At 71.6% G+C, this 56,074-nt stretch carries 51 protein-coding genes and 1 pseudogene (2 of these 52 only partly in view); 28 read left to right on the top strand and 24 right to left on the bottom strand.

Features of this window, described 5'->3' with window-relative positions; all coding sequences use genetic code 11:
- Positions 1-2,189, top strand: the 3' portion of a protein-coding gene (locus ACFPP6_RS11835) for a transglycosylase domain-containing protein (RefSeq protein WP_382040030.1). Its footprint begins 436 nt before the window's first position; 2,189 of the gene's 2,625 nt are visible here — the last part of the coding sequence; the start codon falls outside the window, past its left edge; its stop codon occupies positions 2,187-2,189.
- A 121-nt stretch (positions 2,190-2,310) separates the two neighbouring features.
- Positions 2,311-3,810, top strand: coding sequence for a glycosyltransferase family 87 protein (locus tag ACFPP6_RS11830; protein WP_382040028.1), 1,500 nt, complete (start codon positions 2,311-2,313; stop codon positions 3,808-3,810).
- Positions 3,811-3,853: 43 nt separating this feature from the next.
- Here the strand turns inward: ACFPP6_RS11830 and ACFPP6_RS11825 are convergent, their stop codons facing one another.
- The 3 genes from ACFPP6_RS11825 to ACFPP6_RS11815 form a co-directional block, all read right to left on the bottom strand.
- Positions 3,854-4,885: an alanine racemase gene (locus ACFPP6_RS11825; RefSeq protein WP_382040025.1), complete on the bottom strand. Its 1,032-nt coding sequence runs from the start codon at positions 4,883-4,885 to the stop codon at positions 3,854-3,856.
- An 81-nt stretch (positions 4,886-4,966) separates the two neighbouring features.
- Positions 4,967-6,085, bottom strand: a complete 1,119-nt coding sequence (locus tag ACFPP6_RS11820) for a lipid II:glycine glycyltransferase FemX (protein WP_382040023.1) — start codon at positions 6,083-6,085, stop codon at positions 4,967-4,969.
- Positions 6,086-6,210: 125 nt separating this feature from the next.
- On the bottom strand, positions 6,211-6,540 hold the full coding sequence (locus tag ACFPP6_RS11815; protein WP_058045340.1) for a hypothetical protein: 330 nt from the start codon (positions 6,538-6,540) through the stop codon (positions 6,211-6,213).
- Between the two features lie 279 nt (positions 6,541-6,819).
- Here ACFPP6_RS11815 and rpsF point away from each other — a divergent pair, with 279 nt between their 5' ends.
- The 4 genes from rpsF (at position 6,820) to rplI (ending at position 8,516) form a co-directional block, all read left to right on the top strand.
- Complete coding sequence (gene rpsF, locus ACFPP6_RS11810; RefSeq protein WP_030366820.1) at positions 6,820-7,110, top strand: 30S ribosomal protein S6; 291 nt, start codon at positions 6,820-6,822, stop codon at positions 7,108-7,110.
- An 81-nt stretch (positions 7,111-7,191) separates the two neighbouring features.
- On the top strand, positions 7,192-7,770 hold the full coding sequence (locus ACFPP6_RS11805) for a single-stranded DNA-binding protein (RefSeq protein ID WP_120755016.1): 579 nt from the start codon (positions 7,192-7,194) through the stop codon (positions 7,768-7,770).
- 44 nt (positions 7,771-7,814) lie between these two features.
- Positions 7,815-8,051, top strand: a complete 237-nt coding sequence (gene rpsR, locus ACFPP6_RS11800) for a 30S ribosomal protein S18 (RefSeq protein ID WP_004950692.1) — start codon at positions 7,815-7,817, stop codon at positions 8,049-8,051.
- 18 nt (positions 8,052-8,069) lie between these two features.
- Positions 8,070-8,516: a 50S ribosomal protein L9 gene (gene rplI, locus ACFPP6_RS11795; protein ID WP_366086656.1), complete on the top strand. Its 447-nt coding sequence runs from the start codon at positions 8,070-8,072 to the stop codon at positions 8,514-8,516.
- A 161-nt stretch (positions 8,517-8,677) separates the two neighbouring features.
- On the opposite strand, the gene ACFPP6_RS11790 is transcribed toward rplI, so the two are convergent.
- A complete protein-coding gene (locus tag ACFPP6_RS11790; protein ID WP_382040017.1) occupies positions 8,678-10,015 on the bottom strand; it encodes an MATE family efflux transporter in 1,338 nt (445 codons plus the stop codon).
- Between the two features lie 470 nt (positions 10,016-10,485).
- Here ACFPP6_RS11790 and dnaB point away from each other — a divergent pair, with 470 nt between their 5' ends.
- The gene (dnaB, locus tag ACFPP6_RS11785; RefSeq protein WP_382040014.1) at positions 10,486-11,985 is read left to right on the top strand and encodes a replicative DNA helicase; all 1,500 of its coding nucleotides are present in this window, start codon (positions 10,486-10,488) and stop codon (positions 11,983-11,985) included.
- Positions 11,986-12,071: 86 nt separating this feature from the next.
- Here the strand turns inward: dnaB and trxA are convergent, their stop codons facing one another.
- Together trxA and ACFPP6_RS11775 are read right to left on the bottom strand one after the other, a co-directional pair.
- Entirely contained in the window at positions 12,072-12,485 is a 414-nt protein-coding gene (gene trxA, locus ACFPP6_RS11780; protein ID WP_382040011.1) for a thioredoxin, read from the bottom strand.
- Positions 12,482-12,943 carry a MerR family transcriptional regulator gene (locus tag ACFPP6_RS11775; protein ID WP_382040009.1) on the bottom strand — a complete coding sequence of 154 codons (462 nt, stop codon included), beginning with the start codon at positions 12,941-12,943 and terminating at the stop codon, positions 12,482-12,484. Before ACFPP6_RS11775 ends, trxA begins: the two co-directional genes overlap by 4 nt.
- Before the next feature lie 89 nt (positions 12,944-13,032).
- On the opposite strand from ACFPP6_RS11775, the gene ACFPP6_RS11770 reads away from it, so the two are divergent.
- From ACFPP6_RS11770 to ACFPP6_RS11760, 3 genes are all read left to right on the top strand, one after another.
- Positions 13,033-14,451, top strand: coding sequence for a serine hydrolase domain-containing protein (locus ACFPP6_RS11770; protein WP_382040006.1), 1,419 nt, complete (start codon positions 13,033-13,035; stop codon positions 14,449-14,451).
- Positions 14,452-14,580: 129 nt separating this feature from the next.
- On the top strand, positions 14,581-15,711 hold the full coding sequence (locus tag ACFPP6_RS11765; RefSeq protein ID WP_382040003.1) for a pyridoxal-phosphate-dependent aminotransferase family protein: 1,131 nt from the start codon (positions 14,581-14,583) through the stop codon (positions 15,709-15,711).
- A 276-nt stretch (positions 15,712-15,987) separates the two neighbouring features.
- Complete coding sequence (locus ACFPP6_RS11760) at positions 15,988-16,800, top strand: TetR/AcrR family transcriptional regulator (protein WP_382040000.1); 813 nt, start codon at positions 15,988-15,990, stop codon at positions 16,798-16,800.
- On the opposite strand, the pseudogene ACFPP6_RS11755 reads toward ACFPP6_RS11760, so the two are convergent.
- Positions 16,771-17,022 (bottom strand): annotated as a pseudogene (locus tag ACFPP6_RS11755) (GNAT family N-acetyltransferase); the annotation flags it as partial. The gene ACFPP6_RS11760 and the pseudogene ACFPP6_RS11755 overlap by 30 nt on opposite strands.
- Positions 17,023-17,026: 4 nt before the next feature.
- Positions 17,027-17,488: a MarR family winged helix-turn-helix transcriptional regulator gene (locus ACFPP6_RS11750; RefSeq protein ID WP_382039997.1), complete on the bottom strand. Its 462-nt coding sequence runs from the start codon at positions 17,486-17,488 to the stop codon at positions 17,027-17,029.
- Positions 17,489-17,684: 196 nt separating this feature from the next.
- Here ACFPP6_RS11750 and ACFPP6_RS11745 point away from each other — a divergent pair, with 196 nt between their 5' ends.
- The 4 genes from ACFPP6_RS11745 to ACFPP6_RS11730 all read left to right on the top strand — a co-directional run bounded on the left by ACFPP6_RS11745 (position 17,685) and on the right by ACFPP6_RS11730 (position 22,427).
- Entirely contained in the window at positions 17,685-18,950 is a 1,266-nt protein-coding gene (locus ACFPP6_RS11745) for an MFS transporter (RefSeq protein WP_382039995.1), read from the top strand.
- Between the two features lie 225 nt (positions 18,951-19,175).
- A complete protein-coding gene (locus tag ACFPP6_RS11740; protein ID WP_382039992.1) occupies positions 19,176-19,610 on the top strand; it encodes a GlcG/HbpS family heme-binding protein in 435 nt (144 codons plus the stop codon).
- A gap of 167 nt (positions 19,611-19,777) precedes the next feature.
- Complete coding sequence (locus ACFPP6_RS11735) at positions 19,778-20,410, top strand: HAD family hydrolase (RefSeq protein WP_382039989.1); 633 nt, start codon at positions 19,778-19,780, stop codon at positions 20,408-20,410.
- Positions 20,411-20,753: 343 nt separating this feature from the next.
- On the top strand, positions 20,754-22,427 hold the full coding sequence (locus ACFPP6_RS11730) for a globin domain-containing protein (RefSeq protein ID WP_382039986.1): 1,674 nt from the start codon (positions 20,754-20,756) through the stop codon (positions 22,425-22,427).
- Positions 22,428-22,541: 114 nt separating this feature from the next.
- Here ACFPP6_RS11730 and ACFPP6_RS11725 read toward each other — a convergent pair whose 3' ends face one another.
- The 4 genes from ACFPP6_RS11725 to ACFPP6_RS11710 all read right to left on the bottom strand — a co-directional run bounded on the left by ACFPP6_RS11725 (position 22,542) and on the right by ACFPP6_RS11710 (position 25,959).
- Positions 22,542-23,048, bottom strand: coding sequence for an NUDIX hydrolase (locus ACFPP6_RS11725; RefSeq protein ID WP_058045354.1), 507 nt, complete (start codon positions 23,046-23,048; stop codon positions 22,542-22,544).
- Between the two features lie 65 nt (positions 23,049-23,113).
- Entirely contained in the window at positions 23,114-24,013 is a 900-nt protein-coding gene (locus ACFPP6_RS11720) for a LysR family transcriptional regulator (protein WP_382039983.1), read from the bottom strand.
- A 185-nt stretch (positions 24,014-24,198) separates the two neighbouring features.
- Positions 24,199-25,419 (bottom strand): cystathionine gamma-lyase, encoded by a 1,221-nt coding sequence (locus ACFPP6_RS11715; protein WP_382039981.1) that lies wholly within the window; start codon positions 25,417-25,419, stop codon positions 24,199-24,201.
- A 159-nt stretch (positions 25,420-25,578) separates the two neighbouring features.
- On the bottom strand, positions 25,579-25,959 hold the full coding sequence (locus tag ACFPP6_RS11710) for a phage holin family protein (RefSeq protein WP_058045356.1): 381 nt from the start codon (positions 25,957-25,959) through the stop codon (positions 25,579-25,581).
- A 68-nt stretch (positions 25,960-26,027) separates the two neighbouring features.
- On the opposite strand from ACFPP6_RS11710, the gene ACFPP6_RS11705 reads away from it, so the two are divergent.
- The 3 genes from ACFPP6_RS11705 (at position 26,028) to ACFPP6_RS11695 (ending at position 27,429) form a co-directional block, all read left to right on the top strand.
- On the top strand, positions 26,028-26,345 hold the full coding sequence (locus ACFPP6_RS11705; RefSeq protein WP_382039978.1) for a cupin domain-containing protein: 318 nt from the start codon (positions 26,028-26,030) through the stop codon (positions 26,343-26,345).
- 149 nt (positions 26,346-26,494) lie between these two features.
- Positions 26,495-26,716, top strand: coding sequence for a DUF5326 family protein (locus ACFPP6_RS11700; RefSeq protein ID WP_168090789.1), 222 nt, complete (start codon positions 26,495-26,497; stop codon positions 26,714-26,716).
- A 266-nt stretch (positions 26,717-26,982) separates the two neighbouring features.
- Positions 26,983-27,429: an SsgA family sporulation/cell division regulator gene (locus ACFPP6_RS11695; protein ID WP_030366799.1), complete on the top strand. Its 447-nt coding sequence runs from the start codon at positions 26,983-26,985 to the stop codon at positions 27,427-27,429.
- Here the strand turns inward: ACFPP6_RS11695 and ACFPP6_RS11690 are convergent.
- The 3 genes from ACFPP6_RS11690 to ACFPP6_RS11680 form a co-directional block, all read right to left on the bottom strand.
- Positions 27,426-29,018 carry an SPFH domain-containing protein gene (locus tag ACFPP6_RS11690; RefSeq protein WP_382039970.1) on the bottom strand — a complete coding sequence of 531 codons (1,593 nt, stop codon included), beginning with the start codon at positions 29,016-29,018 and terminating at the stop codon, positions 27,426-27,428. The two genes, ACFPP6_RS11695 and ACFPP6_RS11690, sit on opposite strands and share 4 nt — an antisense overlap.
- 196 nt (positions 29,019-29,214) lie before the next feature.
- Positions 29,215-29,415: a hypothetical protein gene (locus ACFPP6_RS11685; RefSeq protein ID WP_382039967.1), complete on the bottom strand. Its 201-nt coding sequence runs from the start codon at positions 29,413-29,415 to the stop codon at positions 29,215-29,217.
- 22 nt (positions 29,416-29,437) lie between these two features.
- Complete coding sequence (locus ACFPP6_RS11680; protein WP_382040151.1) at positions 29,438-30,922, bottom strand: YibE/F family protein; 1,485 nt, start codon at positions 30,920-30,922, stop codon at positions 29,438-29,440.
- A 257-nt stretch (positions 30,923-31,179) separates the two neighbouring features.
- On the opposite strand from ACFPP6_RS11680, the gene thiC reads away from it, so the two are divergent.
- Positions 31,180-32,940 (top strand): phosphomethylpyrimidine synthase ThiC, encoded by a 1,761-nt coding sequence (thiC, locus tag ACFPP6_RS11675; RefSeq protein ID WP_030366795.1) that lies wholly within the window; start codon positions 31,180-31,182, stop codon positions 32,938-32,940.
- 159 nt (positions 32,941-33,099) lie between these two features.
- Here thiC and ACFPP6_RS11670 read toward each other — a convergent pair whose 3' ends face one another.
- From ACFPP6_RS11670 to ACFPP6_RS11660, 3 genes are all read right to left on the bottom strand, one after another.
- The gene (locus ACFPP6_RS11670; protein ID WP_382039963.1) at positions 33,100-34,005 is read right to left on the bottom strand and encodes a hypothetical protein; all 906 of its coding nucleotides are present in this window, start codon (positions 34,003-34,005) and stop codon (positions 33,100-33,102) included.
- A gap of 188 nt (positions 34,006-34,193) precedes the next feature.
- A complete protein-coding gene (locus ACFPP6_RS11665) occupies positions 34,194-35,315 on the bottom strand; it encodes a metallophosphoesterase (RefSeq protein WP_417801531.1) in 1,122 nt (373 codons plus the stop codon).
- 358 nt (positions 35,316-35,673) lie between these two features.
- Positions 35,674-36,783, bottom strand: a complete 1,110-nt coding sequence (locus ACFPP6_RS11660; protein WP_168090785.1) for a LacI family DNA-binding transcriptional regulator — start codon at positions 36,781-36,783, stop codon at positions 35,674-35,676.
- A 379-nt stretch (positions 36,784-37,162) separates the two neighbouring features.
- On the opposite strand from ACFPP6_RS11660, the gene hisC reads away from it, so the two are divergent.
- From hisC to ACFPP6_RS11630, 6 genes are all read left to right on the top strand, one after another.
- Positions 37,163-38,242 (top strand): histidinol-phosphate transaminase, encoded by a 1,080-nt coding sequence (gene hisC, locus ACFPP6_RS11655; protein ID WP_382039959.1) that lies wholly within the window; start codon positions 37,163-37,165, stop codon positions 38,240-38,242.
- A gap of 312 nt (positions 38,243-38,554) precedes the next feature.
- Positions 38,555-40,132, top strand: coding sequence for a cytochrome ubiquinol oxidase subunit I (locus ACFPP6_RS11650; protein ID WP_382039956.1), 1,578 nt, complete (start codon positions 38,555-38,557; stop codon positions 40,130-40,132).
- A 39-nt stretch (positions 40,133-40,171) separates the two neighbouring features.
- A complete protein-coding gene (gene cydB, locus ACFPP6_RS11645; protein ID WP_382039953.1) occupies positions 40,172-41,179 on the top strand; it encodes a cytochrome d ubiquinol oxidase subunit II in 1,008 nt (335 codons plus the stop codon).
- 138 nt (positions 41,180-41,317) lie between these two features.
- Complete coding sequence (gene cydD, locus ACFPP6_RS11640; protein ID WP_382039950.1) at positions 41,318-44,914, top strand: thiol reductant ABC exporter subunit CydD; 3,597 nt, start codon at positions 41,318-41,320, stop codon at positions 44,912-44,914.
- 94 nt (positions 44,915-45,008) lie between these two features.
- A complete protein-coding gene (locus ACFPP6_RS11635) occupies positions 45,009-46,694 on the top strand; it encodes a GAF domain-containing sensor histidine kinase (RefSeq protein WP_382040145.1) in 1,686 nt (561 codons plus the stop codon).
- A gap of 135 nt (positions 46,695-46,829) precedes the next feature.
- Complete coding sequence (locus tag ACFPP6_RS11630; protein WP_382039947.1) at positions 46,830-47,957, top strand: M23 family metallopeptidase; 1,128 nt, start codon at positions 46,830-46,832, stop codon at positions 47,955-47,957.
- A gap of 23 nt (positions 47,958-47,980) precedes the next feature.
- Here ACFPP6_RS11630 and ACFPP6_RS11625 read toward each other — a convergent pair whose 3' ends face one another.
- A complete protein-coding gene (locus ACFPP6_RS11625) occupies positions 47,981-48,907 on the bottom strand; it encodes an HAD family hydrolase (protein WP_382039945.1) in 927 nt (308 codons plus the stop codon).
- Between the two features lie 134 nt (positions 48,908-49,041).
- On the opposite strand from ACFPP6_RS11625, the gene ACFPP6_RS11620 reads away from it, so the two are divergent.
- From ACFPP6_RS11620 to pspAB, 3 genes are all read left to right on the top strand, one after another.
- Entirely contained in the window at positions 49,042-49,944 is a 903-nt protein-coding gene (locus tag ACFPP6_RS11620; RefSeq protein WP_382039942.1) for an LLM class flavin-dependent oxidoreductase, read from the top strand.
- A 102-nt stretch (positions 49,945-50,046) separates the two neighbouring features.
- Positions 50,047-50,967: a zinc metalloprotease HtpX gene (htpX, locus tag ACFPP6_RS11615; protein WP_382039940.1), complete on the top strand. Its 921-nt coding sequence runs from the start codon at positions 50,047-50,049 to the stop codon at positions 50,965-50,967.
- 38 nt (positions 50,968-51,005) lie between these two features.
- The gene (pspAB, locus tag ACFPP6_RS11610; RefSeq protein WP_382039937.1) at positions 51,006-51,590 is read left to right on the top strand and encodes a PspA-associated protein PspAB; all 585 of its coding nucleotides are present in this window, start codon (positions 51,006-51,008) and stop codon (positions 51,588-51,590) included.
- A gap of 75 nt (positions 51,591-51,665) precedes the next feature.
- Here pspAB and ACFPP6_RS11605 read toward each other — a convergent pair whose 3' ends face one another.
- Positions 51,666-52,208, bottom strand: coding sequence for an RNA 2'-phosphotransferase (locus tag ACFPP6_RS11605; protein ID WP_382039934.1), 543 nt, complete (start codon positions 52,206-52,208; stop codon positions 51,666-51,668).
- The gene (locus ACFPP6_RS11600) at positions 52,208-52,735 is read right to left on the bottom strand and encodes a PadR family transcriptional regulator (RefSeq protein WP_382039931.1); all 528 of its coding nucleotides are present in this window, start codon (positions 52,733-52,735) and stop codon (positions 52,208-52,210) included. The genes ACFPP6_RS11605 and ACFPP6_RS11600 overlap by 1 nt, the downstream gene beginning before the upstream one ends.
- Before the next feature lie 111 nt (positions 52,736-52,846).
- Between ACFPP6_RS11600 and ACFPP6_RS11595 the strand changes: the two genes are divergently transcribed.
- Positions 52,847-53,425, top strand: coding sequence for a hypothetical protein (locus ACFPP6_RS11595; protein WP_382039928.1), 579 nt, complete (start codon positions 52,847-52,849; stop codon positions 53,423-53,425).
- A 40-nt stretch (positions 53,426-53,465) separates the two neighbouring features.
- Here the strand turns inward: ACFPP6_RS11595 and ACFPP6_RS11590 are convergent, their stop codons facing one another.
- The 3 genes in view from ACFPP6_RS11590 to ACFPP6_RS11580 are tightly spaced (at most 20 nt apart) and all read right to left on the bottom strand, a layout consistent with a single transcriptional unit that may run on beyond the window.
- Positions 53,466-54,524 carry a MerR family transcriptional regulator gene (locus tag ACFPP6_RS11590; protein ID WP_382039926.1) on the bottom strand — a complete coding sequence of 353 codons (1,059 nt, stop codon included), beginning with the start codon at positions 54,522-54,524 and terminating at the stop codon, positions 53,466-53,468.
- Positions 54,525-54,536: 12 nt separating this feature from the next.
- Positions 54,537-55,451, bottom strand: a complete 915-nt coding sequence (locus tag ACFPP6_RS11585) for a metal-dependent hydrolase (protein WP_382039924.1) — start codon at positions 55,449-55,451, stop codon at positions 54,537-54,539.
- A gap of 20 nt (positions 55,452-55,471) precedes the next feature.
- On the bottom strand, positions 55,472-56,074 hold the final stretch of the coding sequence (locus ACFPP6_RS11580) for an SDR family oxidoreductase (protein ID WP_382039921.1). It continues 1,179 nt past the right edge of the window; the window shows 603 of its 1,782 coding nt (coding positions 1,180-1,782); the start codon falls outside the window, past its right edge; the stop codon is at positions 55,472-55,474.

Here is a 56,074-nt window from a genome sequence, read left to right as displayed (position 1 = left end):
ACGTCTACTACTGGGCCGACGGCAAGCAGATGGTGGTCGCGGGCGGTGGCGCGCTCAACCGCCAGATCGTGCCGATCTCCAAGATCCCCCTGTCGATGCAGCGAGCGGTGATCTCGGCCGAGAACGCCAGCTTCTACAAGGACTGGGGCGTCGACCCGATGGGCATCGCGCGCGCCGTCGTGAAGATGGCGCAGGGCGGGGAGACCCAGAGCGGTTCGACCATCACGCAGCAGTTCGTGAAGAACACGTACCTGAGCCAGGAACAGACGCTCAAGCGCAAGGCCACCGAGCTGCTGATCTCCATAAAGGTGGGTGCCACCAAGGACAAGGACGAGATCCTCGCGGGGTACCTCAACACCGCCTATTACGGGCGAGGGGCCTACGGGATCCAGGCCGCGGCACGGGCCTACTACGACAAGGACTGCAAGGACCTCACGCCGAGCGAGAGCGCCTTCCTCGCCGCCACGCTCAACGGCCCCAACCTGTACGACCCGTACGGCGGCCAGGGCCCGGCGGCCACCGCGGAGAAGAACACCAAGCGGGCCACCGACCGCTGGAAGTGGACCCTGGACCGCGAGGTCGAGACGGGCAACATGAAGGCGACCGACCGCGACATGTGGGTCGGCAAGGGCTTCCCGACTCCCCAGAAGCCCAAGCCCGCGACCAACCGCGCCGGTCAGATCGGCTACCTCACCGACCTCGCCGACAACTACGTCGTCGCCCACTCCGGCATCAGCAAGACCCAGCTGGACCGCGGCGGCTACCAGATCTACACGACCTTCGACCGGGACAAGGTCAACGCCCTGGCGAAGTCGGTCGAGGAGGTCCGCAAGGCGAACATCAAGCCGGACGTGCGGGAGCGCGACAAGTTCGTGCAGTTCGGCGGGGCCTCCGTCGACCCCAAGTCCGGCAAGATCGTCGCCATCTACGGCGGCGAGAACGCCCTGGAGCACTACACCAACAACGCCGACTACACCGGTGTGCAGGTGGGCTCGACCTTCAAGCCCTTCGTGCTCGCCGCGGCCATGTCGCACGGCAAGCGCAATCCGGCCCTGGGTCGGCAGCAGAGCGACAGCCAGCGCACGATCGTCTCTCCCGACAGCATCTACAACGGCAACAACAAGGTGACGCTGCGGGAGTACAACGGCAAGATCTGGCACGACAACGACGGCAGCGAGTGGCACCAGAAGAACGACGGTGACGAGGACAAGGGCCTCGTCACCCTGCGCACCGCCATGCAGTACTCGGTGAACACCCCGTTCATCCAGCTCGGCATGGACGTGGGCACGGACCTGGTCAAGGAGGCCGCCCTGCGGGCCGGCCTGGACAAGGACCAGCTCTCCGCCCCCACGCCCACCTTCTCGCTCGGCACATCGGCGCCCAGCGCGATCCGGCTGGCCGGTTCCTACGCCACCTTCGCCGCCGGAGGCAAGCAGATCGACCCGTACTCGGTCGAGAAGGTCGAGCGGGACGGCAGGGCGGTCTACGCGCACGAGATGAAGTCGGACACGGCGTTCTCGCCGAACGTGGCGAACAACGTCACCGACGTGCTCAAGACCGTCGTGGAGGAGGGCACGGGCACCTCGGCCAAGCTCGCCGGCGGCCGTCCGGCCGCGGGCAAGACGGGTACGACGGACGAGAACCGCTCCGCCTGGTTCGCGGGCTACACCCCGCAGCTGTCCACGGCGATCGGCATGTACCGGGTCGACCCCAACGCCAAGAAGCAGGAGTTCCTGTCGATGCGCGGCGTGGGCGGCAAGGAGACCATCCACGGTGCGTCGTTCCCGGCGGAGATCTGGGCCGACTACATGAACGCCGCGCTCAAGGGCCAGCCGATCGAGCAGTTCGAGCCGGCGCAGCCGCTCGGCGAGAAGATCTTCGGTGACGGCGCCAGCCCCTCCCCCAGCGCTCCCCCCTCCGCGCCCCCGTCGCCGTCCACTTCCCCCTCCGGTACGCCGTCGAAGTCCGCCTCGCCGAGCCCGTCGGCGAGCCGCTCCTGCTCGGTGTTCGACTTCCGCTGCAAGCACGGCGGGAGCAACGGCGGGAAGGACGGCGGGAAGGACGGCGGCGCCACCGGTGGTCCCGGTGGCGGACCGGCCGGCGGTTCCGGCGGGCCGGGCGAGTCGCCGTCGCCGGAGACCAGCAGGCGCCCCGGAGGCGGCGGCCTCTTCGGTGGCATGAACGGCTGACCGGCCCGGACCCACGAGTCCGGCACACGCTCGGAGGGCCGTCCCGCGTTCGCGCGGGACGGCCCTCCGAGTTATCCACAGGCTCCGGCGGCTTCACAGGCGCGTACGGCAGGATGGCCCCATGAGGAGCGCGCGGGACGACGAACGGCAGGTGCGGCCGACCGATGAGGACGAGGTGGCGGCCGCAGGCAGCGAGCTCATCGGCGGGCCCGCGGGCAAGCGAGCCGTGCCCGGCGGGGGCTGGTGGACGCCGGTCCGTGTGATCGTGCTGGTGGCGATCGGGATGTTCGCCCTCGGCATGGTCCAGAAGCTCCCCTGCTACGAGTACGGGTGGTTCTTCGGCGCCACCACGCAGTACACCCACGCCTGCTACTCCGACATCCCGCACCTCTACAGCGGCCGCGGCTTCGACGCGGGCCTGATCCCGTACTTCGACCGCATCCCCCAGGCCGTCTCCGGCGGGATGGACTATCTGGAATATCCGGTTCTCACCGGCCTGTTCATGCAGATCGCCGCCTGGCTCACCCCCGGCGGCGGCACCATCCAGCACCGCGAGCAGATCAACTGGCTGGTCAACGCCGGCATGCTGATGGCCTGCACCGCCGTGATCGCCCTCTGCTCGGCCCGTACGCACCGGCGCCGGCCCTGGGACGCCCTGCTGATCGCGCTCGCGCCCGCCTTCGCCCTGACGGCCACCGTCAACTGGGACCTGTTCGCCGTGGCCCTCACCGCGGCGGCCATGCTGATGTGGTCCCGCGGCAGGGCGGTGCCCGCGGGCGCCCTGATCGGCCTGGCCGCCGCGGCGAAGCTCTATCCGCTGCTGCTCCTCGGCCCGCTCTTCGTGCTGTGCCTGCGGGCCGGGCGCATGAAGGCCTTCGCCGTGACCACCGCGTCCGCCGTGGCCGCCTGGCTGGTGGTGAACCTCCCGGTGATGCTCGAGCACGACGCCGCCGGCTTCCACATCCGCGAGGGCTGGGCGAAGTTCTACACCTTCAGCCAGGAGCGCCCGATCGACTTCGGCTCCATCTGGCTGCTGATCTCCCAGCGGACGGGCAACCCCCTGGACGACGCCAATACGTACGTGAGCCTGCTGATGATCCTGGGCTGCCTGGCCCTGGTGGCCCTCGGCCTCTACGCCCCCAGGCGCCCGCGCTTCGCCCAGCTGGCCTTCCTCGTGGTGGCGCTCTTCGTCCTCACCAACAAGGTCTATTCACCGCAGTACGTGCTCTGGCTCATCCCGCTCGCCGTGCTGGCGCGCCCCAAGTGGCGCGACTTCCTGATCTGGCAGGCCTGCGAGGTGCTGTACTTCCTCGGCATCTGGTCCTACCTCGCCTACACGGGCAGCGGAGACAAACACCAGGGCCTGCCCACGGAGGGCTATCAACTGGCCATCGCCCTGCACCTGCTGGGCACGCTGTACCTGTGCGCGGTCGTCGTGCGCGACGTCCTCATGCCCGAGCGGGACGTCGTCCGCCGGGACGGCTCCGACGACCCCTCCGGCGGCATCCTCGACGGGGCCCCGGACGTCGTCGCCCTGGGCTCCACGCACGCGCCGCCGTACGCGGAGCGGTCCGCCGGCATGAGCGTGCGCTGGGGCACAGGCAGCCGCCCGCCGGCGTAGGGGGCGGCCGCCCGGGCCCGTCAACCCGAGGGGAGGGGGTGGGTCAGTGGTCGACGAGACGGTCGAACGTCGTGGTGGTGTGCCGCAGCTTGGCCACCATCTCGTCGCCGACCTGGGGGGTCGGCATGTCGTTCGGCACGAAGAGGATCGACACCTGCATGTGCGGGGGCTCCGCGAACCAGAGCTGCTTGTCGGCCCAGTAGAACGGCGACTGGTTGCGGTTCATGGTCGCGAGGCCCGCCCGGGCGACGCCCTTGGCCCGCGGCATCATGCCGTGCAGCGCCTTCGGCGCCTCCAGGCCCACGCCGTGCGAGGTGCCGCCCGCCACGACGACGAGGTGGCCGTCGGCGCCGACCTTCTGCTGGCGGTAGCCGAAGCGATCGCCCTTGGACACGGGCGTCACGTCCAGGACCGCGCCCTTGTAGTGGGTGGCGCCGTGGTCGCCGAGCCACAGCCGGGTGCCGATGCGCGCGCGGAAGCGGGTGTGCGGGTACTGCTGCTGCAGCCGCGCGAGCTCCTCGGACTTCAGGTGGCTGACGAACATGGTGTGCAGCGGCAGGCGTGCGTTGCGCAGCCGCTCCATCCACTCGGAGATCTCCTGGACGGCGTCCGAGCCGTCCGTGCGGTCCAGCGGCAGGTGGATGGCGAAGCCCTCCAGGCGCACGTCCTCTATGGCCGCGTGCAGCTTGGGCAGGTCCTCCTCGCTGATGCCGTGCCGCTTCATGGTGCTCATGACCTCGACGACGACGCGCGCGCCCACCAGGCCGCGCACCCCCTCGACCGAGGAGACGGACCGGATGGCCCGGTCCGGCAGCGGCACGGGCTCCTCGCCCAGCCGGAAGGGGGTGAGCACCAGCAGGTCACCGCTGAAGTAGTCCTTGATCCGGGCCGCTTCGTAGGTGGTGCCCACGGCGAGGACGTCCGAGCCGAAGCGCGCCGCTTCGTCGGCCAGCCGCCCGTTGCCGAAGCCGTATCCATTGCCCTTGCACACCGGGATGATGCCCGGGAACTGCTGGACGATGGTTTGCTGGTGCGCCCGCCAGCGCGCGGTGTCGACGTAGAGCGTGAGCGCCATGGCCCGTCCCGGAACCTTTCCCTGTGCCTGCTGGATGCTGTGCTTGCCGAAAGCCCGGGATCGCACGACCCCGGGGGAACGTCAGCGGCGCGACATGTACATGTCGAGGGCCTTGTGGAGCAGCTTGTTGAGCGGGAAGTCCCACTCGCCCAGGTACTCCGCGGCCTGGCCGCCCGTGCCGACCTTGAACTGGATGAGGCCGAAGAGGTGGTCGCTCTCGTCCAGGGAGTCGCCGATGCCGCGCAGGTCGTAGACGCTCGCGCCCAGCGCGTAGGCGTCGCGCAGCATCCGCCACTGCATCGCGTTGGAGGGACGGACCTCGCGCTTGTGGTTGGCGGAGGCGCCGTAGGAGTACCAGACGTGCCCGCCGACGATCAGCATGGTCGCGGCGGCGACGGCCTCGCCCTCGTGCACCGCGAAGTACAGCCGCATGCGGTTGGGGTCCTCGGTGTTGAGGGCCGTCCACATGCGCTGGAAGTAGCTCAGCGGCCGCGGGCGGAACTTGTCGCGCTCCGCGGTGATCTCGTACAGGTGCTGCCAGGTGGGCAGGTCCTCGTAGCCGCCCTGGACCACCTCGACGCCGGCCTTCTCGGCCTTCTTGATGTTGCGGCGCCACAGCTGGTTGAAGTTCTTGTGGACGTCCTCGAGCGAGCGGTTCGCCAGGGGCACCTGGAAGACGTACCGCGGCTGGACGTCACCGAAGCCGGCGCCGCCGTCCTCGCCCTGCTGCCAGCCCATCCGGCGCAGCTGGTCGGCGACCTCGAAGGCGCGCGGCTCGATGAAGGTGGCCTCGACGTCGCGCAGGCGCTTGACGTCCGGGTCGGAGATGCCGGACTTGATCGCGTTGGCGTCCCAGCGCCGGATGACGACCGGGGGCCCCATCTTCACGGAGAAGGCGCCCTGCTGCTTGAGGTGGGCGAGCATGGGCTGCAGCCAGTCGGCGAGGTTCGGCGAGAACCAGTTGATCACCGGGCCCTCGGGCAGGTAGGCCAGGTAACGCTTGATCTTGGGCAGCTGGCGGTAGAGCACCAGACCCGCGCCGACCATCTGCCCGGTCTTGTCGAACCAGCCCAGGCTCTCCGAGCGCCACTCCGCCTTGACATCGGCCCACGCCGGCACCTGCATGTGACTGGCCGCGGGCAGGCTCTGGATATATGCCAGATGCTGCTCTCGGCTGATTGTCCTCAGGGTCAGGCTCATGCGGGGCGCTCCTCGGCAGGTGTGTCCCCATGGTCGGGGCTCCGGCTCTCGCGGCGAAGCCTACTGCGACAGGGACGCACACCGTTGGGGCGCCCGTTCGGGTGTACGGCCGGGCGGGCCCCGCGCTATCCGATGACACCCCCGAAGAGACCCCCGTGGGCCATGCCCAGGAAGAAGCCGAAGGCGGACGCTCCCAGTCCGATGATCAGCAGGAAGCGCTCGCCCGTCGTGGCCGAGATGTACTGGCCGTACGCGCCGGTGAGGATGCCGACCAGCCCGCTCCACGAGCTCAGCAGGTGCAGGTTGTTGAAGGCCGAGGAGACGAAAGCGAGCACTCCGAGCACCAGCGTCACGGCGACGAAGGTGTTCTCGAGCGGATGCGGCTTTCCGTCGCTGTTGAGCACGGCATTGATCAAAGAACGGGGGCCGCGGGACTGGCGCACTGCCTGTGTCATGGGGCTACCTCCTCCTGAAGGCGACCGGCGCATTGTTGCGCCGGTCACATCCGGTGGGTACAGATTGCGGGCCGACGCGGCCGGATTTCAACCGGAAGCCGGAGTGCGGGTACTCTGTACGGTCTGCACCGGTGTCTGCCCAGACCAGCTTCGGTCCTCTGGGGCAACCCAGGGACTTTCCGCTGATTGTCAGTGTCGGCCGATACCGTTGTTCACGCATCACGACCCTCCTGCCACGGAACGACCGTGGCCGCTGAGTCCAAAGGAGGTGGGTTCCACATGCGTCACTACGAGGTGATGGTCATCCTCGACCCCGATCTCGAGGAGCGCGCTGTCTCCCCGCTGATCGAGAACTTCCTCTCCGTCGTCCGTGAGGGCAACGGAAAGGTCGAGAAGGTCGACACCTGGGGCCGTCGTCGTCTCGCGTACGAGATCAAGAAGAAGCCCGAGGGCATCTACTCGGTCATCGACCTGCAGGCCACGCCTGCGGTCGTCAAGGAGCTCGACCGCCAGATGAACCTGAACGAGTCGGTCCTCCGGACCAAGGTCCTCCGTCCCGAGACCCACTGAACCCCAGCGGTTCAGAGGTAATCGGGCTGTAGCTCAACGAGCAGCAAGCAGCCAGCAGCACACCCGCCGAGAGGTTCACCCATGGCAGGCGAGACCGTCATCACGGTCGTCGGCAATCTCGTCGACGACCCCGAGCTGCGCTTCACCCCGTCCGGTGCGGCGGTCGCGAAGTTCCGCGTCGCGTCCACTCCCCGCACCTTCGACCGCCAGACCAACGAGTGGAAGGACGGCGAGAGCCTCTTCCTCACGTGCTCGGTGTGGCGTCAGGCGGCGGAGAACGTCGCCGAGTCGCTTCAGCGCGGCATGCGCGTCATCGTGCAGGGCCGTCTGAAGCAGCGGTCCTACGAGGACCGCGAGGGCGTCAAGCGCACGGTCTACGAGCTCGACGTCGAAGAGGTCGGCGCCAGCCTGAAGAACGCCACGGCGAAGGTCACCAAGACCGCGGGTCGCGGTGGCCAGGGTGGCTACGGCGGTGGCCAGCAGCAGGGCGGCTGGGGCGGTGGCTCCGGCGGTCAGCAGCAGCAGGGCGGCGGCGGTGCTCCCGCCGACGACCCCTGGGCCACCAGCGCGCCGTCCGGCGGCCAGCAGGGCGGCGGCGGAGGCGGCTGGGGCGGCGGCCCCGGCAACTCCGGCGGCTACTCGGACGAGCCGCCCTTCTAAGGGCGAGCAGCACACAAACTTCTTGATCACACAGGAGAGAAACGATGGCGAAGCCCCCGCCGCGCAAGCCTAAGAAGAAGGTCTGCGCTTTCTGCAAGGACAAGACCGCTTACGTGGACTACAAGGACACGAACATGCTGCGGAAGTTCATTTCCGACCGCGGCAAGATCCGTGCCCGTCGCGTGACCGGCAACTGCACCCAGCACCAGCGTGACGTCGCCACGGCTGTGAAGAACAGCCGTGAGATGGCGCTGCTGCCCTACACCTCGTCCGCGCGATAAGGGAAGGGTGACCAACTAATGAAGATCATCCTCACCCACGAGGTCTCCGGCCTCGGCACCGCCGGTGACGTCGTCGACGTCAAGGACGGCTACGCCCGCAACTACCTGGTCCCGCGCGGTTTCGCGATCCGCTGGACCAAGGGTGGCGAGCAGGACGTCGCTCAGATCCGCCGCGCTCGCAAGATCCGCGAGATCGCCACGATCGAGCAGGCCAACGAGATCAAGGGTCAGCTGGAGGGCCTCAAGGTCCGCCTGGCCACCCGCTCCGGCGAGGCCGGCCGCCTGTTCGGCTCCGTGACCCAGGCCGACGTCGCTGCGGCGATCAAGGCTGCCGGTGGCCCGGACGTCGACAAGCGCCGCGTCGAGGTGGGCTCGCCCATCAAGACCCTGGGCGCCCACCAGGTCTCCGTGCGTCTGCACGCCGACGTCGTTGCCAAGCTCGGCATCGAGGTCGTCGCTGCCTGATCACCCACCGGTGATCGGTAGAGCCTGAAGGAGGGCCGTACCCCTGTGGGGGTGCGGCCCTCCTGCTGTTCGCACCGCCTCTTCGCACCGCCTCCGGGGATGCGTGTCTTCGTTCTCCGGGGATGCGTGCCTTCGTTCAGGTCATCAGGGGATACGTTTCTTCACCGGGTCGCCCCGGTGACGATCCAGCGCCCCGACCGCGCCCGCATCCACAGGGTCGCCATCCGGGCCGCCATCATCAGCGTCATCGCCCACCACAGGGCGGTCAGGCCGCCTCCGAGCACGGGGACGAGCAGGGCCGCAGGGGCGAAGACGGCGAGGACCAGCAGCATGGCCCAGGCGAGGTAGGCGCCGTCTCCGGCGCCCATCAGCACCCCGTCCAGGACGAAGACCACGCCTGCGACGGGCTGGGAGAGGGCCACCACCAGCAGGGCCGGCAGCAGGGTGTCCCGTACGGTGCCGTCGGAGGTGAACAGGGGGATGAACAGCGGCCGGGAGGCCACCACCAGCACCCCCAGCACCGCGCCCGAGGCGACGCCCCACTGCACCATGCGCCGGCAGGCGGCCCGGGCGCCGTCCGCGTCGCCCGCGCCCAGGTAGCGCCCGATGATCGCCTGTCCGGCGATGGCTATGGCGTCCAGCGCGAAGGCCAGCAGGGTCCAGAGCGTGAGCACTATCTGGTGGGCGGCGATCTGGGCGTCGCCGAGCCGGGCCGCCACGGCCGTGGCGATCATGAGGACGGCGCGCAGCGAGAGCGTGCGGACCAGGAGCGGGACGCCGGCCTGGGCACAGGCCCGGATGCCCGCCGCGTCGGGCCGCAGGGAGGCGCCGTGGCGCCGGGCGCCCCGGAGGACCACGGCGAGGTAGGCGGCGGTCATGGCCCACTGGGCGATGACCGTGCCCCAGGCGGAGCCGGCGATGCCGAGGCCCGCGCCGTAGACGAGCCCGGCGTTGAGGGCGCCGTTGAGGGCGAAGCCCCCGATGGCCACGGCCAGCGGGGTGCGGGTGTCCTGCAGGCCGCGCAGGACGCCGGTGGCGGCGAGGACGATCAGCATGGCGGGGATGCCGAGAGCGCTGATCCGCAGGTACGTCGTGGCGTACGGGGCGGCGGTCGGGGAGGCGCCGAAGAGCTCGACGACCGCGGGGGCGGTGGGCAGGACGGCCGCCACGAGGGCTGCGCCGAGGAGCGCGGCGAGCCATATGCCGTCCATGCCCTGGCGTATCGCGGCCCGCAGGTCGCCGGCTCCCACGCGCCGGGAGACCGCCGCGGTGGTGGCGTAGGCGAGGAAGACGAAGACGCTGACGGCCGTGGTGAGCAGGGCGGCGGCTATGCCGAGCCCGGCGAGCTGCGGGGTGCCGAGGTGGCCGACGATGGCGCTGTCGGCCATGAGGAAGAGGGGCTCCGCGACGAGCGCGCCGAAGGCGGGCACGGCCAGCGCGACGATCTCGCGGTCGTGCCGGCGGGCGGTGGCGGGGGCGCGCTCGGGAGCCTGGGTCATCCCCCCAACCTAATCTTCCACAGGTAATTGGTGCAACTATCATGGGACCCTTACATTGAGCCGCTCGGTCCGATCTTCTCTGCGCCGTTTGTCGTGATCTCCGGCGGACGGGGAAAGTTTTTCTCCTCAACAGCCGGTGGATGGCGAATCCGCAGGTCAGAGGCTTGAGATCGAAGAGGCTGTGTGTTTGTCCACAGCGGTTTCCCCCGCCTCGTGCACAGGATGCGCGGACTTCTCCACAGGATGGGGCCCGTCATCCACACGGCCTGTGGATAACCAGATTGGCTGACGGTGCCCGCGGGCCTACCGTGGACCGGCGGCCGACGCCTGTTCCGGCCCCGACGGACCTGACGGGACCGCCCTGAACTCGACGCGCCGGAACCGGAGTCGGGCGGGCTGTTTGTCAGAGCCGTGCCGTAAGAAAGAACAGCACGGCAAGGTCCGCTCCGCGGACGGGAGGAGGTGGCGGGATGAGCATCCCCGAGCCCATGGACGACCCCTGGGCGGATGCAGGTCCCGGCGACCGCCTCCCCGTGTCCCGTCCCCGCCGCGGCGACGGCCCCTCCCGCGGCGAGCGCCACGACCGCGGCGCGGAGGACGGCTCCTGGTCGCAGGGCGGCGGGCAGGGCCAGCAGGCAGCCGCCGCCTTCGAGCGCGTGCCCCCCCAGGACCTGGACGCCGAGCAGTCCGTCCTCGGCGGCATGCTGCTGTCCAAGGACGCCATCGCCGACGTCGTCGAGGTCCTCAAGGGCCACGACTTCTACCGCCCGGCGCACGAGACGATCTACCAGGCCATCCTCGACCTCTACGCCAAGGGCGAGCCGGCCGACCCGATCACCGTCGCCGCCGAGCTCACCAAGCGCGGCGAGATCACCCGCGTCGGCGGCGCGCCCTACCTGCACTCCTTGGTCCAGACGGTCCCCACCGCGGCCAACGCCGAGTACTACGCCGAGATCGTCCACGAGCGCGCCGTGCTGCGCCGCCTCGTCGAGGCCGGCACGCGCATCACCCAGATGGGATACGCCGCCGACGGCGACGTCGACGACATCGTCAACAAGGCCCAGGCCGAGGTCTACGCCGTCACCGAGCAGCGCACCAGCGAGGACTACCTCCCCCTGGGCGACATCATGGAGGGCGCGCTCGACGAGATCGAGGCGATCGGCTCGCGCAGCGGCGAGATGACCGGCGTGCCGACGGGCTTCACCGACCTGGACTCCCTGACGAACGGCCTGCACCCCGGCCAGATGATCGTCATCGCGGCCCGTCCCGCCATGGGTAAGTCCACCCTCGCGCTGGACTTCGCCCGCGCCTGCTCGATCAAGCACAACATGCCGAGCGTGATCTTCTCGCTCGAAATGGGCCGCAACGAGATCGCGATGCGCCTGCTGTCCGCCGAGGCGCGCGTGGCGCTGCACCACATGCGCTCCGGCTCGATGACGGACGAGGACTGGACGCGCCTCGCCCGCCGGATGCCCGACGTCTCCGCCGCCCCGCTCTTCATCGACGACTCCCCGAACCTGTCGATGATGGAGATCCGCGCCAAGTGCCGCCGCCTGAAGCAGCGCAGCGGCATCAAGCTCGTGATCATCGACTATCTGCAGCTGATGCAGGCCGGCGGCGCCAAGCGCGCCGAGAGCCGCCAGCAGGAGGTCTCGGACATGTCCCGGAACCTCAAGCTGCTGGCCAAGGAGCTGGAGCTGCCGGTCATCGCGCTCTCGCAGCTGAACCGTGGCCCCGAGCAGCGCACGGACAAGAAGCCGATGGTCTCCGACCTGCGTGAATCCGGCTCCATCGAGCAGGACGCCGACATGGTCATCCTGCTCCACCGCGAGGACGCCTACGAGAAGGAGTCGCCCCGCGCGGGCGAGGCGGACATCATCGTCGGCAAGCACCGTAACGGCCCGACGGCCACGATCACGGTGGCCTTCCAGGGCCACTACTCCCGCTTCGTGGACATGGCGCAGACCTGATCGGACCGGGGGGTGCCTTGATCGGTCCGAGGCGTGCCCTGATCGGACCGGGGCGTGCCCTGGCCGCTCGCCGTGTTCCGGTTCGGTCAGTCCAGGAGGCCGTCGAGGTCGCGGAGCAGGCGGGCCTTGGAGCGGGCGCCCACGAGGGACGTCACCGGCTCGCCCGCGCGGAAGAGCATCAGGGTCGGCATGGACAGGACCCCGTAGGCGGCCTGCGTCTGCGGATTGGCGTCCACGTCGAGCGCGACGATCTTGAGTCGTCCGGCTTCCTGCTCTGCCAGGTCGGCGAGCACAGGCGCGATCATGCGGCAGGGCGGGCACCAGTCGGCGGTGAACTCGACGAGCACGGGGAGCTGCTGGCCGAGGACTTCGGCGGCGAAGGTGGCGTCGGTGACGCTGGTGACGGCTGTGGCTGTGGCTGTGGCTGTGGCTGCGGCTGTGGTCGTGGTCGTGTCTACGGCTGTGGCTGCGGTCGTGTCTGCGGCTGTGGAGCTGCTCATGGTGTCCCAGGGGTCCCTTCGAATGGTGGCGCTTCCGGTGGTGCAGGCGGTTCCGGGCAGGTGAAGGCGCACAGCGGCGGCGGGCCGCCGGGGACATCGGCCGCGGCCTCCAGTTCGGCGCGCGCGAGCTGGGCGCCCACCTCGGCCCGGATCCGCTGCAGGTGGTCGATGCAGTCGTCCAGCTCCGCGAGCTTGCGGCGGTAGACGTCGAGGGAGGCGGGGCAGGAGTCCCCGGCCGGGTGGCCGGCCCGCAGGCAGTCCACGAACGGACGGGTCTCCTCCAGCCCGAAGCCGAAGTCCTGCAGCGTGCGGATCTGCTGGAGCAGGCGCAGGTCGCCGTCGTCGTAGGTGCGGTAGCCGTTGCCGCTGCGGCGGGCGGGCAGGAGCCCGAGCTCCTCGTAGTGCCGCAGGGTACGAGTGGTGGTGCCCGCCTGCCGGGCCAGTTCCCCGATGCGCATGGCCACGACCGTAAACCTTCACGTGGACGTGAAAGCCAGTGCGGCGAAATGCCGGTGCCCGTGCGCATCGTCCTGGCTAGGGTGCGGACATGATCGATGCCTCGTACAACGACGCCGGGCTGCTGCCCGCCACCCGCCGTGCTCTGCTCCACCGCCTCGCCACCGGTCAGTCCCAGGGGCGCGCGCCCTCCATGGTGGGGGCGGTGATGCGGGAGGGGAACCTGGTGTGGAGCTCCGGCCGCGGCGAACTGCCGGGAGGGGCGCGGTCCGAGGACGTCCAGTACCGCATCGGTTCGATCACCAAGACCTTCGTCGCCGTACTGGTGATGCGACTGCGCGACGAGGGGCTGCTGAAGCTGGACGACCGGCTCGGCACGTACCTCGACACCCCGGCGGGCGGTGACGCGACCATCGCCCAGCTCCTGTCGCACACCGCGGGGCTCACGGCGGAGGCGCGCGGGCCGTGGTGGGAGCGCACGGACGGCGCGCTGCGCCCCGAGCTCGACGACCTCTTCGGCGACCGCCCCCAGCGCCACGCCCCCGGGCGGCTGCACCACTACTCCAACCCCGGCTACGCGCTGCTCGGCGCCCTGGTCGAGCGGATCCGCGGGGAGAACTGGTACGAGGTGCTGCGCCGCGAGGTGCTCGCGCCGCTCGGCATGGAGCGCACGACCCTCGCGCCCGCCGCGCCCCACGCGGACGGCTGGGCCGTGCACCCCTGGGCGGACGTCCTCCTTCCGGAGCCCGCGGCGGACACCGGGCGGATGGGACCCGCAGGCCAGCTCTGGTCCACGACCGCCGACCTGTGCCGCTTCGCGGCGTTCCTGACGGACGGGGACGAGCGGGTGCTGTCCGCGGCGACGCTCGCCGAGATGCGGACGCCGGAGGGCGGCTCGCAGGCGCCGGGGCAGTCCGGCTACGGACTCGGTATGCAGGTGATCCAGCTGGAAGGCCGGACGCTCGTGGGCCACATGGGCACCATGCCGGGCTTCGTGGCGATGCTGCTGACGAGCCCGCAGGACGGGATCGCGGGCGTCGTCCTGGCCAACCGCACCTCCTGCTTCGAGGTCTGGGGCGTCGCGGCGGACCTGCTGACGACGGTCGCCGAGCTCGAACCGCGGATCCCCGCGCCCTGGAGCCCGCTCTCCGAGGTGAAGGACGAGCACCTGGAGCTGACGGGCTCCTGGTACTGGGGTGCGGCGCCGTTCACGCTGCGGCTGTGCGCCGGCGGGGCGCTGGAGTTGTCACCGCTGGGCTCGGGCGGGCGCGCCTCGCGCTTCCGCCCGGAGGAGGACGGGACCTGGACGGGGCTCAACGACTACTACGCGGGGGAGACGCTGACCGCGGTCCGGACGGCGGAGGGCGCGGTCAGCCACCTCGACCTCGGCACGTTCGTCTTCACCCGTGAGCCGTACGAGGCGGGGGGCGCGGTACCGGGAGGCGTGGACGCGGACGGCTGGCGGACCGCTGACGGCTGCCGGGCTGCTGACGGCACAGGCGCCCGCTAGGTCGTCGGTAATCGGATTGTCCGTCCGGTCCTGTGGACGACGGTCGGCGCGGGACCGGGTCCGGACGTAGGGTCAGGGAGAGATTGGCGGGCGCCGGACACGGCGCGACACCCGGAAGGCACTGGCACCGTGACTGCGAACACCGCACCGGACCTGCTCGACCTCGCGCCGCTGGGCGCCGGTCACTTCGCGCGCATCGAGGACAAGATCGCGGCACTGATGCGGACGCGCGAGACCGTCGTCACGATGCAGGGCGAGGCGCTGCTGCCGCTGGAGGCCGCGATCCGTTCGGCCGTCCGGCCCGGCAGCACCGCGCTCAACATCATCACCGGCCCGTACGGCGAGACGTTCGGCGGCTGGCTGCGCTCCTGCGGCGCCGAGGTGGTCACCGTCTCCGCGCCGTTCAGCGGCGCGGTCGGGGCCGACCAGGTCGCCGAGGCCCTGCGCGCGAATCCCGCGATCGACTTCGTCAGCCTGGTGCACGCCGAGGCGGCCACGGGCAACACCAACCCCGTGGCAGAGATCGGCGAGGTCGTGCGCGAGCACGGCGCACTGCTGATGCTGGACGCGGTCGCGTCCGTCGGCGCCGAGCCGCTCCTCACCGACGAGTGGGGCGTCGACCTTTGCGTCATCGGAGGCCAGAAGGCGATGGCCGGCCCGGCCGGTGTCTCCGTGGTCTCGGTCAGCGCCCGTGCCTGGGAGCGCATCGCCGCCAACGAGCAGGCGCCGCGCCGCTCGTACCTCTCCCTGCTGGACTGGAAGGAGCGCTGGATCGACGGCGGCCGCACGGCGCTGCCCCACGCACCCGCCCAGCTGGAGATGCTGGCCCTGGAGCAGGCCGTCGACCGCATCGAGGAGGACGGCCTGGAGGCCGTCATGGCCCGCCACCGGGCTGCCGCCGCCGCCACGCGCGCAGGAGCGCGGGCCCTGGGCGGCGGCCTGTCCCCGTACGTCGTGCGCGATGAGGACGCGGCCCCCGTCGCGACGACCCTGCGCGCCCCCGGCGGCAAGGACGCGCGCGACGTGGTGGCGGCCGCCCTGGCCGCCGATGCCTCGGTGCCCGTGCAGGCGGCGGCCGGCCCGCTCGCCAAGGAGATGATCCGCGTCAACCACTACGGCCTGGATGCGGACCGCGGGGTCGTCCTGGCCTCGCTGGCGGCGCTCGGCGAGGGGCTGCGCGCACTGGGCGTGCCGGTTGCGGACGAGGCCGAGGTCCTGGAGGCGGCGGGGAAGGCGTGGGACGCGGTGATCCCCGGCTGACCTCGCTCCGGTCCCGTGAGGCCGCCGCCGGCGCTTTCCGCGCCGACGGCGGCTTTTTCTTTGCCGTGATCTCAGATCTCTCCGTCTCTCCCCGTCTCTCTCTGTCTCTCCGTCCCGTCTCCCGTAGTGCGGCGAGCCCGCCTCAGCCCGCCTCGTCCCGCCCTGCGATCTTTGTTTCCTTTGCCCCGGTATGGCGCGTCGGCGCCTCGCTCACATGCCCGGATAAAATCGGAACCCACAACCCGTTTCGATTCTCGCCCCCGGAGGGACGCGCGCATGGCAGAACACAGGAACGCGACTGTGCCTGCGCAGGGATCCGCTTCCCTCCGTTCGGATGCCCGCCGCAACCGCGCACTGGTCCTTCAGGCGGCCCGATCCGCTTTCGAGGAAGCCGGGTTGGGGGTGCCGCTCGGCGAGATCGCGCGCCGTGCCGGCGTCGGCACGGGCACCGTCTACCGCCATTTCCCTTCCAAGGCAGCCCTGTTCAGGGCGACCGTCGCCGACCGGGTCAGGCTTTTCACCGACACGGCACGGGAGTTGGTGCACTCGGACGACCCCGGCGGGGTGTTCTATCGCTACCTGTCCGCGGTCATACGGCTGACCGTGCGGAACAAGGGGCTGTGCGACGCACTGGAGGGGCTGGGAAGCCTTTTCGACGCCTCGCCCGGCGTCGAAACGGACTTCCGCGAGGCGCTCTCCACCCTGCTCCAGCGCGCCCAACAGGCGGACGCGGTAAGGAAGGACGTGACCATCGACGACCTGATGGCCCTGCTCATGGGCTGTCTGTCGATGGAGCAGCGGCGCGGTCCGGGGGTTGCGCCCGGGAGGATGACCGCGCTGGCGTGCGACAGCCTCCGCCCGGGGCGTAACGTAACGAAACTCCCCCCGAATCTCCCGCTTCCCCGTAACGAAACCCGGTGCGCCGTGTGCGACGGGCAGGTGCCGTCCGCCCACACGGGCCGACCCGCCCGCTATTGCGGTGCGGCCTGCCGGCAGAAGGCGCACAGGGAGCGGGCCCGGGCCCGTACGGCCCCCGGCGGTCCGGGGGCGGTGGGCGATTCAGAGGTGGTACTTGAAGCCGAGGTGTGAAGCCTCGAAGCCCAGCCGCTCGTAGAAGCGGTGGGCGTTCACGCGCGTGGCGTCCGAGGTGAGCCGGGCCATCCGGCACCCCGCGCTGCGCGCGGCGTCGAGGGCCCACGCGACGAGCAGGCTGTCCAGACCGCTGCCGCGCGCGTCGCCGTGCACGCGGACACCCTCGACGAGCCCGCGCGTCATGCCGGCGCGGGACAGCCCCGGTATGACGGTGAGCCGCGGCTTACGACGCCGGTGCGAGCGACTCCACCGCCGTGACGAGCGGGGCCAGTTCCTCGCGCTTGGAGGCCTCCCGGAGGGCCTCGCGCAGGGCGGTGTCGTTCGTCGGCCGGGCCTCTGCGAGGAGGGCGAGGCCCGCCTCCGTGACGTCGGTGTAGATGCCGCGGCGGTCGGTGAGGCAGAGGTAGCGGGTCAGCAGGCCGCGGTCCTCCAGGCGGTTGACCAGGCGCGTCGTCGCGCTCTGGCTGAGCACGACGGCCTCGGCGACCTCGTTCATGCGCAGGTGGCCGCCCTCGCCGTTGTGCTGCCGGCTGAGCACGTCGAGCACGGAGAACTCGCGCACGCTCAAGCCGTGCGCCGCCTGCAGCGCCCGCTCGATGTGCGCCTCGATCCGGCCGTGCAGGGCGGACAGCGCGCACCAGCCCTGGGCCAGGCCGAGCAGAGCGGGGTCCGGGGTGCGGGACATGAAGCCCTCCTTCTGACCGCACATGCGTGTCGTCACGGACCAGGATATCTCTGCATCGCAATAGCCCGCGCTTGCAAGTATCGGCGCATGCAATTATTGTCTAAGCCGGTAAGGGTCGATAGCAACGATGCTCGGCGGGCTCTCCCGCTCCCGGTCTCTCCCCTCCCCTCCCTCCCCTCCCTGAAGGACCCTCGTCATGCCCCTCGCACTGCTGGCGCTCGCCATCGGCGCCTTCGGTATCGGCACCACCGAATTCGTCACCTCGGGCCTGCTCCCCGAGGTCGCGGACGAGTTCGGCGTCTCCATCCCGACCGCCGGCTACCTGACGACCGGCTACGCGCTCGGCGTCGTCATCGGCGCCCCGATCCTGGCCGCCCTCGGCAGCCGGGTGCCGCGCAAGAAGATGCTCATGGCCCTGATGGGCCTGTTCGTCGCCGGCAACGCGCTCTCGGCGGCCGCCCCCGTCTTCTGGGTGATGCTGGCCGGGCGGATCGTCGCCTCGTTCGCGCACGGCGCGTTCTTCGGCATCGGCGCGATCGTCGCCGCGGGCCTGGTCGCACCGCAGAAGAAGGCGGCCGCCATCGCGATGATGTTCACGGGGCTGACGGTGGCCAACGTGGTGGGCGTGCCGATGGGCACGATGGTCGGCCAGAGCGCCGGCTGGCGCGTCACGTTCTTCCTCATCGCCGGCCTGGGCGTGCTCGCCGTCCTCGGCATCGCCGCGCTCGTACCGCAGCAGCCCCGCCCCGAGCAGACCCGGATCAGCGGCGAGCTGGCCGCCTTCCGCAACCCCCAGGTCCTGCTCGCCATGGCGATGACGGTCCTCGGCTTCGGCGGCGTCTTCACCATGACCACCTACTTCACGCCGATGATGACCGACGCCGCGGGCTTCGCCTCCTCGTCCGTCACCTGGCTGCTCGTCCTGTTCGGCCTGGGCATGGTGGCGGGCAACCTCGTCGGCGGCCGCTTGGCCGACCGCGCGCTGATGCCCCTGCTGCTCACGGCCCTCGGCGGCCTCGCGATCGCCCTCGCCCTGCTGCCGCTCGCCACGCACGACAAGATCGCCACGACTGTCGTCGTCCCGCTGATCGGCGCCCTGGGCTTCGCCACCGTCCCGCCGCTGCAGAAGCGCGTCCTCGACCAGACCGCGGACGCGCCCACCCTCGCCTCCGCCGTCAACATCGGCGCCTTCAACCTGGGCAACGCGATCGCGGCCTGGCTCGGCGGCCTCGTGATCTCCGCCGGCTTCGGCTACGCGGCGCCCAACTGGGTCGGTGCGGCGATGGCCGCCTCCGCCCTCGCCCTGGCCCTCCTCTCGGCAGCACTGGAGCGGCGTACGGGCGCCCGGGGCGCGGCGGGTGCGCCGAGCGCGCGGGGCGGGCGCATCGTGGCGCGGCCGGAGCGCGCCGCGACCGGGACCGGGGAACGCGCCGGCCGGGAAAAGGTGGCGACGCGGAACTGAGCAGCGCGACGTCCTCGTCCAGCGCGACTGCCACGGCGGTATCCGCAGCGCGATGACGCGCTCCACGACCGCCGGCCCGCCCTGGCAGCACCACGAAGAACAAGCACACGGCCGCTCCAGCGGCACCTGCACCACCAAGACACACACCACCAAGACACACAGCGCCACCAAGACACACAGCGCCACCAAGACACACAGCGCCACCACGCACATCCAGGAGTTCCCATGACCGCCCCCACCACCGCCCCCGTCCTCCCCCTCACCACGGACGACGCCGACGCGCTCCTCGCCGCCGCCCGTCGCGCCGCGGACGAGCAGGGCGTACGGGTAGCGGTCACCGTCCTCGACGCGGGCGGACACCTGCTGGCCTTCCGCCGCGACGACCGGGCGGTGCTGATCGCGGGGGAGACCAGCACCCGCAAGGCGTTCACGGCGCTGCAGCTGGACGCGCCGACGGCCGACCTGGTCGACGCCGTCCAGCCCGGCGGCCCCTTCCACACCCTGCCGACGGCCCTCGACCGCCCGCTGCTCTTCATCGCAGGCGGCGTCCCGCTCCACCGCGACGGCCGGCTCGTCGGCGCGATCGGCGTGGGCGGCGGGGCGCCGGAGCAGGACCACGGCATCGCACTGACCGCGATCCGGGCCGTCCTGGGCGGCTGATTCCACAGGCGGGGTGGAGGACGCTGTGCACACGCGTCCTCCACCCTCGCGCTGTCGTTCACCAGGGCTCCGGGCGAAGGCGCCCGGCAGGTACCGCGTTCCGGATATCGGATACCCGGGGACTATTCGTGTGTGCTCCGCGGCGGAGCCGCATACGCTCGGGCGTCGTGACCAGACTGCATTTGTTCGACATGGACGGGACCCTGATGCACGGGTCCGCGGCGGCGATCGAGATATCCCGGCAGCTCGGGGTCGAGCGGGAGATCGCCGAGCTGGAACGGGCATTCGCGGCCCGCGAACTCGAACCGCCGCGCTTCGCCGAACTTGCCTGCGCACTGTGGCGGGAACTCACCGAGGAACAGGTCGCCGCGGCTTTCGACGGCGCGCCCTGGATGGCCGGAATACGTGATGTGTGGGCGGAGATCCGGGCCCGCGGCGAGCGCTGTGCCGTGATCTCGCTGTCCCCGGGATTCTTCGTCGAACGCCTGCTGACCTGGGGCGCCGATGCGGCGCACGGCTCGCGCTGGCCCACGGTGCCCTTCCGGGACCCGGTGGACCCGGCGGGCATCCTCGACGCCGGGGCGAAGGTGCGGATCGCGGACGAACTCTGCGCGGAATTCGGCCTGACCCGTGCCGACTGCGTGGCCTACGGGGACTCGATGTCGGACGCGCTGCTCTTCTCCGCGGTCCCGGTCTCCGTGGCGGTGAACGCCGACCACCACGTACGGGATATCGCCGTGCACTCCTATGCGGGCCGGGACCTCAGGGAGGCGTACGAACTCGTCGGCTCCGGTCGATAGCCCGAAGTCCCGAAGTCCCGTAGCTCCGTAGCCAATAGTCCGTGGCCGATTCCGTACCAGTGAAGTCCGCATCCATGAAAGGGGGTTGTTCCCATCATGTCGAACGGTAGGGTCAACTCCCGTTCGCGGGACTCGGCATGTCCCCGAGGCGGGCGAATCGGCTCAGCCTAGCCCCAACCGGGGCCCTGTCACTCGTACTTCCCGCGATTTGCACGAGGCGGCGCAGAAGATGGCATGCTGCGCAGCCTGGAACAGCGACCCATGAGCAGAGCGGGGAATTGCGAACACTTTCCGGCTAGGACGGAAGTGCGAGGACGGACCGAGAGATGTTCGAGGCGAGACGATGAAGGACGCTCCGACCAGGTCGGCCGACGGCGGCGCGCACGGCAGAGGGAACGACCGGGGCTGGTTCACCCCGACGCAGCCACCGGACGGAGACAGGGCCCGCGACGGGCACGGCAGGCCACCGGAAGGCGGGACGGAGGCGGAGGCCGCACGGCCGGCGCCCCGGCCGGGCAAGTGGGTGGCGGTGCGGTCGGCGGAGCAGCCGAATCCCCGGACACAGGCTCAGCCACCACCCCAGCCGCGATCCCGGCCACAAGCCCAGCCGCAACCTCAGCCTCAGCCACAGACCCGGCCACAACCCGAGCCGCACAGGCACGAGCCGCCGCGCGGGTACGAAGCGCCTCACACGTACGAAGCGCCTCACACGTACGAAGCGCCCCACGCGTACGAACACCAGCGCCCGGCCGAACCGCCACCCGACAGGGGATTCCGCCCCGCCTGGGAACCCGTTCCCCTCCCCGCTGCCGCCCCGGCCCCGGCCCCCGCCGCAGCCCCCGCTTCCACCCCCGTGGCCCCTGCCGCCCCCGCGCCCGAAGCGGCGCAGTCCCCCGACGCCCTGCTGATCCGCCGCACCATGGCGGAGATCGAGCCCGTGGCCGACAAGGCGACCTCGTACTTCTACGCGCTGCTGTTCATACAGCACCCCGATCTGCGCGCCCTCTTCCCCGCTGCGATGGACACCCAGCGCGACCGTCTCTTCCGGGCGCTGCTGACCGCCGCCCAGCACGCGGACGACTCCGCCACGCTCACCACCTACCTCTCCCGGCTGGGCCGCGGGCACCGGAAGTACGGCACCCTGCCCGAGCACTACCCCGCGGTCGGCGAGTGCCTGATCGCCGCCCTCAGCCGCTATGCGCCGGCCACCTGGAACGGGCACACCGAAGCGGCCTGGGTCCGCGTCTACACGGCGATCTCCCAGATCATGATCGACGCCGCCGCGGAGGACGAACGGCATTCGCCCGCCTGGTGGCAGGCCGAGATCGTCACCCACGAGCTGCGCACGCCGGACATCGCCGTCGTGACCGTACGGCCCGACCAGCCCTACCCCTTCGTCGCCGGCCAGTACACGAACCTGGAAACCCCCTGGTGGCCGCGTGTGTGGCGGCCGTACTCCTTCTCCGCCGCGCCCCGCCCGGACGGGCTGCTCTCCTTCCACGTGAAGGCCGTGCCCGCCGGCTGGGTGTCCGGAGCCCTCGTCCACCGCGCCCGCCCTGGTGACGTCCTGCGGCTCGGTCCCCCCACCGGTTCCATGATTGTGGACCACAGCACTGACAACGGCCTGTTGTGCCTGGGCGGCGGCACCGGCATCGCGCCGATCAAGGCGCTGGTCGAGGACGTCGCCGAGCACGGGCGCTGCCGCCCGGTCGAGGTCTTCTACGGCGCGCGCCACGCGGACGACCTCTACGACATCGACACGATGCTGCAGCTGCAGCGGGCGCACAACTGGCTCTCCGTCCGGCCGGTCGTGTCCGACGGCCCCACCCGCGGTCTGAGCGGTCAACTGCCCGCCATCGTCCGCCAGTACGGGCCCTGGCCCGCGTACGACGCCTACCTCTCCGGGCCGCCCGGAATGATCCGCAGCGGTGTGGACACCTTGAGGGGCATCGGCATCCCGTCCCACCGCATACGACACGACACGATCGACGGCCTCATGGCGGCCACGCCGGGCTGATCCGAGCCGCACGCTCAGAGCAACAGAGCAACAGGGCAACAGGGCAACAGAGCAGCAGAGCAGCAGGACGACGGAAGGTCACCCGAGCGGTCACCGGAGCGGTCGCCCGGCGCGTCACCCCAGGTCGTCCGCCAGCAGCGCCCGTACGCCTTCGATGTTCGCGTCGAGGTAGGCGCGCAGCGACGGGGGCACCAGCTCCACCGAGGCGATCCCCTCGCGCGTGAACGGGATCCGCACCACCTCGTACGTCCCGCGCGGCTCGTCCACCTCGGGGCCGTGGCGCTGCGAGAGGTCCATGGACGCGAGCCGGCAGACGAAGAAGTGCTGCACCTTCACGCCGTGGGCGGCGTGGTGGAGCGAGTGGGAGACGGTGTCGACGAAGGCGGGGACGACGTCGACGACCTTGGCGCCGAGCTCCTCGTCGACCTCGCGGTGGAGCGCGGCGACGACGGTGGTGTCCTCCGGCTCCATGCCGCCGCCCGGGGTGATCCAGTACGGCGCTTCGCCGGGCTTGGTGCGCTTGATCAGGACCATCTCGAAGGCGGCGTGGGGGCCGGGGTCGCCCCCGCTGTCGAGCAGGATGGCACGCGCGGTGCGCTTGACCACTGGACGTTCGGTCATAGGGGACATCTGCCGCGCGGGGCGGCAGGCGAAACCCCTGGCGGCAACCCTTTCTCTCCCCTTTCTCACCAGGAAACGGCGGCGCGCAGGAGCCACTCGTGTGCCCGTGCGAGGTGCGGGTGGGCCAGCGTTCCGGTTCGTACGACGAGGAAGTAGGTGCGCAGCGGGGGGACCGGCGGGTCGAGGAGGGCCACGATCTCCCCGGTGTCGAGGGCGTCCGCGCACAGGTAGCGGGGCAGCACGCCGAGCCCGGCGCCCGCGATGACGCAGGAGAGCACGGCCCGCAGGTCGGGGGCGATGACGCTGCCGGAGGCGACGGGCTCGGTCTCGAAGACGGCGCTCCAGTAGCGCGTGACGAGCGGCAGGGTCTCGTGGACCTCGACCACGGGCAGGTGTTCCAGAGCCCGGACGCCCTTGTCGCGCACGACGGCCGGGCCGCCCAGGCGGGCCGCCCAGCGAGGCGCCGCGACGAGCACGTGCTCCTCGTCGCAGAGCGGGGTGGCGGTCAGGAGGCGTCCGCGCGGGCGCGAGGTGGTGATGGCGAGGTCGTGGTGGCCGGCGGCGAGGCTCTCGAAGAGGTCGTCCGCGGCTCCGTGGGCGGCGCGCACGGCCAGGCCCCGGGCGATGAGGGGAGCGAGGGCCGGGAGCGCGCGCAGGTCGGTGAACTCCGGGGGACCGGCGAGATGGAGGGTCCGGTTCCGGGATCCCTCGTCGTCCATGCCCGCTTCGGTGATCTCCAGCAGGGCGTCGACGTGCGGCGCGATCTTGTGGGCGAGCTCCTCGCCGGTGGTGGTGGGGCGCACCCCGCGGGCCAGGCGCAGGAAGAGGGGGCGGCCCAACTGCGTCTCCAGCGTGCGGATCTGGCTGGTGACGGCGGGCTGGGAGAGGCCGAGCAGGGCCGCGGCCCGGGTGAAGGACCCGGCCCGGTGCACCGTGACGAACGTGCGCAACAGGGCCAGATCCATGCTGTCTCCCTGACTCGGTGCCTCCCGGTCGTAGGGGAACTATAAATAAGTCGATAGGGCTGTGTCGCCGGTGTGATTGGACACTGACGCAGAGTCAACTAGCCTGGACGCGGTGGTCATTCGTGCGTGGTTCGCGCGTCCGGCCACGACGGCTCGAGTCAAGAGGGGGGAGACTCGAGCCGTCCTTACGGGTGGGCCGGGCCCTCATCCGGTCGGGCCGAGCCGTCATCCGCGCGGGCCGCATTCTCTTCCGCGCGGGCCGCGTTCCCGTCCGGGCGCGCCGCCTCGTCCAGCGCCGCGAGGACGTCCGCGACGAGATCCTCGGTGTCCTCGACGCCCACCGAGAAGCGGATGAACCCCTCCGGCACGGCGTCGCCTCCCCACCGCCCGCGCCGCTCGGCCGTGGACCGTACGCCGCCGAAGCTGGTCGCCTCGTCGACGAGGCGCAGTGCGGCCAGGAAGCGCTCGGCATGCGCCCGGTCCGGCAGCACGAAGGAGACCACGCACCCGAAGCGCCCGCCCCGCATCTGCTGCCGGGCGAGGTCGTGGGCGGGGTCGGAGGGCAGCCCGGGGTGGCGCAGCCCGGTCACGTCGGGGCGGTCGCGCAGGGCCTCGGCGAGCGCGAGCGCGCCGGCCGCCTGCCGGTCCACGCGCAGCTGCAGCGTCGCCAGGGAGCGGTGAGCCAGCCAGGCCTCCATGGGGCCGGGGATCGCGCCGGCGACCTTGCGCCAGGTGCGCACGGCCGCGGTGAGCCGTGGGTCGCGCGCGGCCACGTAACCCAGGAGGAGATCGCCGTGGCCGGTGAGGGCCTTGGTGCCGCTGGCCACGGAGAAGTCGGCGCCCAGGTCCAGGGGGCGCTGGCCGAGCGGGGTGGCGAGGGTGTTGTCGACCGCGACGAGCGCGCCGCGGCGGTGGGCGGCTTCGGCGAGGCGGCGGATGTCGCACACGTCGAGGCCGGGGTTGGAGGGCGATTCGATCCACAGCAGGCGGGCGCCCTCCAGCGCCGCGAGCTGGGCGTCCCCGGCCGTCGGGGCGGTGCGCACGGCGATGCCGAACGCCTCCAGGCGCTCGCGCAGCGCGGGCAGCAGCTGATAGCCGTCCGAGGGCAGGACCGCCGTGTCGCCGGGCCGCAACTGCGAGAGGAACACGGCGGAGATCGCGGCCATCCCGGAGGGGAAGGCGACGGCCTCCGCCGCCGGGCCGGGGTCGCCGGGGGCCTCCAGCTCGGCGATCGCCGTCTCCAGGGCGGCCCATGTGGGGTTGGCCTCGCGCCCGTAGGTGTACGGGCCGGAGACCTCGCCCGGCAGGTGGTAGTGGGCGGCGAAGGCCGGGCCGGGGAGCGCGGGCTCGTTCGCCCGCGGCTCCGGCAGGCCCGCCCGTACGGCCCGGGTGCCGTCGCCCGTCATGCGCGGTCCTCCTCGGACTCCTCGGTCCTGCCCGGACTCCCCGGTCCTGCCCGGACTCCCCGGACTCCTCGGACTCCTCGGACTCCTTGGCTTCCGCCGGCTCTTCTCGGTCCTTGTCAGCTCTCCTCAGCCCCTTCTCAGCCCCTTCTCAGCCCCTTCTCAGTCCTTGTCGTCCGGCAGGATCATGTGCATCGCCCAGGCCACCACCGAGATGATCACGCCGCCGACCAGGGCGTTCCAGAAGCCGTCGACGTGGAAGGCCAGCCCCAGCTCCTTCGCGAGGAACGACGTCAGCAACAGCATCAGCGCGTTGATCACGAGCGTGATGAGCCCGAGGGTGAGGATGAACAACGGGAAGGACAGCAGCTTCACCACCGGCTTGACGATGAAGTTGACCACGCCGAAGACGAGCGCGACGAGGATCAGCGTGAGCACCTTGCGCAGCGTGTTCTCACCGGAGAGCGTGATGCCCTTGAGCAGCCAGATGGCGACCGCCAGGGCCGCCGCGTTGGCGATCGTCTTGACTACGAAATTCTTCATGATGAGATCGTTGCAGACGCAGCATGTGGACGGACCACGACCGAGGAGCGGCAAGGGGTGGACGGCAGATGAAGGCCTTCCGGCTGGATGAACTGGAGGGGGAGCGCCTCGCGAACGACGGCGCCTACCTGCAGTTCCTGGGCGAGCGGAACATGTCGGTCGGGCTGTACGCGCTGGACGCCGGGCAGATGGACACGCAGACCCCGCACGCCCAGGACGAGGTCTACGTGGTGATGAGCGGCCGCGCGTCGATCACCGTGGGGGAGGAGACGACCCAGGTGGGCCGCGGGAGCGTGGTCTACGTACCGGCCGGTGTGACCCACCGCTTCCACCACATCAGCGAGGCCCTGAGGGTTCTGGTGGTCTTCTCTCCCCCTGAGAGCTGAGGGTCCGCCCCGGCGACCCGTAGGGGGACGCTCAGGGGTCGACGGGGGCTCCGCAGGCCCCGCCGGACCCCCTGCCCGCCCTAGCATCGAAAGCAAGGCCGGAGCACCCGCGCTCCGGGTCCACGAAGCGGAAAGCAGGGACGAACGACATGGCTGAGAAGGGGATTCTCGCAGGGCTCCCGTGGTGGGTGAAGTGGATCGCGGTGCCGGTCCTCGTCCTCGTGGTGTTCGGCAGTCTGATCATGAGCGTGCTCGGCTTCGTCATAGCGCTGGTCTTCAAGGCCCTGCTGCTGGTCGCGCTCATCGGCGGGCTGATCTTCGTCGTCAAGAAGTTCACGTCGTCGTCCTCGTCGTCGAAGGGCGACTGGTAGGGCCCGCCGGGGGCCGTCCGGCCGGTCGCCGCCTGGACCGGTGTTGACGGCTCTGGCAATTTCTCTGCCCTGAATCCCGCGGAACGACTCCGCCCCGTAGTCGAGTCGCTACGCTCCAGAGTCATAGAGCTCGTAAGCTCAGTCTCGATCTCTATCGGTAGCTGAAGAATCACTCCTGGTGATCTGTGGATGCCGTCGAGCGATGGTGTCTATGGGGCGCGAGGAGCCAATCCCGGGCCAAAACGACGAATACGGGGCATTGGGCGATGCGTGAAACGGTTCAGGCAGAAGTGATCATGACCTTCCTCGTCTCCGAGGAGCTGTCCTTCCGGATCCCGGTGGGACTGGACTACGACAGCAGCGATCCCTACGCGGTGAAGTTCACCTTTCACCTTCCCGGCGATGCGCCTGTGACCTGGGCCTTCGCTCGGGAGTTGCTGCTCGACGGGCTCAGCCAGCCCTCCGGCGAGGGCGATGTGCACATCGCCCCCGCCTCCGCCGAGCACCTCTCGGACGTCTTCATCCGGCTGCAAGTGGGCTCCGAAGGGGCCCTGTTCCGGGCCGGCGCGGCGCCCCTCGTGGCGTTCCTCGACCGGACCGACCGCATCGCCCCCCTCGGCGAGGAGCGCTCGGTCGCCGACTTCGACTACGACCTCGCCGCCGCGCTGGACAACATCCTCGCCGGCAACACCGAGGGGCAGAACGCCGGTTAGCGGTCCGGCGTGCCTCCGCCGGCCACGCCCTCGTCCCGGACCGGCACCCGCTCAGTGCGCGGGGGCGCGCCCTTCGGCGCCGTCCCGGCCCCCAGCGCCTCTGAGCCGGCGTTTCCTCCGGAGTCCGGCATCCCGCCGGGCCCCGCGGCGCCCGGGGAACCGGCACCGTTCCCACCCGGCCCGTCCGCCGCGCCCGCCGTGCCCATGGCGGAGAGCAGCTGCCGCGCCAGGCCCAGACCCGTACCCCCCATCGTCAGTGCCTTCGCAAACATCTCGGACATCCCGTCCGCCCCGTTGAGCAGCACCATGTGGTCAACGTTTCCGAAGGCTTCAGCCCCCGCACGTACGATCTCGGGCCACTTTTCGGCCAGTTGTTGCGCGACCACCGCCTCCTGGTTCTCCGCCAGGGCCGCCGCCCGCGCCTTGATCGCCTCCGCCTCCGCCAGACCCCGCGCCTTGGCGGCCTCGGCCGTCGCCAGACCCTTCGCCCGCGCGGCCGCCGCCTCCGCCTCACCGGTCGCCCGGGTGGCCTCGGCCGCCGCGGCGCCGCGCGCCTTGGTGGCCTCCGCCTCGGCGCCGGCGGCCGCCTTCACCCGCGTCGCCTCGGCGGCCGCCGCCAGCTCCGTCTCCCGGGCCCGCGCCTGGGCAGCGGAGATACGGGCGTCGCGCTCCGCCTCGGCCAGGGTGCGCTTCTCGTAGGCCGCCGCGTCCGCGGGCTTGCGCACGTCCGCCTGGAGCTGCTGCTCCCGCCGGTGCGCCGCCAGCTCCGCCACCCGCGTCTCCTGGACCACGACCTCCTGCTGGGCCGCCGCCTCCGCCAGCGGGCCGGCCTGCCGCGCCTTCGCCGCCGCGCTGTCCCGCTCCGCCTGATAGCCGGCCTGCAGGATCTCGGAGTCGCGCTGCGCCTGCGACATCCGGGCCGCGGCCTGCTGCTCCGCCTCGGTCGCCAGCCGGTCGGCCTCGGCCTGGGCGATCCGGGCGTCCCGCTGCACCGCTGCCGCGTGCGGCGCGGACAGGTTCTTGATGTAGCCCGTCGGGTCCTGGATCTCGTGGATCTGCAGTGAGTCGATGATCAGACCGAGCTTCTCCATCTCGGTGCCCGAGGCGGCCCGGGTCTCCCCCGTCAGCCGCTCGCGGTCACGGATCATGTCCTCCACGGTGAGCCCGCCGACGATCGAGCGCAGATGGCCCGCGAAGACGTTGTGCACCCGGTCGCCCATGAACTTCTGCTGGTCCAGGAAGCGGCGGGCGGCGTTGGCGATCGACACGAAGTCGTCGCCGACCTTGAATATGACCACGCCGTGGACCTTGAGCGGGATGCCCTGCTTGGTCACACAATCCACGTGGAGATCGGCCTCATTGAGGTCGAGCGACAGCTTCCGGACCACCTGGACCCCGGGCAGCACGAGGGTCCCCCGCCCCGTGACGATCCGGAACCCCATCCCCTCCTCCAGGCCCTCGGTCCGGTGCTTGGAGCCGGAGATGACGAGCGCCTCATTGGGCTCGGCCACCCGCCACATCAGTTTGAACAGCCCGACCACGACGGCCACGGCGACGAGGACGATCCCCGCCACGATGCCGATGAGCATGCGTGCAGCCCCCCTTCGGGACCCCAGGACAGGGCCCCTCAAATCCCTTCTGCCCCGGCCGTATCACCCGTAAGCAGCCGGATCATGCATACGCAGCCGGATCATGCACACGCGGGCGGATCATGCTTACGCAGCCCCGGTCATGCGTGAGCAGCCGCGCCATGCGTAAGCAGTCGGCCATGCGTATGCAGCCGCGTCATGCGTATGCAGCCGTCACGTACACCGTGCGCGGCGGCTGGTACTCCATGACCACCACCAGCGCCCCGCGCTCGATCCGCTCGCCCGGCTCCACCGCATAGGCCAGGAAGGCCTCGGCCCCGCCCCGGACCCGGACCATCACCTCGCCGACCAGCCCCGGGCCGACCGCGCCCGTCACCCTGCCCTGCTCCCCGACCACCGGCAGCTCCCCCCTCGTGCGCTCACTTGGCCCGGCGGCGACGGCCACCCTTCGACTTGGCGCGCCCCCCGGCCCGCGAACCGATCCCCGGCCCGGCACCCGGACCCTTACTCGCATTGTGCCGGTCGGCACTGACAACGAGGGCCGCCAGCGCGGTCGTCACGGGCACGGACGCCACCAACCCGATGCTGCCGACGAGCGTCCGCACGATCTCCTCGGCCACGATTTCGCTGGTCGCGACCGTTCCGACGCCGCTGTCGGCGATGGAGAACAGCAGCAGCAGCGGCAGCGAGGCGCCCGCGTAGGCCAGCACCAGGGTGTTCACGACCGACGCGATGTGATCCCGGCCGATGCGCATCGCCGCTCCGTAGAGCTTCCGCCAACTCGCGGTCGGGTCGGCGTCCTTCAGCTCCCACACCGCGGACGTCTGCGTCACCGTGACGTCGTCGAGCACGCCGAGCGAGCCGATGATGATGCCCGCGAGCAGCAGTCCGCGGATCTCGATCTCCGGGTAGAGGCTGTGCACGAGCCCGGTCTGGTCGTCAGTGTTGCCCGTCAGATGGGCCCAGCTGGTGAAGATCGTGCCGAGCAGGCCGATGAGCAGCAGTGAGGTGAGCGTTCCGATGACCGCCACGGACGTGCGTGCTGTCAGGCCGTGGCACATGTAGAGCGCGATCAGCATGATCGCGCTGCCGCCCATGACGGCCACCACCAGCGGATCGGAACCCTGGAGGATCGCCGGGAGGATGAACAGCGTCAGCACCCCGAAGCTGATCACCAGCGCGAGCAGCGCGAAGAGCCCGCGCAGCCGGCCGACGACCACGACGGCCAGCGCGAACACCGCCGCCAGTATCGCCATGGGCAGTGTCCGGTTCACGTCGCTGACCGAGTACTGCAGGTTCTTCGGCGCCTTGGGGGCGTACGCGAGGACGACCTCCTGGCCGACCGTGTAGCGGCGCGAGGCGCTCGGCTGGACGAGCTCGGTGAACGTCCGGCCCTTGTCCGGGCCCGACGTCACCTCGATCTCCGACTTCTCACAGGGGCCCTTCGGCTTGGCGGGCCCGCCGGGGCCACCGGGGCCGCCCGGACCGCCCTGCTGCCCGGACGGCGGCGGCTGCTGGCCGCCGCCCTTCGTGCAGTCGACCTCTTCGATCTTCACGACCCGGCCCGACTCCGTCTTCTGGTCGAGACCGAGCCCGGAGTGCTCGTGCGCGGGCGCACCGCCGGGCCACAGCACGACCAGGCCGGTGAGCACGGCGGCCGCGAAGGGGATGAGGACCACGGCGATCACCTTGCGCAGGTGCGCGGAGACGGGGGAGGCGGGGCCGTGGGAGTGGCTGTGCCCATGCCCATGCCCATGCCCATGCCCGTGGGCGTGGCCATGAGCCTGGGCGGGGGCCCGGTCCTGAGCAGCGGCGGGGGCCTGGGCGTGGGCCTGGGCAGGAGCATGGGCATGGGCCGGGGGCTCTCCTTGTGCCCGGCCTTCGAGGGGGCCCTGGGGGTGGATCCGGGCCTGGGGATGCCCGGGGCTGTGGGGGTGGTCTGGGAAATCATGGTCCGTGGGGGTCACGACCGCATCATCGCAAGCCCCCCTGGTCCTTCGGACAGGAGAGGCGCTAGCGTGGTGGCACCTTTGCAATCGCGGGAGCTCGGAGCACCGGGCTGAGAGGGCGCTGACCTCCGTACGGAGATTCGTACGGAAGACCGCTGCGTCGACCGCCGAACCTGTTACCGGGTAATGCCGGCGTAGGGAGTTCTGGTCTCATGACCTCGCAGGATGCACGCACGTCCGAAACCGGCCGGGAGATCGGCTGGCACAAGGACTACGTGACCGGCTCGCGTCCGGACCTTCGGGTGCCGGTTCGGCGGGTCCACCTCACCAACGGGCAGGACGTCCAGCTGTACGACACCTCCGGCCCGTACACCGACCCGGCGATCGAGACGGACGTCCGGCGCGGCCTCCAGCCGCTCCGGGAGAACTGGATCATCGGCCGTGGTGACACCGAGGAGTACGCCGGGCGCCCGATGCGCCCGGAGGACGACGGCATCAAGCACACCTCGCCGCGCGGGGGACTGAAGAACCTCGACGCGGTCTTCCCGGGCCGCCCGCGCCAGCCCCGCCGGGGCCGTGGCGGACAGGCCGTCACCCAGCTCGCGTACGCCCGCCGCGGTGAGATCACCGAGGAGATGGAGTACGTGGCCCTCCGGGAGAACGTTTCTCCCGAGACCGTCCGCGAGGAGATCGCGGCGGGCCGGGCGGTCCTCCCGGCCAACGTGAACCACCCGGAGATCGAGCCGATGATCATCGGCAAGAAGTTCCTGGTGAAGGTCAACGCGAACATCGGCAACTCCGCGGTCACCTCCTCCATCGAGGAGGAGGTCGAGAAGATGACGTGGGCCACCCGCTGGGGCGCCGACACCGTCATGGACCTCTCCACCGGCCGCAACATCCACACCACGCGCGAGTGGGTGCTGCGCAACTCCCCGGTGCCCATCGGCACCGTGCCGCTCTACCAGGCCCTGGAGAAGGTCGACGGCAAGGCCGAGGAGCTCACCTGGGAGATCTACAAGGACACGGTCATCGAGCAGGCCGAACAAGGCGTCGACTACATGACCGTGCACGCGGGCGTGCTGCTGCGCTACGTCCCGCTGACCGCCCGCCGCAAGACCGGCATCGTCTCGCGCGGCGGTTCGATCATGGCCGCGTGGTGCCTGGCGCACCACAAGGAGTCGTTCCTCTACGAGAACTTCGAGGAGCTCTGCGAGATCCTCGCGGCCTACGACGTGACGTACTCGCTCGGCGACGGCCTGCGCCCCGGCTCCATCGCGGACGCCAACGACGAGGCGCAGTTCGCCGAGCTGAAGACCCTCGGCGAGCTCAACACCATCGCCAAGCGCCACAACGTCCAGACGATGATCGAGGGCCCGGGCCACGTCCCGATGCACAAGATCAAGGAGAACATCGACCTCCAGCAGGAGATCTGCGAGGAGGCGCCGTTCTACACCCTCGGCCCGCTGACGACGGACGTCGCACCCGCGTACGACCACATCACCTCCGGCATCGGTGCCGCGATGATCGCGTGGTGGGGCACGGCGATGCTCTGCTACGTCACGCCCAAGGAGCACCTGGGCCTGCCGGACCGCGACGACGTCAAGACCGGCGTGATCACCTACAAGATCGCCGCCCATGCCGCGGACCTCGCCAAGGGCCACCCGGGGGCGCAGGAGTGGGACGACGCGCTCTCGGACGCCCGGTTCGAATTCCGCTGGGAGGACCAGTTCAACCTGGCCCTCGACCCGGAGACGGCACGGGCCTTCCACGACGAGACGCTGCCCGCCGAGCCGGCGAAGACCGCGCATTTCTGTTCGATGTGCGGCCCGAAGTTCTGCAGCATGAAGATCTCGCAGGACATCCGGCGCGAGCACGGCGGCGATCTCGCCGTCGACCCCGAGGCCGGGATGGCGGAGAAGTCGAAGGAGTTCGCGGCGGCGGGCAATCGCGTCTATCTGCCGATCGCGGACTGAGCCGGGCAGACAGCGGGCGGCCGGGGTCCGGAAGCGCACTGGATTCCGGAAGCGCACTGGACTCCGGCAGCGGGCCGGATTCCGGAAGCGCTCCGGATTCCGGCAGCGGGCCGGGGCCCGGCCAACCCCGGCCGCAGGCGTCCGGAGGGCCGCCCGGAGTCACTCCGGGCGGTGGTCCGGGCCGCCGTAGTCGGGGCTGGTGAAGTCCGGGCTGCTGTAACCGGCGCGGGTGCCGGAGCCGGAGTCGCTGTCCGGGCTGGTGAAGCCGGGCCGGGAGTACCCCAGGTGGGGCGTGCGGCCGTGGCCCTCGCGGCGCCTGGGGACGACCGGGGCGGATCGCCCGGCGCCCCCGCCGGGACCGGCGGGGGCGTTGGCCAGGGCCTCGCGGACGAAGGGCAGCAGGCCGCGGTGGATCAAGGCCTGCCGCCACGCCTCTCTGGCCCGCTCGGCGTCCTCCTTCACGCGCACCCCTCGCGCATCACTCCCCCCGGAGGAGCCGTTGCGCAGGGCCGTGAGCAGGATGCCGACCATGGCGATGAACGCACCGGCGGCCGTGAGGCCGGCGAACCACCAGCCGACGTTGACCATCGGGTCCGCGACGGCCGTGTTGGAGCCGACGGACCGCAGGACGTAGCCGATGGCCAGGAAGATCAGGGCGGCGATGCCGGCGAGGACCGGGGCCAGGACGGCGAGCACCGCTCCGGCGCCCGCGCCCGAGGACTCCTCCGGCTCTCCGTCCGTGGCAGCGGCAGCGGGGGCGGCCGCGCCGGAGGGAGCGCTTTCGGAATCGGACGCGCCCCCGGCGCCTACGGTTTGGGGGCGTGCCGTCGCAGAGAGCGCGCGCAGTGCATCGCGCGCCCTTACGTAGTTCTGGTATTCGACCGTTGCGCAAGCCGAGATGGCGGGCATGGCGTCGAGCGCCATCTCGCGCAGCTGTTCTGTATTGAGCCGCTGTCCTATCGCGGCGGCAAGTTCCGGGTCATGGTTCGCGGTACGCAGCGCCTGGTCGAGAACCCGCTCGAATTCCGGGTGGTCCTCGGCCAGCAGATGCGGAGCGCTGTTCATGTGCATCCCCCGATGCTCCGTAGGGCCGTGGTGCCGGCTTACACCGGGCAGTGGGCGGAAACGGAGGAGAGCCTGCTACGGATAAGCCGATGGTAGAGCCGTACCGGTGCGGGGTGACAGCGTGTTTCCCGAATTACCCCCGCGGCGGTGGAACTCCCTACCTGCCCGTCCGCCTGCCCGCTGAACCCTCAGTCAGCCAGAGGAAGTTGCACGACCAGCAGTTTTCCGGCCATCGTGACGCCGCCGTCCATGGCGAGGGCGAGCCCGTCGGCGTACAGGTGCGGGCCGTCCACCAGCGGCGCTCCGTCGTCCTCGGCGTCCGGCTCCTCCGTGCCGACCTCTCCCAGGAGGTACGGGATGGGGCTGTGACCGTGCACGATCCGGCCACCGCCGTAGGTGCTCAGCAGCTCGCGCACGGCCATCGGGCCGGCGTCCTCGTCGCGGAAGGCGAAGCGCTTGGTGAACTTCCGGAAGAGGTCCCAGACCTCGTCCGGGTCGTTGCGCTGCAGGGCCTCGGTGATCGCGTCGTTGACGTCCTCGATGGAGTCGCCGAACTCCAGGTAGGCGGTGGTGTCGGAGTGCACCAGCAGGTGCCCGTCCTCCTTCGCCATGGCGTCGAGCCGGGACATCCACTGCAGGTGGTGGTCCTCCAGGCGCTCCATGTCGCTGCGCTGGCCGCCGTTGAGCAGCCAGGCCGCCTGGAAGGAGGCCGTGCCGGCACCCGAGTTGACCGGCGTGTCGGCGAACCGCTTCGCGCCGATGATCAGCAGCTCGTGGTTGCCCATGAGGGCCTTGCAGTAGCCGCCCGCGGCCGCGGCCTCGGCCGACAGCCGCATGACGAGGTCGATCACGCCGACGCCGTCCGGGCCGCGGTCGGTGAAGTCGCCGAGGAACCACAGCCGGGCGTTGCCCGCGGCCCAGTGGCCCGCCGCGTCGATCAGGCCCTCCGCGGCCAGCGCCTCGTAGAGCTCGTCCAGATAGCCGTGGACGTCGCCCACGACGTAGAGCGGGCCCAGGCCGGGGCGCTGCGGGGCCGGGGGGTGCGGGTCGGTGAGCGGGGTCAGCTCGACCGTCGGGACGTCCTGAGGGGCCCTCTGGGGGGCGCCACGGCCGATCACCGGGAGGTCCCGCGCGGTCGGGGTGTAGCCGTCGGGGGCGTCCATGGGCGGCTGCACGGGGGGCGCGGACTGTGCGTACGGCGCCACGGGGCCCGGGGCCACGGGAGGCGCAGGAGGCGCGGCGTAGCCGGGGAAGGGCGGGATGCCCGCCGTGTGCCGTGCCGCGGGTCCTTGACCGGCCCCCTGAGTCATCGACCCCTCCACCATCGCGCCGCCGTGCACCTTGTGGACCTTGCCTGGTCGACGGCGGTCCGTGGTGTCGTGCGCCCATCATAGGAATGACCGTCGCGGCTTGTGACGCACCAGGGGCCGCGAATCGGGGCAGGAGAGTGCGCACGACGGGTTTTTCTCCCCAATTGAGCCATTCGCCCAGGGGCCGTGCGCCCCCCGAGCGCCCTCCCGGCGTCCCGGTGAAGGCGGTGGAGGCGGAGAACGGTGCGTTGACCGGAGGCGGACGGCGGCGGCCGGGGGTGCCCGGTCGCCGCCGTCCGGCATCCCCCGCCACCGGAAGCGGCGGCGGATGCCGGACGGCGGACGCGGAACTTCCGGATCAGCCGGCGGGGCCGCGCGGCGGGCTGACCGTGGTGCGGGGCGGACGGCGCTGCGAGGAGGTGCGGACGATCAGCTCGGTCGGTATCACCTGCTCGACCGGCCGACCGCTGTCCAGTCCCTCGATGGCGTCGATGAGGAGCTGGACCACCGCGGTGCCGATGCGCCGCGGCTTGAGGGAGAGCGTGGTGATGGGCGGCTCGGTGGTGGCGTAGACCGTGGACTCGCTGCAGCAGACGAGCAGCAGGTCGTCCGGGACGCGCAGCCCGTAGCGCCGGGCGGCGGCCAGCAGGTCGGTGCCGTTGGGGTCGAACAGGCCGTACACCGCGTCGGGCCGGTCCGGGCGGGCGAGCAGCCGGTCGGCCGCGACGGCGCCGGCGCAGGGGTCGTGGGCGGGGTACTTCTCGTAGACGGGGTCCTGGCCGACCCGCTCGCACCAGTGCAGGTAGGCATGGGTGGAGAGCCGGGTGTACGTGTCGGTGCTGGTGCCCGTCAGCAGGCCGATGCGGCGGGCTCCGGCGGCGGCGAGGTGGTCGAGGATGCCGAGGACGGCGGCCTCGTGGTCGTTGTCCACCCACGCGGTCACGGGGAGGGTGCCGGCGGGGCGCCCGTCGGAGACGACGGGGATGCCCTGGCGGACGAGGTCGGAGACCACGGGGTCGTGGTCGGAGGGGTCGATCACGACGGTGCCGTCGAGGGCCACGTTGGACCACACGTCGTGTCGGGAGGTGGCGGGGAGGATGACCAGGGCGTAGCCGCGGGCCAGCGCGGCGGAGGTGGCTGCCCGGGCCATTTCGGCGAAGTAGGCGAATTCGGTGAAGGTGAAAGGTTCATCCCCGTACGTGGTCACCGTCAGGCCGATGAGGCCGGACTTGCCCGTACGGAGGGTGCGGGCCGCGGCGGACGGGCGATAGCCCAGTCTGTCGGCGACCTCGCGGACATGGCGGCGGGTCGCGTCCGGTAGCCGGCCCTTGCCGTTGAGCGCGTCGGAGACGGTCGTGATCGAAACCCCGGCGGCGGCGGCCACGTCGCGGATGCCCGCGCGTCCATGCCGGCTGCCCCTGCGGGATGGTTCCGCCCGGCTCACCTGATGCTTCCCTGCTGCTGTCATGGCGAGCCGATAGTAGGGCTCGGGTGGTCCGTTGGCAGGGCGGCATATTTGACTGTTGACAGGCACGTTTCTGCAAGAGGAATTCCCTTCAATGACCATGGAAACGCAGCCAGTTGTGGGCTGCGGCAGGGTGCCGGAGGCCTGTGGCATATCCGCACCTGGTGAATGGTCCAGGTCTCGAAGAGGTCTCAACTCACCTTCATGGGGGATGCGCGCCACGGCGCTCGCCACCGGCGCACGCCATTTACGGAAGCGCTCCCCCTGCTCTGGACGCCGCCCCGGTGAATCCTCTTAAGGTGTGCAGTATTCATGTCCGCTATTCGTGTGCGGCTCGTCCCGTGCGGCAGCGAGCGCACGGGACGTCTGAGGAGGACCTGCGGTGACCGAGAAGACCCCCAAGCTGCGCGCTGCGCTGGACGGCGTGCCGACCTACAAGCCGGGCAAGCCCGCCGCTGCCGGCGGCCCGGTCGCGTACAAGCTGTCCTCCAACGAGAACCCGTATCCGCCGCTGCCGGGCGTGCTGGAGCAGGCGGTCGCCGTGGCGGGCTCCTTCAATCGCTACCCCGACATGGCCTGCACCGGCCTGATGGCCGAGCTGGCCGAGCGCTTCTCGGTGCCGGTCTCCCACCTGGCCACCGGCACCGGTTCGGTGGGCGTGGCCCAGCAGCTGGTGCAGGCCACGGCCGGCCCCGGCGACGAGGTGATCTACGCCTGGCGGTCCTTCGAGGCGTACCCGATCATCACCCGGGTCTCCGGCGCCACGCCGGTGCAGGTCCCGCTGACCGGTGACGACGTCCACGACCTGGAGGCGATGCTGGCGGCGATCACCGACCGGACCCGGCTGATCTTCGTCTGCAACCCCAACAACCCCACCGGCACCGTGGTGCACCGGGCCGAGCTGGAGTCCTTCCTGGACCGGGTGCCGTCCGACATCCTGGTGGTGCTCGACGAGGCGTACATCGAGTTCGTCCGCGACCCGGAGTTCCCGAACGGGCTCGAGCTCTACCGCGACCGGCCGAACGTCTGCGTGCTGCGGACGTTCTCCAAGGCCTACGGCCTGGCGGGCCTCCGGGTGGGCTTCGCCGTGGCCCACGAGCCGGTGGCGGCGGCGCTGCGCAAGACGGCCGTCCCGTTCGGCGTGAGCCAGATCGCCCAGGAGGCGGCCGTCGCCTCGCTGCGCAGCGAGGACGCCCTGCGCGAGCGGGTGGACGCGCTGGTGGCCGAGCGGGCGCGGGTCGTCGAGGCGCTGGCCGGCCAGGGCTGGACGGTGGCGCGGACGCAGGCGAACTTCGTCTGGCTCCGGCTCGGTGACCGGACGCTCGACTTCGCGGAGGCGTGCGAGCGGGCCGGTGTGATCGTGCGGCCGTTCCCCGGCGAGGGCGTGCGGGTGACGATCGGCGAGACCGAGGCGAACGACATCTTCGTGCGCGTGGCGGAGGAGTTCCGCAAGGAGCTCTGAGGGAACGGGCCTTCCGGCCCCGGTCGTCCCCGACGCCGCGCACCCTTCCGGGGTGCGCGGCGTTCGCATGTCCGGAGGGGGCGGGCGCATGGGGAACCGGCACTGCGCCCGGCCGTCCGGGGCGGCCGGCGGATCGGCGCCAGGGCCGAAGGGGGTACCCCCTCACTTGTCCGAAAAACTGGTGCGCCATAATGCTTGTGAATGTGAACGCGTTCACAAGCGCGCCCTATTGTCCTGCTTCACCTGGGGCATACAGGTGCATAACGCCGACGACCCGTGTTGCCGGCGACGCGAGAGGCAAGGAGAGACCGAGTGAATCTGGCTTTGGCTCCTGAGACGCTGGCCCGCTGGCAGTTCGGCATCACGACCGTCTACCACTTTCTCTTCGTCCCGCTCACGATCAGCCTTGCCGCGATCACCGCCGGACTGGAGACCGCCTGGGTCCGCACGGGCAAGGAGAAGTACTTCCACGCCACGAAGTTCTGGGGAAAGCTCTTCCTCATCAACATCGCGATGGGCGTGGTCACCGGCATCGTGCAGGAGTTCCAGTTCGGTATGAACTGGTCGGACTACTCCCGTTTCGTCGGTGACGTCTTCGGGGCCCCGCTCGCGATGGAGGCCCTGCTGGCCTTCTTCTTCGAGTCGACCTTCATCGGGCTGTGGATCTTCGGCTGGGACAAGCTGCCGAAGAAGATCCACTGCGCGTGCATCTGGATCGTCGCCGTCGGCACGCTGCTGTCGTCGTACTTCATCCTCGCCGCGAACTCCTGGATGCAGCACCCCGTCGGCTACGCCGTCGACAAGGCGACCGGCAAGGCGCACCTGACCGACATCTGGGCCGTGCTGACCCAGAACACCACGCTCGTCGTCGTCTTCCACACCCTCACCGCGGCCTTCCTCACCGGCGGCGCCTTCATCGTCGGCATCGCCTCCTTCCACCTGTGGCGCGCCAAGCGCAAGCAGCTGCGCGGCGAGGAGCTCGGGGAGAAGCAGCGCAGCCAGGTCGGTGCGATGCGCGCCTCGCTGCGCGTCGGCCTGACGGTGGCGGTGATCGCCGGCCTGGGCACCGCGATCAGCGGCGACGAGCTCGGCAAGGTGATGTTCGAGCAGCAGCCGATGAAGATGGCCGCGGCCGAGGCGCTGTGGGAGACCAAGGCGCCGGCACCGTTCTCGGTCTTCGCCGTCGGCGACGTCTCCAAGGGCCACAACAGCGTCGAGATAGAGATCCCGGGCCTGCTCTCCTTCCTCGCCCACAACAACTTCACCGAGGCCGTCCCCGGCATCAACGACATCGCCGCCCGGGAGGCCGCGCTCTACGGCGGCGATCCCGAGGACTACATCCCCAGCATCTTCATGACCTTCTGGGGCTTCCGGCTCATGATCGGCTTCGGGATGACCTCCTTCGTCGCCGCGCTGATCGGACTGTGGACCACCCGCAAGAAGTTCTGGCTCGCGCCCGAGTTCCGCACCGGCGAGAACGAGGTCCCGCGGCTGATGCTGACCCGGACCCGCGAGATGAGCCCCTTCTTCACCGCCTGGTCCTGGCGGATCGGCGTCCTCACCATGGGCTTCCCGCTGATCGCCAACTCCTTCGGCTGGATCTTCACCGAGATGGGCCGCCAGCCCTGGGGCGTCTACGGACTGATGAAGACCGCCGACGCGGTGTCGCCCGGTGTCAGCCAGGGCGAGGTGCTCACCTCCATGGGCGTCTTCACCCTGCTCTACGGGGTGCTGGCCGTCGTCGAGGTCAAGCTGCTCGTGAAGTACGCCAAGGCCGGGCCGGACACCGGCGAGAAGCCGCCCGCGAAGGACCCCCGGCTGCGGCTGCCCTCCGGCGGCGCGGGCGAGAGCCCCGAGGACGCCGACAAGCCGCTGACCTTCGCCTACTGACGCGCCCACCCGCTCGAGCGGCGGAACGGAGAACCGACCATGCACCTCCACGACTTCTGGTTCCTGCTGATCGCAGTCCTGTGGACCGGCTACTTCTTCCTCGAAGGGTTCGACTTCGGCATAGGCGTGCTGACCAAGCTGCTGGCCCGGGACCGCACCGAGCGCCGGGTGCTGATCAATACGATCGGCCCCGTCTGGGACGGCAACGAGGTCTGGCTGATCACTGCGGCCGGTGCCACCTTCGCGGCCTTCCCCGACTGGTACGCGACCCTCTTCAGCGGCTTCTACCTGCCCCTCCTGGCGATCCTGGTGTGCCTGATCGTGCGCGGCGTCGCCTTCGAGTACCGCCACAAGCGCAGCGGGGAGCGCTGGCAGAGCAACTGGGAACACGCGATCTTCTGGTGCTCGCTGCTGCCCGCCTTCCTGTGGGGCGTCGTCTTCGCGAACATCGTCCGCGGGGTCCCGATCGGGCCGGACAAGAACTTCACCGGCACCCTCGCCGACCTCTTCGGCCCGTACGCGCTCCTGGGCGGCCTCCTGACCCTCGTGCTGTTCACCTTCCACGGCGCGGTCTTCGCGGCGCTGAAGACGGTGGGCGACATCCGCTCCCGCGCCCGCTCCCGCGCCACCGTGCTGGGGATGACCTCGGGCGTGCTCGCCGTGGCCTTCCTCGGCTGGACGCAGGCCGAGTCGGGCAACGGACGCAGCCTGCCGGCCCTGATCGTCGCCGTGGCGGCCCTGGCCGCCGCGCTGGTCATGAACCACTACGGGCGCGAGGGCTGGGCCTTCGCCTGCTCCGGCGTGGCGGTCGCGGCGGCGTTCGCGCTGCTCTTCCTCGCGCTCTTCCCGGACGTCATGCCCTCCTCGGCCAACGCGTCCTGGAGCCTGACCGTCGAGGACGCCGCCTCCAGCCCCTACACGCTGAAGATCATGACGTGGGTCGCGGTGCCCATGACGCCCCTGATCATCGCCTACCAGGCGTGGACGTACTGGGTCTTCCGCAAGCGGATCGGCACCCAGCACATCCCGGCCCCCGCTGCCCACTAGGCCCTTCGGGCCGCCGGTGACCTGAAGGACACCCGCCCTCAAGTCACCGGCCCCTCAAGTCACCGGCCCCTCAAGCCACGGCCCCCAAGCCACGGCTCTCAAGCCACCGGCCCCTCAGGACGGATAGGACGGACCGCCATGAAGCCCGTCGACCCCCGGCTGCTCCGGTACGCCACCGCGACCCGCTTCTTCCTCGCCGCCTCCGTCGTGCTGGGGCTGGCGGGCGCCGGTCTCGTCATCGCCCAGGCGATGCTCATCGCGGAGATCGTCACCGGCGCCTTCCAGGACGGGCGGACGGCGGGCGGGCTGGGACCGTCCCTGGCGCTGCTGGCGGCCGTCGCCGCCGGCCGAGCTGCCGTCTCCTGGCTCACCGAACTCGCGGCCCACCGCGCGAGCGCGGCGGTCAAGTCCGAGCTGCGGGACCGCCTGCTGACGCACGCCACGCGGCTCGGCCCCGGTTGGCTGGACGCGCGCAGGACGGGCGAGCTCACCACCCTCGCCACGCGGGGCGTCGACGCGCTGGACGACTACTTCGCCCGCTACCTGCCCCAGCTCGGCCTCGCGGTCGTCGTCCCCGTCGCCGTCCTCGCCCGTATCGTCTCCGCGGACTGGATCTCCGCGCTGATCATCGTCCTCACGCTGCCGCTCATCCCCCTCTTCATGGTGCTCATCGGCTGGGCCACCCAGTCGCGGATGGACCGCCAATGGCGCCTGCTGGCACGGCTTTCCGGGCACTTCCTCGACGTCGTCGCGGGGCTGCCCACGCTGAAGGTCTTCGGGCGGGCCAAGGCCCAGGCCGAGTCGATCCGCGCGATCACCGCCGACTACCGGCGGGCCACGCTGCGGACCCTGCGCCTCGCCTTCCTCTCCTCCTTCGCCCTCGAACTGCTCGCGACCGTGTCGGTCGCGCTGGTCGCCGTCGGCATCGGCATGCGGCTCGTCCACGGCGAACTGGACCTCTTCACCGGGCTGATGATCCTGGTTCTCGCGCCCGAGGCCTATCTGCCGCTGCGCCAGGTGGGCGCGCAGTACCACGCCGCGGCCGAGGGACTGGCGGCCGCCGACGAGGTCTTCGCCGTCCTGGAGACCGAACCCGCACCGGCCGGGTCCGCGCCCGCCCCCGACGCGCGGCAGGCGACCCTGACCGTCGACCGGCTGGTGGTGCGGCACGCGGGGCGGGCCGAACCCTCCCTGCTCGAAACCTCGTTCGAGGTGCGGCCCGGGGAGACGGTCGCGCTCGTGGGGCCGAGCGGCTGCGGCAAGACGACCCTGCTGAACGTGTTCCTCGGCTTCGCCCGCCCGGACGCGGGCCGGGTGCTCGTGGACGGTACGGACCTGGCATCGCTCTCCCCCGAAAGCTGGCGGGACCAGGTGGCCTGGGTCCCGCAACGACCCCGTCTCTTCGCCGCGTCAGTCGCAGAGAACGTACGACTGGCGCGGCCCGGCGCCACGGACGCGCAGGTGCAGGAAGCACTGCGCGCGGCCGGTGCGCTCGACTTCGTTTCCATGCTGCCCCACGGCACTGACACTCGCCTCGGCGAGAACGGAGCCGGGCTCTCCGCAGGGCAGCGCCAACGCCTCGCGCTGGCACGGGCGTTCCTCGCCGACCGGCCGGTCCTGCTCCTGGACGAGCCGACGGCGAACCTGGACGGCGAGACCGAGGCTTCGGTCGTCGAGGCGATCCGCCGGCTGGCCGCGGGACGCACCGTGATCATGGTGGTGCACCGGCCCGCGCTGCTGGCCGTGGCCGACCGGGCGGTGCGGCTCGCCGCACCGGTGTCCAGGGCCGATGCGATGCCGGCCCAGCGGGGTGCCGGGGCGGAGGCGGCGCCGGGAACGGCGTCGGGAACGGCATTGAGCGGGGCGTTGAGCACGGAAGCGGAGGCGCAGCGTCAGGAGGCTCGTGTTTCCGGTTCTTCCGGTGTCTCCGAGGTGCCCGACGCAGCCGGTGTCGCAGGCGGCGCCGACGGCCCCGGCGTCCTCGGGCGCGTGCGGGCCGCCGCCCGCCCCCTGCGCGGCCGGTTCGCCCTGGCGCTGCTGCTGGGCGCCCTGGCCCTCGGCAGTGCCGTCGGGCTGATGGCCGTGTCCGGCTGGCTGATCTCGCGGGCTTCGCAGCAGCCGCCGGTGCTCTATCTGATGGTCGCCGTCACCGCGACCCGCGCGTTCGGCATCGGGCGCGCCGTCTTCCGCTACGCCGAGCGCCTGGTCTCCCACGACGCCGCCCTGCGGACGCTCGCGGGCCTGCGGGCGGGCGTGTACCGGAGGCTGGAGCGCCTGGCGCCCGCCGGGCTGCGCGACACCCACCGGGGCGACCTGCTGTCCCGGCTGGTGGCGGACGTGGACGCGCTGCAGGACTACTTCCTGCGCTGGCTGCTTCCGCTCGGCTCGGCCGTCCTCGTTGGCGGCGCCGCCGTCGGCTTCACGGCGTGGCTGCTCCCGGAGGCCGGCCTGGTGCTCGCCGCCGGGCTGCTGGTGGCCGGGGTGGCGGTGCCGGTGCTGTCCGGTGCGGTCGCCCGGCGGGCGGAGCGGCAGTCAGCCCCCGCCCGGGGCGAGTTGTCGGTCCAGGTGGTCGATGTCCTCGCCGGTACCGACGAGTTGACCGTAGCGGGCGCGCTGCCCGCACGGCTGACCGGGCTGCGAGCCGCGGACGGCCGACTCACCCGGATCGCCCGCCGCTCCGCCGCGGCCACGGCGCTCGGATCCGGCCTGTCCGCCCTCGCGTGCGGCCTGACGGTGGCCGCTGCCGCCTGGACGGGAGTGACGGCCGTGCACGACGGCCGGCTGGACGGACTGTGGCTGGCGGTCGTCGTGCTGACGCCCCTGGCGGCGTTCGAAGCCGTGTCGGGGCTGCCGCTCGCGGTGCAGTACCGGCAGCGCGTACGGAAGTCCGCGGAGCGCGTGTACGAGGTGCTGGACGCGCCCCTGCCCGTGCAGGAAGGGACGGCCGGTGCGCCCGGAACGCCCTTCCCGCTGCGGCTGACGGACCTGACGGCGCGCTACCCCGGGCAGCCCGTCCCCGCCCTGGAGGGGTTCGGGCTTGAGCTGGCGGCGGGCCGCAGGGTGGCCGTGGTGGGCCGGTCCGGCGCGGGCAAGACGACGCTCGCCCAGGTGCTGCTGCGCTTCCTCGACGCGGAGTCCGGCACGTACACCCTCGCCGGCCGGAACACCGTGCCGATGGCGGGCGACGCGGTGCGCGGGCTGGTCGGGCTGTGCGCGCAGGACGCGCACATCTTCGACAGCTCGCTGCGCGAGAACCTGCGCCTGGCCCGGCCGGACGCGAGTGAGGCCGCCCTGCGCGACGCCCTGCGGTCGGCGCGGCTGCTGGAGTGGGTCGACGGGCTCCCGCAGGGGCTCGACACCCTGGTCGGGGAGCACGGGGCGCGGCTGTCCGGCGGCCAGCGGCAGCGGCTCGCGCTCGCCCGTGCGCTGCTCGCCGACTTCCCCGTGCTGGTGCTGGACGAGCCCGCCGAGCACCTCGACCTGCCGACGGCGGACGCCCTGACCGCCGACCTGCTGGCGGCCACGGAGGGGCGTACGACCGTGCTGATCACGCACCGGCTGACGGGTCTGGAAGCGGTCGACGAGGTGATCGTGCTGGAGCGGGGCCGGACGGTGCAGAGGGGCTCGTACGAGGCGCTGGCGGCCGCCGACGGGCCCTTCCGGCGGATGCTGGAGCGCGAAGAGGCGGCGGACACCGGCCTTGAAGCCCTTTCCCTGACAAATGGTGCTTACTAGGCTCTTGGGTATGGAAGCCACGGCAGACGACTCCAGCCCGCGGGACACCGCCGGTCCCGGGGGCGCCGGGGCGCCCAGGAGGGGGCCGGGCCCGATGGACCCCCTGGCCATCGCCACGGAGGCCACCCGCAGCCTCCAGGGCATGTCCACGGAGCTCACCGCGCGCGTGCCGCAGCTGCTGGAGGCGATGCGCTCGGTCGGCACCGGCCTGGAGCTGCACACCACCCTCGACCGCATCGCCCGGACCGCCGCCGAGCTGGCGGACGCCCGCTACGCCGCCATCGGCATCATCGACGCCACCGGCGAGGGGCTGGCCGACTTCATCACGTACGGGGTGACCAAGGAGCAGCACGAGCGCATCGGCGCGCTGCCCGACGGCCACCACGGGCTGCTCGGCGCGCTCATCCACCAGCCCGCGCCGGTGATGCTCACCGACCTGTCCTCCGATCCGCGCTCGGCCGGGTTCCCGCCGGGTCACCCGCCGATGCGGACCTTCCTGGGCGTGCCCATCCGCGTCGGGGCCGAGATCTTCGGCAACCTCTACCTCACCGAGAAGCGCGGCGGCGAGTTCAGCCTGGCCGACCTGAACATGGTGAAGATCCTCGCCACGGAGGCCGGCATCGCGATCGGCAACGCGCGCGTGCACGAAGAAGAGCGCCAGCGGATGCGCTGGATCGACGGCTCCGTGGCCGTCACGACGGCCCTGTTGTCGCGCGGTGACGCCGAGGACGCCCTGTCCGTCGTCGCGGAGCAGGCCCGCCGCCTCGCGGACTCCGCCGCCGGCATCGTGCTGCTGCCGGACGACGAGGGCGGGCTGGAGATGGTGGCCGTCTCGGCCGACGATCCCGCCGGCCTGCTGGGGACGGTGATGCCGGCGCACAGCCCGGTCGTCGCGGACCTGCTGGCCGGGGAGCCGGTCTTCGTCGACGACTCCGCCACCGACCCGCGCATGATCACGGGGGTGGCCCCGCGCTTCGGGCCCAGCATGCTGCTGCCGCTCAAGAGCGGCGACCGGGTGCTGGGGACGCTCGCGACGCCGCGGGCGCGCGGCGCCCGCAAGTTCACGCCCGCCGAGCGCACGCTCGCCGCCCAGTTCGCCGCCCAGGCCGCCCTCGCGCTCGTGATGGCCGAGGCACAGCGCGACCGCGAGCGGCTGGCCGTCTTCGAGGACCGCGACCGGATCGCCCGCGACCTGCACGACCTGGTCATCCAGCGGCTGTTCGCCACCGGGCTGATGCTGGAGAGCGCGCAGCGCAACGCCGTCGTGCCCGATGTGAAGCTCAAGGTCGGCCAGGCCGTCGACGAGCTGGACGTGACGATCCAGGAGATCCGTACGGCCATCTTCGCGCTGCAGCAGGGGCCCGCCGAGGCGCCCGCGGGGTTGCGTACGCGCGTCCTGCGCGAGCTGGGCACGGCCGCCGTGCCGCTGGGCTTCCAGCCCTCCGCGAGCTTCGTCGGCCCTGTCGACGCGAAGGTCGGGGAGCTCACCGGCAAGAACCTCATCGCGGCGCTGCGCGAGGCGCTCTCGAACGCCTTCCGGCACGCCCGGGCGTCGCGCATGGAGGTGGTCGTCGACGCCACGGTCCTCCTCCCGGACGGCAGGCCCGCGGTGCGGCTCACCGTCGCGGACGACGGGGTCGGCATCCCGGAGGGCGGCCGCCGCAGCGGCCTGAAGAACCTCGCCAAGCGCGCCGAGTCGCTGGGCGGCTCCAGCTCGTACGGACCCGGGCTCGGGGAGGACGGGGGCGGCACCAAGGTGGTGTGGGAAGCGCCTCTCTAGGCGAGACGCGAGGCCGCGGCGGAGAAGGAGTACGGCCGCCCGGACCCGCCCCGGATCGCCCGCCCGGCCGCAGCCCTTCCTCCGAACGGACCTCAGCGGGCGCGCCCGGGCAGGACACGCGACAAGATCGCGTCCATGCGACGCCTGTACCGCCCGATACGCGGACCGCGCCTGCTGCCGAGGGCCGGCGCTGCGGTCGTCTCCGTCATGTGCGTGCTGTGCGCCGTGTGCGCACTGGGCTTCCCGTCACTCCCCTCCGCCCCTCCCGAGACGGTCCGCGCGCCGGACCGCGCGACCCGGATCACCTCCGAGGTGCTCCGGCTGACGCAGGAGACCGAAGAGACCCGGAGGCGGTACGAGCAGGCGCAGCGTGCGGCCAAGGAGGAGAGGGCACGGTCCAGGGAGATAGACCGTCTGCTGGAGGGCCGGAGGGTCGTCTCGGACACGCTGCGCGAGGACGTGGGGTCGGCCGCCCGCGAGCAGTACCGCACCGGCGGCTTCACCGCCGTCCCCGCCGACGAATCGGCAGCCGAGGACCCCTTCGAGCTGATGGCAGTGCAGGTGCCCGACGCCCGCCGCCGGGCGCGCCTCGCACGGATGGTGGACGAGGACGACCGCAAGAGCCGAAGGCTGGTCGCCGAGGGAGAGGAGCTCGCCCTCTCCCGGCCCGAGCTCGACAGGGACAGCGAGCGGCTGCGGGAGGAGGTGCGCGCACTGGAGGCCCGCCTGGTGGCGGCCCGCGGGGATCTCAACACCATGGCGCAGGCGGCGATCGACAACGGCCGCTGCGCCCCGCTCCGGCGCGCCCTCGCCGGCGGCGGGGGAACGGGTGCGGACCACGCCGCGGCACAGACGCCCGCGCGCTGGACGCGTCCGGTCACCTCGTACCAGCTGACCGCGGGCTTCGGGGGAGTGGGCGCCAACTGGGCGAGCACGCACAGCGGTCAGGACTTCGCGGTGCCCTCCGGCACCCCGGTGCGGTCGATCGGCGCCGGGACGGTGGTCGCGGCAGGGTGCGGAGGGGCGTTCGGCATCAGCCTCGTCGTGCAGCACGACGACGGCTGGTACTCGCAGTACGCGCACCTCGCGGCGACGTTCGTGACGCCCGGGCAGCAGGTGCGCGCCGGACAGTGGATCGGACTGTCCGGGACCACCGGCAACTCCACCGGACCGCACCTGCACTTCGAGATCCGCACATCGCCCGAGTTCGGGTCGGCGATCGACCCGGTGCCCTGGCTGAACGCCCGCGGCGTACGGCTGTAGGCGTGTGGATCGCCGGGGGATCGCTAGGCGGAGCGCCGGCCGGGGTCCCCGCCGCTGTCGGGGTCGGTGCCAGCGCCGGTGCCGGTGCGCAGGATCTGCTCGATGACGGCCGCGACGCCGTCCTCGGTGTTGGCGACGGTGTGGCGCGTAGTGACCGCCAGCACCTCGGGGTGGGCGTTGGCCATCGCGTACGCGGTGCCGGCCCAGCCGAGCATCTCCAGGTCGTTGGGCATGTCGCCGAACGCCACGACCTCCTCCGGGGCGATGCCGCGCTCCGCGCAGCACCGGGCCAGGGTGCTGGCCTTGCTGACGCCCGGCCCGCTGATCTCCAGCAGGGCGGTGGGGCTGGACCGGGTGAAGGAGCCGTGCGCGCCGGCCGCCTCGCGGGCGATGGCGAGGAATTCGTCCGGGGCCAGGTCCGGGTGGCTGGCCAGCAGCTTGAGGATCGGCTCGGTGTACCCGCTGTCCTCGGCCAGCAGCTTCTCCGCGGGGGCGACGACCGCTCCCGGGTCGAGGAAGAACGGCGGGTACTCGGGCTCGTAGTGGATGCCGGTGGTGCGCTCGACGGCGAACGAGGAGCCCGGGGCCGCGGCGCGGACGGCGTGCACGACGGCGAGGGCGTCGGCGCGCTCCAGCGGGCGGACCTCGACGAAGCGGGCGCCGTCGCGCAGGTCGACGACGGCGGCGCCGTTGGCGCATATCGCCAGGCCGTGACCGTGCACGTGATCGCTGACCACGTCCATCCAGCGAGCCGGGCGCCCGGTGACGAAGAAGACCTCGATGCCCGCCGCCTCGGCCGCCGCGAGCGCCGCCACGGTGCGCTCGGAGACCGTCTTGTCGTCCCGCAGGAGCGTGCCGTCCAGGTCGGTGGCGATCAGCCGGGGCATGGCGGCGGGCCGCTGCGCGGCGGGGGTCTCGGGCTGCTCGGTAGCTGAAGTCACGGGTTCCATTCTGGGCCACGGGCATATGCGGCGCACAGGTGTGCGCAAGGTCGCGTATGCCTTCAAGCCGGTGTGCCCGTCGTCGAGCCGGTGTGCCCGTCGTCACCCCGGGCATGCCGGTCCCACCGCTTAGGCTCGGTGACATGCGACTGAGCACCGTGATCCTTCCCGACCGCCGCTGGTCCGAGGGCGGCCGGGCCGCCTGGCAGCGTGCCGAGGAGCTGGGCTTCCACGCCGCCTACACCTACGACCACCTGTCGTGGCGGACCTTCCGCGACGGCCCGTGGTTCGGCGCGATCCCCACGCTGACCGCCGCCGCCACCGCCACTTCCCGGATACGCCTGGGCACGCTCGTCACCTCCCCGAACTTCCGGCACCCGGTCACGCTGGCCAAGGAGCTCATCTCCCTGGACGACATCTCGGGCGGCCGCATCACGCTCGGCATCGGCGCCGGGGGCTCCGGCTTCGACGCCACGGCGCTGCTGAAGGACGGCCAGGAGCCGTGGACGCCCCGGGAGCGGGCCGACCGCTTCGGCGAGTTCGTGCCCCTGCTGGACCGCCTGCTCACGGAGGGCGTCGTCACGCACGAGGGCGAGCACTACTCCGCGTTCGAGGTGCGCAACATCCCCGGCTGCGTCCAGCGCCCCCGGCTGCCCTTCGCGGTCGCGGCCACGGGCCCGCGCGGTCTGCGGCTCGCCGCCCGCCACGGGCAGGCGTGGGTGACCACGGGCGACCCGAAGCTCTTCGAGACCGGCACGCCCGAGCAGTCCCGGGCGGCGATCGCGGGCCAGATCGAGCGGCTGGGCGCGGCCTGTGCCGAGCTGGGCCGGGACGTCTCGGAGCTGGGCAAAACGATGCTGACGGGTTTCAGCCCGGACCGGCCGCTGGACTCCGTGGACGCCTTCGTCGACTTCGCCGGCTCGCACGCGGAGCTCGGCATCGACGAGATCGTGGTGCACTGGCCCATCGCGGACTCGGTCTTCGCGGCGGACGTCGCCGTCTTCGAGAAGATCGCCACGGACGGGCTCGCGCAGCTCTCGCGCTGACCCGGGTCGCCGGGATTCCGGCGCGGGTGGTGGAGAGGGAGAATCGGGGCATAGGCACCTACGGGGGCGCGTTCCACAGAGAGCCGGCCTGGGAGGTTCCCCATGCACTCCTCGCACTCCTCGTCGAGCACCCGGTTCGCCCCCGACCGGGGACTCACCGCCCGCATGGTGGGCACGATGTTCTTCATCGGGCTGCTCTACGTGGTCTTCGTGGGCGTGCTGCTGGCGCTCCTGCGCGGAGCCTGGCCGGTCATCCTGCTCCTCGCGGGCGGCCTGTTCGTCGCGCAGTTCTGGTTCAGCGACCGGATCGCCGCCTTCAGCATGGGGGCGCGCGAGGTCACCCCCGAGCAGGCGCCCGAGCTGCACGGCGCCGTCGACCGCCTGTGCGCGCTCGCGGACATGCCGAAGCCGCGCGTGGCGATCGCCGACAGCGATGTGCCCAACGCCTTCGCCACCGGGCGCAACCGGAAGAACTCGCTGGTCTGCGCGACCACCGGCCTGCTGCGCAGGCTGGAGCCGGAGGAGCTGGAGGGCGTCCTCGCCCACGAGCTCTCCCACGTGGCCCACCGCGACGTCGCCGTCATGACGATCGCCTCCTTCCTGGGCGTCCTGGCCGGAGTCATCACCCGCGTCGGCCTGTGGGGCGGCTTCCGCCGCGTGGGCGGGCGCGACAGCAACACGGCCGTCCTGGTCGTGCTGATCCCGCTGATCAGCGCCGTCGTCTACGCGATCAGCTTCCTGCTCACCCGCATGCTGTCGCGCTACCGGGAGCTGTCGGCCGACCGCGCCGGCGCCCTGCTGACGGGCCGGCCCTCCGCCCTGGCCGCCGCCCTGACCAAGGTCACCGGCGAGATGGCCCGGATACCCACCCGGGACCTGCGGCAGGCCGAGCCCTTCAACGCCTTCTACTTCGCGCCCGCCTTCTCCAAGGAGAGCTTCGGCCGCCTGCTCTCCTCCCACCCGACGCTGGAACAGCGGCTGGAGCAGCTCGGCCGGATCTCGGCCCAGCTCGGCCGCGCCTGACAGCCGATGCCGTCCCCGCCCGGAAGGAGCGTGCGCCCGTGGGGTTCCTGGACGCCATCCTCGGCCGCAGCAAGCCGGTCCGCCCCGACCTCGACCAGCTCTTCGCCCTGCCCTCCGCCGCGATCACCCTCCAGGCGGGCGCGGGGTTCACCCCGACCGGGCTGGGCTCGGTCTGCTTCGCGAGCGTGGAGGGCGGGGCCTTCGCACAGCTGCAGCAGGACGTAGAGGCCCTGCTGGACGCCGACACGGAGCACGGTGGAGTGCCCGTGGAGTTCAGCCGGGACGCCTACGGCTACACCTGGCTGCTCGCACGACAGCCGCCGGAGGACACGGCCGCGCTGGTCAACGACCTGCACGCGGTGAACACACTCCTCCAGGACGGCGGGTTCGGGCCTCAGCTGCTCTGCTCGCTGATGGGCTTCCGCGACGCCGGCGCGCGCTCGCTGGCTCTGGTCTACCTCTACAAGCGCGGCACGTTCTACCCCTTCGCGCCGGTGGCGGGGGCGCAGGACAAGCGGGACAACGGCCTGGAACTGCAGGTGCGGGCGCTGCTGGCGGACGACCTGCGGGTCGAGGAGGACCTGGCCCGCTGGTTCCCCGTGTGGGGCGCGCCCGGCCTGTGAGCAGGACGGGCCCGCCTTCGGATGGTCGGTGGCGGTGCCGGTGGCGGTGGCGTTGGCGGGGACGGGCGCGCGGGTTCAGCCGGGGAAGCGCAGGAACTCGGCCGGTACACGCTCGACCAGCCACACGCCGTTCTCGCTGACGCGGAAGACGTGCCCCGCGCGGTGCATCCCCTGGGCGTCCACGGTCAGCACGACCGCCTTGCCGCGCCGGGCGCCCACGCGCGTCGCGGTCTCGCGGTCGGGGGACAGATGGACGGCATGCCGGGCCATGGGGAGCAGGCCCTCGGCCCGGATCGCGGCGACCGAGCGCGACACCGTGCCGTGGAAGAGCACGGCCGGCGGCTCGGTGACCGGCAGGCCGAGTTCCACGGGCACGGAGTGGCCCTGGTTGGCCCGGATGAGGTCGCCGTCGAGTGCGTAGCGCCGCTTGTCGCTGGAGGCGACGACCTCTTCCAACTCGGCCCGGCTGAAGGGGAAACCGTGCGCCGCGCTCGCCGCCAGCAGGGCGTCCACGGGCGTCCACCCCTGGGCGTCCAGCGTGATGCCGATCCGCTCCGGCTCGTGCCGCAGGTGCTTGGCCAGGTACTTCGAGATGCGCGTCGCGCGCTGGGCGTCCATCACCGCTCCCGGGACTTCATGAGTTCCTCGGCGGCCCAGCGGGCCCATTCCTCGCGCATGGCGGTGAAGCGCAGGCCGTACTCGAGTGCCAGCCGGCCGTTCACGGACAACGCGTCGTCGCCCCAGTCGACCTTGCGCTCGACTTCCTCCAGCGCCTTGTGGTGGCCCGCGGCGCGCTCGGCCTCGCCCATGAGATAGGCGGTGGCTTCCACGGGCGTGAGGTGGTTGAGGAAGAAGACCCGCAGGAGGGCTTCGCTGCGGCGGACGGTGCCGGGCGGGGTCTCGGTGAGCCAGTGGTGCAGCTCGGCGCGGCCCTCGTCCGTGATCGCGTACTCCTTGCGACCGCGCGGGCCCTCCGCCGCGACCTCCAGCAGGCCGGCCTTCGCGAGCTTGCCCAGCTCGCCGTAGACCTGGCTCTGGGTCGCGGGCCAGGCATTGCTCAGCGAGGTCTCGAACCGCTTCATCAGGTCGTACCCGCTGGCGGGCTGATCGGCCAGCAGGCCCAGCATCGCGTGTCTCAGGCTCATGTCCTCCACTCTACCTTCCACTGTTGACATGTCGAGTGAGGATCTTCTATTTTTGACATGTCATAGTTGGAATGTCGGCGGGAAGGCCGGCCGGCCCCCGAGGAGACTTCGATGAACTATGTGCGCGGCTTCATTCCCTGGATCGCCTTCGCTGTCGTCTCCTCCGTCGGCTGGCAGTGGGGTGCGGTGGCCGGGCTCGTCGCCGGGGCCGGCCTGCTGGTCAAGGAGCACAAGGCAGGCGCCGCGGGGAATGCACTGATCCTGGAGGTCAGCACGGTCTGCTTCTTCGTCGCGATCACCGCCCTGGCCTTCGCCCTCCCGCACAGCGGGCTGCGGCACTTCGCCGGCGCCCTGTCCCTGGGGTGGCTCGCGCTCACCGCCTGGGCCACGCTGGCCGTCGGCCGTCCGTTCACGACGGGCATCGCCAAGACGCAGGCGCCGCCCGAGGTGTGGGACACCCCGGTCTTCCGCCGCATCAATGTCGTGATCACCTCCGCCTGGGCCCTCGCCTTCACCGTGACGGGCGTCGCGCTCGCCGCCGTGAGTGCCGCCGGTCTCGGCAGCGCAATATCCGTCCCGGTCCAGGTCGCGGGCTTCGCCCTGCCCGCCGTCTTCACCGCCCGCCATCCCGAGCGCGTCCGTGCCCGCTACGCCCGGCAGGCCGGTGAACCCCTGCTCGCGGACCGCTGAACCGGATACCGGTCCGGTCACCGGCCCCGATCGCCGACGGCTATTCGTCCTCGGGGCGGGTGACCAGCGCGTCCATGGTGCGGGCCCGGACCTCGCGTTCCGCGGCAGCGGCGATGAAAGCGGCGACGTTCCCCGGCCCCACCAGAGCAGCCACGGCCCGGACGGTCCCCTCGGGGAGCCGTACGTCTCCCTGGGCGGACTCCGGCGAGCCGACAGCGGCTGCAGCGGCTGCAGCAGCCGCAGCGACGCCCGCCGTACCGCCGACCTGCTCCGCCGTACCGCCTGCAGGGTCTCCGGCCGGGCCGGCCGCGTCGCCGCCCGCGTGAGCCGTGCCCACGGCGGCCTCGCCGTCCAGATGGTCGCGGAGGTAGCGCGTGGCCATGGCGCGCATGGCGCGGGCGAGTTCGGCGTCGACCGTCTGCTGGGCCAGCGGGCGCAGGCGCCGCACCAGCGCGGCGGCCTCGGCGGCCTCCTCGTCGGTGGGCGAGTGGTCCAAGTACTGCCGGAAGACGTATTCGGTGGTGAAGTCCAGGAACCGGCCCGCTATGTGCTCGACCCTCGTGCGCAGTTCGCGCAGGTGGCCGGTGATGGCGGGCAGGGGCACCCCCGCGGCGTGCAGCTCGACGGCCACGGCCAGCTCCTGCGGGCTCGGGACGAGGAACTCCTCGGGCGGCCCCGGTACGCGCACGAGGACGCCGAGCTGCACCGCCTCCTCCACGGCGGCGTCGTCGGGGACGCCGCCGAAGCGGGCGTCGAGCTCCGCGCGGGTGATCCGGCCCGTCTCCTCGTCCGTCCACGGCCCGTCCACCTCGGCGACCAGCCCGAGGACCCCGCCCAGGCCGCGGCCGGTGTCCCAGGCGTCCAGCAGCTCCTTGATGCTGGCCAGGGTGTAACCGCGGTCGAGGAGCCCCGCGACCTGGTGCAGCCGCGCCAGGTGGGCGTCCCGGTAGACGTTGGCGCGCCCGCGCCGCTCAGGCTTGGGCAGCAGCCCGCGGTCCTGGTACGCGCGGATCGTGCGGACCGTGGCGCCGCTGCGGTGGGCGAGGTCCTCGATGCGGTATTCGTGGGGCCGCTCGGGTCGCCCGGGATGCTCGGACAAGTGGGTCGCTCCTTACGAGAGGGCCGCGCGGCCTATCGCGCCCGCCGCGGTCCGTGCCGCGGGTGAGGTCGCCAGATAGTCAACGGCCCTGCGCAGCGACCCCTCCTTCGAGGGATGGTACGACCGCCGGAGATAGCGGGGCACCGCCGAGCCCAGCTCGCGCCAGCCCGGCAGCAGGCCCTTCTCCACGGCCCGGTTGTGCGCGCGCAGCGAATAGCGCATCCGCCCCACGAGCCGCGGGTCGTTGCGGATCAGGAACCGGGAGCCGTATCCCCACAGGTAGAACAGCGCGGGCGCCGTCACGGCCATGCCCAGGGCGCGGCGGGCGTAGCGCCCGGGGTCGTTCCCGCCGCAGTGCTCGTACATGTCGAAGGCGACCGAGCGGTGTTCGACCTCCTCGGCGCCGTGCCAGCGCAGCAGGTCCAGCATCACCGGGTCGGGCGTGGCCCGGTCGAGGCCCTCGGCCTCCAGCACCCAGTTGCCCAGCACGGCCGTGAACTGCTCGATGGCGGCGATCACCGAGAGCCGGAAGCGCAGCCATTCCCGAGCCGTCACCGGCAGGCCGAACGGGGGCCGCTCACCGAGCAGGACGTCGAAGAGGTAGTCGACGTGGCGGGTGTACGCGCCGGTGTCCAGGCCCTGTGCGGCGAGGTGGCCCAGCACGTACGCGTGCTGCACGCTGTGCGTGGCCTCCTGGCCCATGAACCCCTTGACGTCCTTGAGCAGCGCCGGGTCCCCGACCAGCGGGAGGGCCTCCTTGAACACCTTGACGAACCACCGCTCCCCGGCGGGCAGCAGCAGGTGCAGTACGTTGATGACGTGGGTGGCGGTGGGCTCGTCGGGTATCCAGTGCAGGGGTGTCGCGTCCCACTCGAAGGAGACGCGGCGGGGGGCTATCGTGTGCCCGCCCGCGTGGCCGTCGGTCATTTCCGCTCCTCCGCCGTCCGCTACAGCGGCGGCTCGATCCGGGCGAGGGCCCGCTGCGCCCACGGTGCGAAGCGGGACATGAAGTGGAGGCCGTGGGCCTCGGGGGCGACCGGCACGACCGCCTGATTGCGGACCACCGCCCGCAGGACGGCCTCGGCGACCTTCTCCGGCGGGTAGTTGCGCCGGCCGTAGGCCCGGCCCGCCTTGGTGCGCATGCGCCGCTGCTCCTCCTCGGAGACCCCGGCGAAGCGCGTGGCGCCGGTGATCGGGGTGTTGACGATGCCGGGGCAGATGGCGGAGACGCCGATGCCCTGCCCGGCCAGCTCGGCGCGCAGGCACTCGCTCAGCATCAGCACCGCCGCCTTGGACGTGCTGTAGGCGGGAAGGATCCGGGAAGGCTGGAAGGCCGCGGCCGAGGCCGTGTTGACGATGTGGCCGCCCTGGCCGCGCTCGGCCATCTGCTTGCCGAAGAGGCGGCAGCCGTGGATGACGCCCCACAGATTGACGTCGAGGACCTTGCGCCAGTCCTCGGCCGAGGTGTCCATGAAGGATCCTGCGAACCCGATGCCGGCGTTGTTGACCAGCACGTCCACCACGCCGTATTCGGCGGCGACCTTCGCGGC

This window comes from Streptomyces aureoversilis (genome assembly GCF_042657885.1).
GTDB lineage: Bacteria > Actinomycetota > Actinomycetes > Streptomycetales > Streptomycetaceae > Streptomyces > Streptomyces aureoversilis.
The sequence above is the reverse complement of the archived record's forward strand: the minus strand, read 5'-3'. Positions and strand labels throughout refer to the sequence as shown.

Bases quoted from the DNA above. Each gene is read 5' to 3' on its own strand.
- rpsF (WP_030366820.1), top strand. From the start codon at position 6,820: ATGCGTCACTACGAGGTGATGGTCATCCTCGACCCCGATCTCGAGGAG.
- ACFPP6_RS11830 (WP_382040028.1), top strand. From the start codon at position 2,311: ATGAGGAGCGCGCGGGACGACGAACGGCAGGTGCGGCCGACCGATGAG.
- ACFPP6_RS11820 (WP_382040023.1), bottom strand. From the start codon at position 6,085: ATGAGCCTGACCCTGAGGACAATCAGCCGAGAGCAGCATCTGGCATAT.
- ACFPP6_RS11730 (WP_382039986.1), top strand. From the start codon at position 20,754: ATGAAGGACGCTCCGACCAGGTCGGCCGACGGCGGCGCGCACGGCAGA.
- ACFPP6_RS11815 (WP_058045340.1), bottom strand. From the start codon at position 6,540: ATGACACAGGCAGTGCGCCAGTCCCGCGGCCCCCGTTCTTTGATCAAT.
- ACFPP6_RS11740 (WP_382039992.1), top strand. From the start codon at position 19,176: ATGACCGCCCCCACCACCGCCCCCGTCCTCCCCCTCACCACGGACGAC.
- rpsR (WP_004950692.1), top strand. From the start codon at position 7,815: ATGGCGAAGCCCCCGCCGCGCAAGCCTAAGAAGAAGGTCTGCGCTTTC.
- ACFPP6_RS11700 (WP_168090789.1), top strand. From the start codon at position 26,495: ATGGCTGAGAAGGGGATTCTCGCAGGGCTCCCGTGGTGGGTGAAGTGG.
- ACFPP6_RS11705 (WP_382039978.1), top strand. From the start codon at position 26,028: ATGAAGGCCTTCCGGCTGGATGAACTGGAGGGGGAGCGCCTCGCGAAC.
- ACFPP6_RS11630 (WP_382039947.1), top strand. From the start codon at position 46,830: ATGCGACGCCTGTACCGCCCGATACGCGGACCGCGCCTGCTGCCGAGG.
- ACFPP6_RS11770 (WP_382040006.1), top strand. From the start codon at position 13,033: ATGATCGATGCCTCGTACAACGACGCCGGGCTGCTGCCCGCCACCCGC.
- ACFPP6_RS11635 (WP_382040145.1), top strand. From the start codon at position 45,009: ATGGACCCCCTGGCCATCGCCACGGAGGCCACCCGCAGCCTCCAGGGC.
- ACFPP6_RS11695 (WP_030366799.1), top strand. From the start codon at position 26,983: ATGCGTGAAACGGTTCAGGCAGAAGTGATCATGACCTTCCTCGTCTCC.
- htpX (WP_382039940.1), top strand. From the start codon at position 50,047: ATGCACTCCTCGCACTCCTCGTCGAGCACCCGGTTCGCCCCCGACCGG.
- ACFPP6_RS11620 (WP_382039942.1), top strand. From the start codon at position 49,042: ATGCGACTGAGCACCGTGATCCTTCCCGACCGCCGCTGGTCCGAGGGC.
- ACFPP6_RS11750 (WP_382039997.1), bottom strand. From the start codon at position 17,488: ATGTCCCGCACCCCGGACCCCGCTCTGCTCGGCCTGGCCCAGGGCTGG.
- ACFPP6_RS11690 (WP_382039970.1), bottom strand. From the start codon at position 29,018: ATGCTCATCGGCATCGTGGCGGGGATCGTCCTCGTCGCCGTGGCCGTC.
- ACFPP6_RS11605 (WP_382039934.1), bottom strand. From the start codon at position 52,208: ATGGACGCCCAGCGCGCGACGCGCATCTCGAAGTACCTGGCCAAGCAC.
- dnaB (WP_382040014.1), top strand. From the start codon at position 10,486: ATGAGCATCCCCGAGCCCATGGACGACCCCTGGGCGGATGCAGGTCCC.
- ACFPP6_RS11775 (WP_382040009.1), bottom strand. From the start codon at position 12,943: ATGCGCATCGGGGAACTGGCCCGGCAGGCGGGCACCACCACTCGTACC.
- ACFPP6_RS11665 (WP_417801531.1), bottom strand. From the start codon at position 35,315: ATGACTCAGGGGGCCGGTCAAGGACCCGCGGCACGGCACACGGCGGGC.
- ACFPP6_RS11595 (WP_382039928.1), top strand. From the start codon at position 52,847: ATGAACTATGTGCGCGGCTTCATTCCCTGGATCGCCTTCGCTGTCGTC.
- thiC (WP_030366795.1), top strand. From the start codon at position 31,180: ATGACCTCGCAGGATGCACGCACGTCCGAAACCGGCCGGGAGATCGGC.
- ACFPP6_RS11585 (WP_382039924.1), bottom strand. From the start codon at position 55,451: ATGACCGACGGCCACGCGGGCGGGCACACGATAGCCCCCCGCCGCGTC.
- ACFPP6_RS11710 (WP_058045356.1), bottom strand. From the start codon at position 25,959: ATGAAGAATTTCGTAGTCAAGACGATCGCCAACGCGGCGGCCCTGGCG.
- ACFPP6_RS11745 (WP_382039995.1), top strand. From the start codon at position 17,685: ATGCCCCTCGCACTGCTGGCGCTCGCCATCGGCGCCTTCGGTATCGGC.
- ACFPP6_RS11760 (WP_382040000.1), top strand. From the start codon at position 15,988: ATGGCAGAACACAGGAACGCGACTGTGCCTGCGCAGGGATCCGCTTCC.
- ACFPP6_RS11600 (WP_382039931.1), bottom strand. From the start codon at position 52,735: ATGAGCCTGAGACACGCGATGCTGGGCCTGCTGGCCGATCAGCCCGCC.
- ACFPP6_RS11720 (WP_382039983.1), bottom strand. From the start codon at position 24,013: ATGGATCTGGCCCTGTTGCGCACGTTCGTCACGGTGCACCGGGCCGGG.
- ACFPP6_RS11715 (WP_382039981.1), bottom strand. From the start codon at position 25,419: ATGACGGGCGACGGCACCCGGGCCGTACGGGCGGGCCTGCCGGAGCCG.
- ACFPP6_RS11825 (WP_382040025.1), bottom strand. From the start codon at position 4,885: ATGGCGCTCACGCTCTACGTCGACACCGCGCGCTGGCGGGCGCACCAG.
- ACFPP6_RS11625 (WP_382039945.1), bottom strand. From the start codon at position 48,907: ATGGAACCCGTGACTTCAGCTACCGAGCAGCCCGAGACCCCCGCCGCG.
- ACFPP6_RS11805 (WP_120755016.1), top strand. From the start codon at position 7,192: ATGGCAGGCGAGACCGTCATCACGGTCGTCGGCAATCTCGTCGACGAC.
- ACFPP6_RS11660 (WP_168090785.1), bottom strand. From the start codon at position 36,783: ATGACAGCAGCAGGGAAGCATCAGGTGAGCCGGGCGGAACCATCCCGC.
- rplI (WP_366086656.1), top strand. From the start codon at position 8,070: ATGAAGATCATCCTCACCCACGAGGTCTCCGGCCTCGGCACCGCCGGT.
- ACFPP6_RS11725 (WP_058045354.1), bottom strand. From the start codon at position 23,048: ATGACCGAACGTCCAGTGGTCAAGCGCACCGCGCGTGCCATCCTGCTC.
- cydB (WP_382039953.1), top strand. From the start codon at position 40,172: ATGCACCTCCACGACTTCTGGTTCCTGCTGATCGCAGTCCTGTGGACC.
- ACFPP6_RS11670 (WP_382039963.1), bottom strand. From the start codon at position 34,005: ATGAACAGCGCTCCGCATCTGCTGGCCGAGGACCACCCGGAATTCGAG.
- cydD (WP_382039950.1), top strand. From the start codon at position 41,318: ATGAAGCCCGTCGACCCCCGGCTGCTCCGGTACGCCACCGCGACCCGC.
- trxA (WP_382040011.1), bottom strand. From the start codon at position 12,485: ATGAGCAGCTCCACAGCCGCAGACACGACCGCAGCCACAGCCGTAGAC.
- ACFPP6_RS11790 (WP_382040017.1), bottom strand. From the start codon at position 10,015: ATGACCCAGGCTCCCGAGCGCGCCCCCGCCACCGCCCGCCGGCACGAC.